Source organism: Klebsiella sp. RHBSTW-00484 (assembly GCF_013705725.1).
In the GTDB taxonomy this organism is placed as follows: domain Bacteria; phylum Pseudomonadota; class Gammaproteobacteria; order Enterobacterales; family Enterobacteriaceae; genus Klebsiella.
On sequence record NZ_CP055481.1, the window covers coordinates 2,463,137 to 2,520,632 of the forward strand.

Annotated in this window: 54 protein-coding genes and 1 pseudogene (1 of these 55 only partly in view); 30 read left to right on the forward strand and 25 right to left on the reverse strand. The window is 53.8% G+C overall.

What is annotated here, in order from left to right; all coding sequences use genetic code 11:
• Window positions 1-269: 269 nt before the first annotated feature.
• Both HV213_RS11730 and pabB read right to left on the reverse strand, forming a co-directional pair.
• Window positions 270-848: a CoA pyrophosphatase gene (locus HV213_RS11730; RefSeq protein WP_112213316.1), complete on the reverse strand. Its 579-nt coding sequence runs from the start codon at window positions 846-848 to the stop codon at window positions 270-272.
• Window positions 849-851: 3 nt separating this feature from the next.
• Window positions 852-2,207 carry an aminodeoxychorismate synthase component 1 gene (gene pabB / locus HV213_RS11735; protein WP_181485819.1) on the reverse strand — a complete coding sequence of 452 codons (1,356 nt, stop codon included), beginning with the start codon at window positions 2,205-2,207 and terminating at the stop codon, window positions 852-854.
• A 90-nt stretch (window positions 2,208-2,297) separates the two neighbouring features.
• Between pabB and HV213_RS11740 the strand changes: the two genes are divergently transcribed.
• On the forward strand, window positions 2,298-2,483 hold the full coding sequence (locus HV213_RS11740) for a YoaH family protein (protein ID WP_181485820.1): 186 nt from the start codon (window positions 2,298-2,300) through the stop codon (window positions 2,481-2,483).
• A 761-nt stretch (window positions 2,484-3,244) separates the two neighbouring features.
• Window positions 3,245-3,631 carry a hypothetical protein gene (locus tag HV213_RS11745; RefSeq protein WP_181485821.1) on the forward strand — a complete coding sequence of 129 codons (387 nt, stop codon included), beginning with the start codon at window positions 3,245-3,247 and terminating at the stop codon, window positions 3,629-3,631.
• Between the two features lie 43 nt (window positions 3,632-3,674).
• Here the strand turns inward: HV213_RS11745 and HV213_RS11750 are convergent, their stop codons facing one another.
• Entirely contained in the window at window positions 3,675-4,019 is a 345-nt protein-coding gene (locus tag HV213_RS11750; protein ID WP_004113724.1) for a RidA family protein, read from the reverse strand.
• A 132-nt stretch (window positions 4,020-4,151) separates the two neighbouring features.
• On the opposite strand from HV213_RS11750, the gene HV213_RS11755 reads away from it, so the two are divergent.
• From HV213_RS11755 to rnd, 6 genes are all read left to right on the forward strand, one after another.
• Complete coding sequence (locus tag HV213_RS11755; RefSeq protein ID WP_181485822.1) at window positions 4,152-6,062, forward strand: ATP-dependent DNA helicase; 1,911 nt, start codon at window positions 4,152-4,154, stop codon at window positions 6,060-6,062.
• 61 nt (window positions 6,063-6,123) lie between these two features.
• Window positions 6,124-6,819 carry a tRNA (adenosine(37)-N6)-threonylcarbamoyltransferase complex dimerization subunit type 1 TsaB gene (tsaB, locus tag HV213_RS11760; RefSeq protein ID WP_181485823.1) on the forward strand — a complete coding sequence of 232 codons (696 nt, stop codon included), beginning with the start codon at window positions 6,124-6,126 and terminating at the stop codon, window positions 6,817-6,819.
• Between the two features lie 44 nt (window positions 6,820-6,863).
• Window positions 6,864-7,445 carry a Slp family lipoprotein gene (locus HV213_RS11765; RefSeq protein WP_112213326.1) on the forward strand — a complete coding sequence of 194 codons (582 nt, stop codon included), beginning with the start codon at window positions 6,864-6,866 and terminating at the stop codon, window positions 7,443-7,445.
• 198 nt (window positions 7,446-7,643) lie between these two features.
• Window positions 7,644-8,102, forward strand: coding sequence for an IS200/IS605-like element IS1541B family transposase (gene tnpA / locus HV213_RS11770; RefSeq protein WP_141132629.1), 459 nt, complete (start codon window positions 7,644-7,646; stop codon window positions 8,100-8,102).
• 263 nt (window positions 8,103-8,365) lie between these two features.
• Window positions 8,366-10,051 carry a long-chain-fatty-acid--CoA ligase FadD gene (gene fadD / locus HV213_RS11775; RefSeq protein ID WP_110274249.1) on the forward strand — a complete coding sequence of 562 codons (1,686 nt, stop codon included), beginning with the start codon at window positions 8,366-8,368 and terminating at the stop codon, window positions 10,049-10,051.
• A gap of 82 nt (window positions 10,052-10,133) precedes the next feature.
• Entirely contained in the window at window positions 10,134-11,249 is a 1,116-nt protein-coding gene (gene rnd / locus HV213_RS11780) for a ribonuclease D (protein WP_181486393.1), read from the forward strand.
• Window positions 11,250-11,335: 86 nt separating this feature from the next.
• On the opposite strand, the gene minE is transcribed toward rnd, so the two are convergent.
• Genes minE through minC form a run of 3 tightly spaced genes read right to left on the reverse strand, consistent with a single transcriptional unit; the run spans window position 11,336 to window position 13,143 of the window.
• Window positions 11,336-11,605: a cell division topological specificity factor MinE gene (gene minE, locus HV213_RS11785; RefSeq protein ID WP_004103270.1), complete on the reverse strand. Its 270-nt coding sequence runs from the start codon at window positions 11,603-11,605 to the stop codon at window positions 11,336-11,338.
• Between the two features lie 3 nt (window positions 11,606-11,608).
• Window positions 11,609-12,421 (reverse strand): septum site-determining protein MinD, encoded by an 813-nt coding sequence (gene minD / locus HV213_RS11790; RefSeq protein ID WP_110274247.1) that lies wholly within the window; start codon window positions 12,419-12,421, stop codon window positions 11,609-11,611.
• A 23-nt stretch (window positions 12,422-12,444) separates the two neighbouring features.
• Entirely contained in the window at window positions 12,445-13,143 is a 699-nt protein-coding gene (gene minC, locus HV213_RS11795) for a septum site-determining protein MinC (RefSeq protein WP_181486394.1), read from the reverse strand.
• Window positions 13,144-13,269: 126 nt separating this feature from the next.
• Here minC and HV213_RS11800 point away from each other — a divergent pair, with 126 nt between their 5' ends.
• The 4 genes from HV213_RS11800 to HV213_RS11815 all read left to right on the forward strand — a co-directional run bounded on the left by HV213_RS11800 (window position 13,270) and on the right by HV213_RS11815 (window position 15,399).
• Window positions 13,270-13,551, forward strand: coding sequence for a YcgL domain-containing protein (locus HV213_RS11800; RefSeq protein WP_110274245.1), 282 nt, complete (start codon window positions 13,270-13,272; stop codon window positions 13,549-13,551).
• A 17-nt stretch (window positions 13,552-13,568) separates the two neighbouring features.
• Window positions 13,569-14,228: a fumarylacetoacetate hydrolase family protein gene (locus HV213_RS11805; RefSeq protein WP_181485824.1), complete on the forward strand. Its 660-nt coding sequence runs from the start codon at window positions 13,569-13,571 to the stop codon at window positions 14,226-14,228.
• Between the two features lie 94 nt (window positions 14,229-14,322).
• On the forward strand, window positions 14,323-14,769 hold the full coding sequence (locus tag HV213_RS11810) for a YcgN family cysteine cluster protein (RefSeq protein ID WP_142670527.1): 447 nt from the start codon (window positions 14,323-14,325) through the stop codon (window positions 14,767-14,769).
• A gap of 114 nt (window positions 14,770-14,883) precedes the next feature.
• Complete coding sequence (locus HV213_RS11815; RefSeq protein ID WP_181485825.1) at window positions 14,884-15,399, forward strand: DUF4823 domain-containing protein; 516 nt, start codon at window positions 14,884-14,886, stop codon at window positions 15,397-15,399.
• A gap of 82 nt (window positions 15,400-15,481) precedes the next feature.
• Here the strand turns inward: HV213_RS11815 and HV213_RS11820 are convergent, their stop codons facing one another.
• The 3 genes from HV213_RS11820 to nhaB all read right to left on the reverse strand — a co-directional run bounded on the left by HV213_RS11820 (window position 15,482) and on the right by nhaB (window position 18,157).
• Window positions 15,482-15,826, reverse strand: coding sequence for a TehB family protein (locus HV213_RS11820; protein ID WP_181486395.1), 345 nt, complete (start codon window positions 15,824-15,826; stop codon window positions 15,482-15,484).
• Window positions 15,827-15,942: 116 nt separating this feature from the next.
• Window positions 15,943-16,473 carry a disulfide bond formation protein DsbB gene (gene dsbB, locus HV213_RS11825; protein ID WP_110274241.1) on the reverse strand — a complete coding sequence of 177 codons (531 nt, stop codon included), beginning with the start codon at window positions 16,471-16,473 and terminating at the stop codon, window positions 15,943-15,945.
• A gap of 130 nt (window positions 16,474-16,603) precedes the next feature.
• Entirely contained in the window at window positions 16,604-18,157 is a 1,554-nt protein-coding gene (gene nhaB / locus HV213_RS11830) for a sodium/proton antiporter NhaB (protein ID WP_181486396.1), read from the reverse strand.
• Window positions 18,158-18,409: 252 nt separating this feature from the next.
• Between nhaB and fadR the strand changes: the two genes are divergently transcribed.
• Window positions 18,410-19,129, forward strand: coding sequence for a fatty acid metabolism transcriptional regulator FadR (gene fadR / locus HV213_RS11835; RefSeq protein WP_110274240.1), 720 nt, complete (start codon window positions 18,410-18,412; stop codon window positions 19,127-19,129).
• A 58-nt stretch (window positions 19,130-19,187) separates the two neighbouring features.
• On the opposite strand, the gene HV213_RS11840 is transcribed toward fadR, so the two are convergent.
• Entirely contained in the window at window positions 19,188-20,720 is a 1,533-nt protein-coding gene (locus tag HV213_RS11840; RefSeq protein ID WP_110274239.1) for a SpoVR family protein, read from the reverse strand.
• Window positions 20,721-21,041: 321 nt separating this feature from the next.
• Here HV213_RS11840 and HV213_RS11845 point away from each other — a divergent pair, with 321 nt between their 5' ends.
• Window positions 21,042-22,340, forward strand: coding sequence for a D-amino acid dehydrogenase (locus HV213_RS11845; protein ID WP_181485826.1), 1,299 nt, complete (start codon window positions 21,042-21,044; stop codon window positions 22,338-22,340).
• 12 nt (window positions 22,341-22,352) lie between these two features.
• Window positions 22,353-23,423: a catabolic alanine racemase DadX gene (gene dadX / locus HV213_RS11850; RefSeq protein ID WP_181485827.1), complete on the forward strand. Its 1,071-nt coding sequence runs from the start codon at window positions 22,353-22,355 to the stop codon at window positions 23,421-23,423.
• 82 nt (window positions 23,424-23,505) lie between these two features.
• Here the strand turns inward: dadX and HV213_RS11855 are convergent.
• Window positions 23,506-25,173 (reverse strand): annotated as a pseudogene (locus tag HV213_RS11855) (potassium/proton antiporter); the annotation flags it as partial.
• A gap of 92 nt (window positions 25,174-25,265) precedes the next feature.
• On the reverse strand, window positions 25,266-26,180 hold the full coding sequence (gene ldcA / locus HV213_RS11860; RefSeq protein ID WP_181485828.1) for a muramoyltetrapeptide carboxypeptidase: 915 nt from the start codon (window positions 26,178-26,180) through the stop codon (window positions 25,266-25,268).
• Window positions 26,181-26,275: 95 nt separating this feature from the next.
• Here ldcA and emtA point away from each other — a divergent pair, with 95 nt between their 5' ends.
• Window positions 26,276-26,887, forward strand: coding sequence for a membrane-bound lytic murein transglycosylase EmtA (gene emtA / locus HV213_RS11865; RefSeq protein ID WP_181485829.1), 612 nt, complete (start codon window positions 26,276-26,278; stop codon window positions 26,885-26,887).
• A 56-nt stretch (window positions 26,888-26,943) separates the two neighbouring features.
• On the opposite strand, the gene HV213_RS11870 is transcribed toward emtA, so the two are convergent.
• From HV213_RS11870 to HV213_RS11880, 3 genes are all read right to left on the reverse strand, one after another.
• Window positions 26,944-27,765, reverse strand: a complete 822-nt coding sequence (locus HV213_RS11870) for a DUF2207 domain-containing protein (RefSeq protein WP_181485830.1) — start codon at window positions 27,763-27,765, stop codon at window positions 26,944-26,946.
• 16 nt (window positions 27,766-27,781) lie between these two features.
• Complete coding sequence (locus HV213_RS11875) at window positions 27,782-28,633, reverse strand: hypothetical protein (protein WP_181485831.1); 852 nt, start codon at window positions 28,631-28,633, stop codon at window positions 27,782-27,784.
• A gap of 149 nt (window positions 28,634-28,782) precedes the next feature.
• A complete protein-coding gene (locus HV213_RS11880) occupies window positions 28,783-30,531 on the reverse strand; it encodes an alpha,alpha-trehalase (RefSeq protein WP_181485832.1) in 1,749 nt (582 codons plus the stop codon).
• Between the two features lie 466 nt (window positions 30,532-30,997).
• Here HV213_RS11880 and HV213_RS11885 point away from each other — a divergent pair, with 466 nt between their 5' ends.
• The 10 genes from HV213_RS11885 to HV213_RS11930 all read left to right on the forward strand — a co-directional run bounded on the left by HV213_RS11885 (window position 30,998) and on the right by HV213_RS11930 (window position 44,036).
• Window positions 30,998-32,356 (forward strand): glycoside-pentoside-hexuronide (GPH):cation symporter, encoded by a 1,359-nt coding sequence (locus HV213_RS11885; protein WP_181485833.1) that lies wholly within the window; start codon window positions 30,998-31,000, stop codon window positions 32,354-32,356.
• Window positions 32,357-32,585: 229 nt separating this feature from the next.
• A complete protein-coding gene (locus HV213_RS11890) occupies window positions 32,586-33,977 on the forward strand; it encodes a carbohydrate porin (RefSeq protein WP_181485834.1) in 1,392 nt (463 codons plus the stop codon).
• Between the two features lie 84 nt (window positions 33,978-34,061).
• Window positions 34,062-36,842, forward strand: a complete 2,781-nt coding sequence (locus HV213_RS11895) for a glycoside hydrolase family 3 protein (RefSeq protein ID WP_181485835.1) — start codon at window positions 34,062-34,064, stop codon at window positions 36,840-36,842.
• A 117-nt stretch (window positions 36,843-36,959) separates the two neighbouring features.
• Window positions 36,960-37,850, forward strand: a complete 891-nt coding sequence (locus HV213_RS11900) for an alpha/beta hydrolase (RefSeq protein ID WP_181485836.1) — start codon at window positions 36,960-36,962, stop codon at window positions 37,848-37,850.
• Between the two features lie 196 nt (window positions 37,851-38,046).
• A complete protein-coding gene (locus tag HV213_RS11905) occupies window positions 38,047-39,486 on the forward strand; it encodes a circularly permuted type 2 ATP-grasp protein (protein ID WP_181485837.1) in 1,440 nt (479 codons plus the stop codon).
• Window positions 39,480-40,409: an alpha-E domain-containing protein gene (locus tag HV213_RS11910; protein WP_181485838.1), complete on the forward strand. Its 930-nt coding sequence runs from the start codon at window positions 39,480-39,482 to the stop codon at window positions 40,407-40,409. Before HV213_RS11905 ends, HV213_RS11910 begins: the two co-directional genes overlap by 7 nt.
• On the forward strand, window positions 40,406-41,221 hold the full coding sequence (locus HV213_RS11915) for a transglutaminase family protein (RefSeq protein ID WP_181485839.1): 816 nt from the start codon (window positions 40,406-40,408) through the stop codon (window positions 41,219-41,221). The genes HV213_RS11910 and HV213_RS11915 overlap by 4 nt, the downstream gene beginning before the upstream one ends.
• Window positions 41,222-41,239: 18 nt before the next feature.
• Window positions 41,240-41,992 carry a proteasome-type protease gene (locus HV213_RS11920; RefSeq protein WP_181485840.1) on the forward strand — a complete coding sequence of 251 codons (753 nt, stop codon included), beginning with the start codon at window positions 41,240-41,242 and terminating at the stop codon, window positions 41,990-41,992.
• Window positions 41,993-42,259: 267 nt separating this feature from the next.
• On the forward strand, window positions 42,260-43,243 hold the full coding sequence (locus HV213_RS11925) for a fatty acid desaturase (protein ID WP_181485841.1): 984 nt from the start codon (window positions 42,260-42,262) through the stop codon (window positions 43,241-43,243).
• A complete protein-coding gene (locus HV213_RS11930) occupies window positions 43,236-44,036 on the forward strand; it encodes a phosphate/phosphite/phosphonate ABC transporter substrate-binding protein (RefSeq protein ID WP_181485842.1) in 801 nt (266 codons plus the stop codon). Before HV213_RS11925 ends, HV213_RS11930 begins: the two co-directional genes overlap by 8 nt.
• A gap of 233 nt (window positions 44,037-44,269) precedes the next feature.
• Here the strand turns inward: HV213_RS11930 and HV213_RS11935 are convergent, their stop codons facing one another.
• The 7 genes from HV213_RS11935 to HV213_RS11965 all read right to left on the reverse strand — a co-directional run bounded on the left by HV213_RS11935 (window position 44,270) and on the right by HV213_RS11965 (window position 50,205).
• Complete coding sequence (locus HV213_RS11935) at window positions 44,270-45,622, reverse strand: LLM class flavin-dependent oxidoreductase (RefSeq protein ID WP_181485843.1); 1,353 nt, start codon at window positions 45,620-45,622, stop codon at window positions 44,270-44,272.
• 46 nt (window positions 45,623-45,668) lie between these two features.
• The gene (locus HV213_RS11940) at window positions 45,669-46,565 is read right to left on the reverse strand and encodes an ABC transporter substrate-binding protein (protein ID WP_181485844.1); all 897 of its coding nucleotides are present in this window, start codon (window positions 46,563-46,565) and stop codon (window positions 45,669-45,671) included.
• A 45-nt stretch (window positions 46,566-46,610) separates the two neighbouring features.
• On the reverse strand, window positions 46,611-47,279 hold the full coding sequence (locus HV213_RS11945; protein ID WP_181485845.1) for an ABC transporter permease: 669 nt from the start codon (window positions 47,277-47,279) through the stop codon (window positions 46,611-46,613).
• The gene (locus tag HV213_RS11950) at window positions 47,279-47,908 is read right to left on the reverse strand and encodes an ABC transporter permease (RefSeq protein WP_181485846.1); all 630 of its coding nucleotides are present in this window, start codon (window positions 47,906-47,908) and stop codon (window positions 47,279-47,281) included. Before HV213_RS11950 ends, HV213_RS11945 begins: the two co-directional genes overlap by 1 nt.
• On the reverse strand, window positions 47,901-48,989 hold the full coding sequence (locus HV213_RS11955; protein ID WP_181485847.1) for an ABC transporter ATP-binding protein: 1,089 nt from the start codon (window positions 48,987-48,989) through the stop codon (window positions 47,901-47,903). Before HV213_RS11955 ends, HV213_RS11950 begins: the two co-directional genes overlap by 8 nt.
• A gap of 153 nt (window positions 48,990-49,142) precedes the next feature.
• Window positions 49,143-49,463, reverse strand: a complete 321-nt coding sequence (locus HV213_RS11960; RefSeq protein WP_181485848.1) for an AzlD domain-containing protein — start codon at window positions 49,461-49,463, stop codon at window positions 49,143-49,145.
• Between the two features lies 1 nt (window position 49,464).
• Complete coding sequence (locus HV213_RS11965; protein ID WP_181485849.1) at window positions 49,465-50,205, reverse strand: AzlC family ABC transporter permease; 741 nt, start codon at window positions 50,203-50,205, stop codon at window positions 49,465-49,467.
• A gap of 178 nt (window positions 50,206-50,383) precedes the next feature.
• Between HV213_RS11965 and HV213_RS11970 the strand changes: the two genes are divergently transcribed.
• Window positions 50,384-51,160, forward strand: coding sequence for an AraC family transcriptional regulator (locus HV213_RS11970; RefSeq protein WP_327021805.1), 777 nt, complete (start codon window positions 50,384-50,386; stop codon window positions 51,158-51,160).
• On the opposite strand, the gene HV213_RS11975 is transcribed toward HV213_RS11970, so the two are convergent.
• The gene (locus HV213_RS11975; RefSeq protein ID WP_181485851.1) at window positions 51,157-51,834 is read right to left on the reverse strand and encodes an RluA family pseudouridine synthase; all 678 of its coding nucleotides are present in this window, start codon (window positions 51,832-51,834) and stop codon (window positions 51,157-51,159) included. The genes HV213_RS11970 and HV213_RS11975 overlap by 4 nt on opposite strands.
• Before the next feature lie 59 nt (window positions 51,835-51,893).
• Window positions 51,894-52,787, reverse strand: coding sequence for a LysR substrate-binding domain-containing protein (locus HV213_RS11980; RefSeq protein WP_110274211.1), 894 nt, complete (start codon window positions 52,785-52,787; stop codon window positions 51,894-51,896).
• A gap of 310 nt (window positions 52,788-53,097) precedes the next feature.
• On the opposite strand from HV213_RS11980, the gene pckA reads away from it, so the two are divergent.
• Entirely contained in the window at window positions 53,098-54,738 is a 1,641-nt protein-coding gene (gene pckA / locus HV213_RS11985; RefSeq protein WP_181485852.1) for a phosphoenolpyruvate carboxykinase (ATP), read from the forward strand.
• A gap of 154 nt (window positions 54,739-54,892) precedes the next feature.
• On the opposite strand, the gene HV213_RS11990 is transcribed toward pckA, so the two are convergent.
• Window positions 54,893-55,792, reverse strand: coding sequence for a LysR family transcriptional regulator (locus HV213_RS11990; protein ID WP_181485853.1), 900 nt, complete (start codon window positions 55,790-55,792; stop codon window positions 54,893-54,895).
• 138 nt (window positions 55,793-55,930) lie between these two features.
• Between HV213_RS11990 and HV213_RS11995 the strand changes: the two genes are divergently transcribed.
• Window positions 55,931-56,485 carry an NAD(P)H-dependent oxidoreductase gene (locus HV213_RS11995; protein ID WP_181485854.1) on the forward strand — a complete coding sequence of 185 codons (555 nt, stop codon included), beginning with the start codon at window positions 55,931-55,933 and terminating at the stop codon, window positions 56,483-56,485.
• 23 nt (window positions 56,486-56,508) lie between these two features.
• A protein-coding gene (locus HV213_RS12000) for an aldo/keto reductase (protein ID WP_181485855.1) crosses the window boundary here: on the forward strand, window positions 56,509-57,496 show its 5' portion. Its footprint extends 35 nt past the window's final position; the window shows 988 of its 1,023 coding nt (coding positions 1-988); it begins with the start codon at window positions 56,509-56,511; the stop codon falls past the right edge of the window.

Sequence of the window (57,496 nt, forward strand, 5' to 3'; positions counted from 1 at the left end):
GGTTACCGCGGGTGCGGTAACGATGTAATAACTGCGCATAGTGTAAGAGGGAACCGTGCCATCAGCTTAAGTATTCACATGAATTAAACTAATGGATAACCGAGAATTTACTAATGCTGAGAACGAGTCCTTTATTAAGTATATACCCTAAATAATTCGAGTTGCAGGAAGGCAGCGACGCAGCAAATCCCCAGGAGCTTACTCTAGTAAGTGACTGGGGTGAGCGAGGAAAGCTAACGCGCCTGCAGCTTGAAGTATGACGGGTATAGTTAAGGACGGGAGCCTATCTGTAGCGCCAGTTCACGAATAATGCCCGCGGTCATGCCCCAGACAAAATAATGCTGATACCACGATAGCCAGACGCGATGTGAATTACCGCGCCGATGAATATCCAGCGGGTGATAGCGCCCGAGTCGCAGCGCCTCAGCCAGCGGCATTTCGAAGACTGCCGCGACCTCATCCTGACTGGCATGATAGTGCAGATTAGGCGGGATAATCCCGACCACCGGCGTCACCTGAAAACCGGTTACGCTATCAACTGGCGGAAGAACACCAATAATTTCAACGGACTCTGGTGGGATCGCCACTTCTTCTTGAGCTTCGCGCAGCGCGGCGGCAATAAGCGTGGCATCGCTGTTATCCACCGCGCCGCCTGGGAAAGCGACCTGTCCGGCATGTTTACGCATCAGCGGCGAGCGTTGGGTCAGCAACAGGCCCGGCTGCTGACGGCGAACAATTGGCACCAGAACCGCAGCCTGGCGCTGGTTGAGCGCATTGGCTGCGGGCTGTGGTCGCAGAAGCTGAAAACGAGAAAGAAAGTCGTCAAGGTCGAGGGCGCTGTCCGCCATGTTCTAGCTCTCCAGTTGATGCAGGATACGATTAACTTTATCAAAAGTTTCCTGATATTCCGCTGCTTCTTCGCTATCGGCCACAATACCGCCACCGGCGGAGCAGAAAAGCTGCCCCTGCCAGGCGGTGAGCGTGCGGATGGTGATGCTGGTATCCATATTGCCGCAGAAGCTGATATAGCCGACGCTCCCGCACCACGCGTTGCGCCTTTGCGGCTCCAGTTCATCGATAATTTCCATCGCTCTGACCTTCGGCGCGCCGGTAATTGAGCCGCCGGGAAACGCTGCGCGCAGCAGGTCGGTAGCGTGAAGATGAGCGGGCAATCTGGCGGTAATGGTGCTCACCAGATGATGTACGGCAGGAAACGGTTCAACGACGAACAGTTCGGGGACGCGAACGCTACCGGGCACGGCAACCCGGCCAATGTCGTTGCGCATTAAATCGACGATCATCAGGTTTTCTGCGCGGTCTTTCGGCGAGTTCGCCAGCGTTTTCGCCTGCAGCGCATCCAGCTCGGGGTCGGACAGTCTTGGCAAAGTGCCTTTAATCGGTCGGGTCTGGATTTCACTTTGATGTAGCTGAATAAAGCGCTCGGGCGACAGGCTCAATATTGCCCCTTCAGGCAGGCGGATAAAGGCGCTGAACGGTGCGCGATTGGCGTGGTTAAGCTGGCAGAACGCTTGCCATTCATCCCCGCGATAGCTGGCCCTGAAGCGCTGCGCCAGGTTGACCTGATAGCAGTCGCCGCTGTGCAGATAAGCCTGAATCTGGCTAAATTTTTTGCCGTACTCCTCGCGGCTCATATTTGAGCGCCACGGCGAAGTCAGTTCAAAAGGCTCAACGACCGGGGCTGATTGCGCCTCCAGCCATGCAAGGCAGCGCTGCGGATCGTCATAGCTGATTAACGACACTTCCTGGCGATGATTGTCGACAATCAATGCCCAGTCATAGATCCCCACCGCCATATCCGCCAGGGAGATATCCGCATCCGCCTGCGACGGTAGCGTTTCAAAACGCCGCCCAAGATCGTAGCCGAACAGCCCCAGCGCGCCGCCAAGAAACGGCAGGTGCGGGTGAGCTTGCGGTTGCAGATTATGCTTCTCCAGTTGTTGATGCACGAGCGTGAGCGGATCGGCGATTGATGTTGTGGTCGCTTCGCCCTCGCTTATGACGGTGGTTTGACCGTGAGTCACCAGCGTTGCGCATGGCCGAGCAACGATAACGTCAAACCGACTGTGTGGATGATTGGCAAAACCGGAGTGCAGCAGCATTGCCCAGGGTTGTGAACTTAATGGCTTAAAATAGTGTTCAGCGGCATCCGCACGCCAGGGCAGGGAAATAATCGCGGGGGACAACATCGTCTTCTTCAATCCTGATCGTTACCGCCTGCTGGTATACTAGAGGACGGCGTGAAATAATTACGCCCCACAATGTAGCAGGAGTGAGTGATGTTTGCAGGTTTACCTTCGCTGAGCCACGAGCAACAGCAAAAAGCAGTAGAACGAATTCAGGAACTGATGTCGCAGGGCATGAGCAGCGGCGAGGCTATCTCTTTAGTGGCTAACGAACTGCGCGCCTCGCATACCGGCGATCGGATTGTGGCGCGCTTTGAGGATGAAGACGAAGAAGAGTAAATCAGGGAAATGATCAGTATCGATTTGATAACTGATGAAGCGCTGCTTCTGGATACGGATAGCCATCGCGGGATGGAATTTTTGCGGACAAAATCTACATCGCGCCATTTTTGATGATCTTTGCCTCGAGAATGTCCAGTTTATCGACGCGCATCTGAGAAATACCAAGTTGTTCATCTGTTGCGTAAAACGCAGTCCCTTCCGCTGATTGAAGCGCTGGCATACCAGGATGCATGGAAATTGTTGCACAGAAGGGACTCGTACTGGCCTGCAAGGCCTGAAGGAGTAATTACAGGCCTGCGGCGCGACGACGGTATTTTTGCCGGATTGTGCCGTCGGAGGAATAAAGGATGGTTCATTCCGGGTTGATAGAAATTGATAATACGTTATCCCGGCCCTCGTTCTTTGCATTTTTGTCGGCTTTACCGCTTGATGAAATGCTGGATTTTCGAGATGCCTTTTTGTTTGATAGCCGTTGGGTAGCGGAGTTTAATAAGCTAATTCAGATTTCTATTAGTGACTAAAACTTAATATTTATCAATAAATTACGTTAAAAACCTTTTGAGTGTGCTTTTCGCTCTACCTCTAATAGTGAAATATCAGGGTTGATCTCTGATGATATCGAGCTTATCGGCAGGAATATTGTCGTAGGGAATCGAAGTGCCTGGCCGGAAACCTGTCTTTGGTTTACTTACCTGCGCGGTGAGTTTCCGTACCTGGTATAACTGGCTCGGCATATTTTGTTAATTACAGGATGGTTAATGCATCACGTTTCTTTTGATTTTGTTGCGACAATTGTCAACTGTTATACCGAAAATGATGTGCCGGTAATCGGTATTGGCGATGACCCTTTTGAGCCTGAACATTACATCGTAATTTCACAATTTATTGATGACGATGAGAATATTGATAAATCTATAGGGTTACAAACCCATCTGGCGGAACGGGAGCTTTCTGCTGCCATAGAAAAAATAATCTTGAATGTTAGCCAGATAACGATCGTTATTCAGAAAAGCAAAGTTGCTGATGTGGGGACCGAATGTATAAATATTGATTTAACAAATACCAGGGACCAGCGACCGCTATTGCAGGAGTATCTTCAGACGATCTTTGCCCGGAGCAGCGTGTTGATAGAGTACCCCCAATAAAATAGCTTCGCCGTAGTGTTTGCTTAGCTACGGCGAGCCGCTATCAGACTGCGGCGATAATCTTAATCTCAACTTTGTACTTTGGATTCATCAGTTTGGCCTGTACGGTGCACCGCACCGGCGCGTGGCCTGCGACAACCCAGGCATCCCATGCCTGGTTCATCGCCGCAAAATCAGCGCCGTCGGCGAGGAAAATAGTGGCATCAAGAATGCGTGACTTGCTGCTGCCCTGTTTTTCCAGCACGGCGTCAATCTGCGCCAGAGTGTCAGCGGTTTGCGCGCAGGCGTCGGCATCCAGATTTGATGGTACGCCGGTGTAGTACAGCGTCTGGTTGTGGATCACGACATCAGACCAGCGGGCTTCGGCATCGATACGCGTAATTGTCATTTTTATTTCCTCTTTATTCCGGTTCATCAAACTGCGGCAAGACTGCCACAATGTTTCACCTGCGTCACTACCCGTACTGGCGAAAACCAGCCCACCCTGACATAATCACTGTCCAAATAACCAGGGGGTAATGTGATCGACGATTTTGCAGCAGACGGCCAGTTGGCCAGCGCGATTGCGGGATTTAAACCACGCGAGCCGCAGCGCCAGATGGCTTTCGCCGTCGCCAGCGCGATTGAAGAAACCCGTCCGCTGGTGGTTGAAGCGGGAACAGGAACCGGGAAAACTTACGCGTACCTGGCGCCAGCGCTGCGTGCAAATAAAAAAGCCATCATCTCCACCGGCTCGAAAGCGTTGCAGGATCAGCTCTATAGCCGGGATTTGCCCACCGTGGCCAAAGCGCTGAAGTTCGCCGGGAAGCTGGCCTTGCTGAAAGGGCGCTCGAACTACCTCTGCCTTGAGCGTCTTGAACAACAGGCGCTTGCCGGGGGCGACCTGCCGGTGCAAACCCTCAGCGACGTCATTCTGCTGCGATCGTGGTCTAACCAAACTATTGATGGCGATATCAGCACCTGCGTGAGCGTGGCGGAAGACTCTCAGGCCTGGCCGCTGGTCACCAGTACCAACGACAACTGTCTGGGTAGCGACTGCCCCCTGTATAAAGATTGCTTTGTCGTTAAAGCGCGGAAAAAGGCAATGGATGCCGATGTGGTGGTCGTTAACCACCATCTGTTCCTCGCCGATATGGTGGTGAAAGAGAGCGGCTTCGGCGAACTGATTCCGGAAGCGGAAGTGATGATCTTCGATGAAGCGCATCAGTTGCCGGACATCGCCAGCCAATATTTTGGTCAATCGCTCTCCAGCCGCCAGCTGCTGGATCTGGCGAAAGACATCACGATTGCTTACCGTACCGAACTGAAAGACACCCAGCAGCTACAGAAATGTGCTGACCGCCTGGCCCAGAGCGCGCAGGATTTTCGCCTGCAATTAGGCGATCCGGGCTATCGCGGTAACCTGCGTGAGCTCCTGGCGGATAACAATATTCAGCGTGCGCTGCTGCTGCTCGATGATGCCCTTGAGCTGTGTTACGACGTGGCAAAATTATCTCTCGGACGTTCAGCGCTGCTTGATGCTGCCTTCGAGCGGGCGACGTTATATCGCGGGCGGCTTAAACGGCTGAAGGATACCAATCAGCCCGGTTACAGCTATTGGTACGAATGCAACTCCCGCCACTTTACGCTGGCGCTGACGCCTTTGACGGTGGCGGATAAATTTAAAGAAGTGATGGTGCAAAAACCGGGGAGTTGGATATTTACCTCGGCGACGCTGTCTGTTAACGATGATCTGCACCATTTCACCGATCGTCTGGGAATTGGCGAAGCGCAAACGCTGCTGCTGCCCAGCCCCTTTGATTATGCTCATCAGGCGCTGCTATGCGTGCCGCGAAATTTGCCATTGCCCAATCAACCCGGTGCAGCAAGGCATCTGGCGGCGATGCTCAAACCGCTGATTGAAGCCAACGATGGTCGCTGCTTTATGCTGTGCACCTCGCACGCCATGATGCGCGATCTCGCTGAACAATTCCGCGCCACTATGACGCTGCCGGTTCTTTTGCAAGGGGAAACCAGTAAAGGCCAACTTCTGCAGCAGTTTGTTAGCGCGGGTAACGCCCTGCTAGTGGCGACCAGCAGCTTCTGGGAAGGGGTGGACGTGCGCGGTGATGCGCTCTCGTTGGTGATTATCGATAAACTGCCTTTCACCTCACCGGACGATCCGCTACTCAAAGCGCGAATGGAAGACTGCCGTCTGCGCGGCGGCGACCCATTTGATGAGGTTCAACTGCCGGATGCGGTTATCACCTTAAAACAGGGCGTCGGGCGCTTGATTCGCGATATCGACGATCGCGGCGTGCTGGTTATCTGCGACAACCGCCTGGTGATGCGTCCGTATGGTGCAACGTTCCTCGCTAGCCTGCCGCCCGCGCCGCGAACTCGCGATATCCGTCGGGCGGTGCGTTTCCTGGCGGTGCCGCCAGCGAGGTAATGCGTGGCAAAATGTGGTAAGCTGCGCGCCATTTTGTCAATCTGCGAGAGCGCAACAACCCATGCGAATTTTGGCTATCGATACCGCCACAGAGGCCTGCTCTGCGGCGCTGTGGAATGATGGCACCCTCAGTGCTCATTTCGAAATCTGTCCCCGTGAACATACTCAACGGATCCTGCCGCTGGTGCAGGATGTCCTCAACGAAAGCGGCATCATGCTTACTGAACTCGACGCGCTGGCCTTTGGCCGCGGTCCAGGCAGCTTTACCGGCGTGCGTATCGGTATCGGTATTGCTCAGGGACTGGCGTTAGGCGCAGAGCTACCGATGATTGGTGTTTCCACGCTGGCAACCATGGCGCAGGGCGCGTGGCGTAAAACCGGCGCAACCCGCGTTTTGGCGGCGATTGATGCCAGAATGGGCGAAGTCTACTGGGCGGAATATCAGCGCGATGAGCAGGGCGACTGGCATGGCGAAGAGAGCGAAGCGGTGCTCAAGCCGGAAGGCGTCAGTGAACGCCTGCAACAGCTCGAAGGGCAGTGGGCGACCGTCGGTACCGGCTGGCAAGCCTGGCCGGAGATGGCTAACGCTAGTGCATTGACGTTAACCGATGGTGAAATCCAGCTGCCGGAAGCGCAGGATATGCTGCCGCTGGCTTGTCATCTGTTTATGGCGGGCAAAACGGTGGCCGTTGAGCTCGCAGAACCAGTTTATTTACGTAATGAAGTCGCCTGGAAGAAACTTCCTGGCCGCGAGTGAATCTCAGTAACTAATAAGTCTGAGAAGAAGGAAGGAGTCGCGTCATGGCGGGTCAAAAAACGGTAGTACGTTGGTTAGTCGCGACAGCGGTTGTCGCTACGCTAAGTGGGTGTGCTTCGGTACCGGATGCTATTAAGGGCACTACCCCGACGCCGCAGCAAGATTTAGTCCGGGTGATGAACGCGCCGCAGCTTTACGTTGGTCAGGAAGCGCGGTTTGGCGGTAAGGTCGTCAGCGTACAGAATCAGCAGGGTAAAACTCGCTTAGAGATTGCCACTGTCCAACTGGACGGCGCAGCGCGTCCGGAACTGGGTGAACCTTCGCGTGGGCGTATTTTTGCCGATGTGAATGGTTTTATCGATCCGGTTGATTTTCGCGGTCAACTGGTGACCGTGGTTGGCCCGATAGTCGGCGTCGTGGACGGTAAAGTTGGCAACACGCCGTACAAATTTATGCTAATGAATGCCAGTGGTTACAAGCGCTGGAACGTCGTGCAGCAGGTGGTGATGCCGCCGCAGCCCATTGATCCGTGGATGTTTGGCCCGCGCCCGTGGGGCTACGGATACGGCGGTTGGGGCTGGTATAACCCAGGCCCTGCAGAAGTCAGAAATGTCGTAACTGAATGATTTTGTAGTTTTTATAAACAAAAAGAAACAGCGGCTGGTCCGCTGTTTCTTTGTTGTGCACAGAAAACCTCCAGCTAGGCTGGAGGTTCTGTAAAGCTTTCAGCTTTGAGCCAGTTATAAAAACCCCTTTTGATTTGTTAAAACAGTTTGCGGTCTGGCAACTGCAAACGTTCAACAAGAAATCAAAAGGGGGTCCCAATGAGGGACGAAAAGAGCTTAGCGCACACGCGATGGAACTGTAAATATCACATAGTTTTTGCGCCGAAGTACCGAAGAAAGGTGTTCTACGGGGAAAAGCGCAAAGCGATAGGCAGTATCTTAAGAAAGCTGTGCGAATGGAAAAACGTGAATATTTTGGAAGCAGAATGCTGTGTGGATCACATCCATATGCTTTTGGAAATCCCGCCCAAAATGAGTGTGTCGGGCTTTATGGGATACCTGAAGGGAAAGAGCAGCCTGATGCTTTATGAGCAGTTTGGCGATTTGAAGTTCAAATACCGTAACAGGGAATTCTGGTGCCGAGGGTATTACGTTGATACGGTTGGGAAAAATACAGCCAGGATACAAGAATACATAAAGCACCAGTTGGAAGAGGATAAAATGGGTGAGCAACTCTCGATCCCCTATCCGGGCAGCCCGTTTACGGGCCGTAAGTAATCCATAAATGCAAATGTCAGATCGCGATGCGCCTGTTAGGGCGCGGCTGGCAACAGAGCCTTATAGGCGCATATGAAAAACCTCCGGCTATGCCGGAGGATATTTATTTTTTCATTCAAATAAGAAAAATAAATAGTGACGCGCTTCGCAACCTGTAAAACGCCTAATTAATAAACTGGTACGCTGAGTTAATATAATGTTAACAAAATGTTTGTTGATCAGGGGCTGTGATGACGACGAATAATTATTTCAGAGGTGATGCAGTGAAAAAGGTTTGGCTAAACCGTTATCCCGCGGATGTTCCTGCGGAGATAAACCCTGACCGCTATCAATCCCTGGTTGAACTGTTTGAACAATCCACCACGCGCTATGCCGACCAACCGGCATTTATCAACATGGGCGAGGTGATGACTTATCGTAAGCTGGAGGAGCGCAGTCGGGCGTTCGCCGCTTATCTGCAGGAGGGCCTGGGCCTGCAAAAAGGCGACCGCGTCGCCCTGATGATGCCCAACCTGCTGCAATACCCGGTGGCGCTCTTTGGCATCCTGCGCGCGGGCATGATCGTGGTGAACGTGAACCCGCTGTACACGCCGCGTGAACTGGAACATCAGCTCAATGACAGCGGCGCCGCCGCCATTGTGATTGTCTCCAACTTTGCGCATACCCTTGAAAAGGTGGTCGATAAAACCCAGGTTAAGCACGTGATTTTAACGCGCATGGGCGATCAGCTTTCAACGGCGAAAGGCACGCTGGTTAACTTTGTGGTGAAGTACATTAAGCGCCTGGTGCCAAAATACCACCTGCCGGATGCCATCTCATTTCGTAGCGCGCTGCAAAACGGTTACCGTATGCAGTATATCAAGCCGGAAATCGTCCCCCAGGATCTCGCTTTCCTCCAGTATACCGGTGGAACAACCGGCGTAGCGAAGGGCGCGATGCTGACCCACCGTAATATGCTGGCGAACCTTGAGCAGGTGAACGGTACCTACGGGCCACTACTGCATCGTGGAAAAGAGCTGGTGGTTACCGCGTTGCCGCTGTACCACATCTTTGCGCTGACCATGAACTGCCTGCTGTTTATTGAACTGGGCGGGCAGAACCTGCTGATCACCAACCCGCGCGATATTCCGGGTCTGGTCAAAGAGTTGGCGAAATATCCCTTCACCGCGATGACCGGGGTGAATACCCTGTTTAACGCATTGCTCAATAACAAAGAGTTCCAGCAGCTCGATTTTTCTTCTCTGCATCTTTCTGCGGGCGGCGGGATGCCGGTGCAGCAGGTGGTTGCGGAGCGATGGGTTAAGCTGACCGGGCAATATCTTCTGGAAGGCTATGGCCTGACGGAGTGTGCGCCGTTGGTGAGCGTGAATCCGCATGACATCGACTACCACAGTGGCAGTATTGGTTTGCCGGTACCCTCGACTGAAGCCAAGCTGGTCGATGACGACGATAATGAAGTCGCGCCGGGAGAACCGGGCGAGCTGTGCGTCAAAGGCCCGCAGGTGATGCTGGGATACTGGCAGCGCCCGGACGCCACGGCTGAAATCATTAAGAATGGCTGGCTGCATACCGGTGATATCGCAGTGATGGATGATGAAGGTTTTCTGCGTATTGTCGACCGTAAGAAAGATATGATCCTCGTGTCCGGTTTCAACGTCTATCCGAATGAAATTGAAGACGTGGTGATGCAGCATTCTGGCGTTCAGGAAGTTGCCGCCGTTGGCGTACCGTCAGGAAGCAGCGGTGAAGCGGTGAAAATCTTCGTGGTGAAAAAAGACGCCGCGCTGACGGAAGAGATGCTGATTACCTTTTGCCGCCGTCAACTGACCGGTTACAAAGTACCTAAGCTGGTCGAGTTTCGTGATGAACTGCCGAAATCCAACGTCGGCAAAATTTTACGTCGAGAACTACGTGACGAAGCTCGCGCTAAAGTAGACAATAAAGCCTGAAGCTATGAGTGAATCGCCAGACGCCGGCTAAGCCGGCGTTTTTTATGGGCGCAAGTTAAGAGAGTATGATGTGAACTATCAGATGATCACCACCGACGATGGCCTTCGTGCCATTTGTGAAGCGGCAAGCGCGGTCCCGGCGGTTGCGCTGGATACAGAGTTTGTACGTACCCGCACCTATTATCCGCAGCTCGGTCTGCTCCAGTTATTCGACGGTGAACAGGTTTCTCTGATTGACCCTTTGGTTATCACCGACTGGGCGCCAATGCGTGAACTGCTGTTGAATCAAAATGTGACTAAATTTCTGCATGCTGGCAGCGAAGATTTAGAAGTGTTTCTCAACGCCTTTCATCTGATGCCACAACCGCTGATCGATACGCAAATTCTGGCCGCTTTTTGCGGTCGCCCGATGTCATGGGGGTTTGCTGCGATGGTTGAAGAGTATACCGGCGTAGCGCTGGACAAGAGCGAATCCCGTACCGACTGGCTGGCACGCCCGCTGACCGAACGCCAGTGCATTTATGCTGCTGCAGACGTCTGGTATCTGCTACCGATTGCCAGCAAATTGATGGCCGAGACCGAAAGCGCAGGCTGGCTCTCTGCGGCGCTGGATGAATGTCAGCTGATGCAGCAGCGTCGTCAGGAAATCCAGGACCCGGCGCAGGCATGGCGAGACATCGGCAACGCCTGGCAACTGCGTACCCGCCAATTGGGCTGTTTGCAACTGCTGGCCGACTGGCGTTTACGTAAAGCCCGTGAGCGCGATCTGGCCGTCAACTTTGTGGTTCGTGAAGAGCATCTGTGGAACGTGGCGCGCTATATGCCAGGCAGCCTGGGTGAGCTGGATAGCCTGGGATTATCGGGTAGCGAAATTCGCTTCCATGGCAAAACGCTGATAAGTCTCGTCGAAAAAGCGCAGGCGCTGCCGGAAGAAGCGTTACCAGAGCCGCTACAGAACCTGATTGATATGCCGGGTTATCGCAAGGTGTTTAAGGACATTAAAGCGCTTGTACAGGCTGTCAGCGCCGAGAAAGGGGTCAGCGCAGAGCTGTTGGCGTCAAGAAGACAGATTAACCAGCTGTTGAACTGGCACTGGGGGCTGAAAAATGGCAACGGGCAGCCTGAACTGGTTTCCGGCTGGCGCGGTGAATTGATGGCCGATCGCCTGAATGCGTTATTAAGCGAGTATCCGCGCTAACCAGCACCAGGCTAATGTTTCAGACAAAAAAACCGGCTTCGCACAGCGTTGCCGGTTTTTTAATGACATTTTCGGGTGCTAAAGGGTCAGGGTTTCGACTCTTCGGTTTCCGGCAGAGTCACGTTCAACTCCAGAATCGAAATATCACCGTCTCTCTGCTCCAGCTGTACGCTGACCATTTCCGGGTCGATCTGCACGTATTTACAAATCACTTCCAGAATATCTTTGCGCAACTGCGGCAGGTAATGCGGTTCGGCATCGCCGCGACGACGCTCTGCAACGATGATTTGCAGGCGCTCTTTCGCAATATTGGCCGTGTTCTTTTTCCGCGAGAGAAAAAAGTCGAGTAATGCCATAATTTATCCTCCGAACAGGCGTTTGAGGAAACCTTTCTTCTCTTCTTCAATGAAGCGGAAAGGACGTTCTTCTCCGAGCAGACGTTCAACCGTATCGGCATAGGCTTTACCCGCATCCGAGGCATCATCCAGAATAACCGGTTCACCCTGGTTAGATGCGCGCAGTACGGACTGATCTTCTGGAATCACGCCCACCAGATTGATGCGCAGAATTTCCAGCACGTCTTCCATGCTCAGCATGTCGCCTTTGTTAACGCGGCCTGGGTTATAGCGCGTCAGCAGCAGATGCTCTTTAATCGGGTCTTCGCCTCTTTCCGCACGGCGGGATTTGGAGGCAAGAATGCCGAGGATACGGTCGGAGTCACGTACGGAGGAGACTTCCGGGTTGGTGGTGATGATGGCTTCATCAGCAAAGTACAGCGCCATCAGCGCACCGGTTTCGATGCCTGCAGGGGAATCGCAGACAACAAAATCGAATTCCATCTTTTTCAGTTCTTCGAGAACTTTATCCACGCCTTCGCGGGTCAGCGCGTCTTTATCACGCGTCTGGGAAGCCGGGAGGATAAAGAGATTCTCGGTGCGCTTATCTTTGATGAGCGCCTGGTTCAACGTGGCATCACCCTGGATGACGTTAACGAAGTCATAAACGACCCGGCGCTCGCAGCCCATAATCAGGTCAAGGTTACGCAGGCCAATATCGAAGTCGATAACGACCGTTTTCTTTCCCTTCTGCGCCAAACCAGTAGCGATGGCCGCGCTGGAGGTGGTCTTGCCAACGCCTCCTTTACCCGAAGTCACAACAATAATGCGTGCCATAGAAATTCCTTGTTAAAAAGGGATTAATTCAACGATTGAATTGTCAAAGCGCTGCCGCCCAAACGCAGGCGCGCCGCTTTGCCATAAAATTCGGCCGGAATGTTATCACTCAGCCAGTATTCCCCCGCGATGGACACCAGTTCCGCCGAGAGGTTAGTGCAAAATATTTGGGCATCTCTGTCGCCGCCAGCCCCGGCAAGCGCCCGTCCCCGCATCATGCCATAGACATGAATATTACCATCGGCGATAAGTTCCGCTCCGGCGCTCACATGGTTTGTAACAATTAGATCACAGTGTGGCGCATAAATGCGCTGACCGGAACGTACCGGCTGATCAATCAAACGCGTTTTTGTGATCTGATTAACAACCGGCGGCGGGGCGACAGGTTCTGGCGCAGCCTGACGGGTTATTTTTTCTTTCCCTTCGGTTAGTAAAGGGATCCCGGCGCGGTCAATTTCCGTTTTCAGGCGAGGAAGTTTACACCCGCTCACACCCATAATACGCAAACCGGTGACCGCAATCGCTTCATGAAGAGCGCGCCAGTCGACGGCATCTTCAATGCTGCTAATATTCACAACCACCGGAGCATGACGTAAAAAGGCGGGGGCCTGGGCGATTTTGTCTTCTAACGCCTGACGAATAACCTCGGGATTTGCATCGTGCAAATGAACGACAGATAAGGTGAAGCTACTGCCCTTAAGTTCGATTGGCGTATTTGACATCCTGGCCTTACTCAATTTGCTGTTTATCACCCGCCGAAGTGCGGTGATATTCCGAAGACTAAAAGGCATGTTATAGTCACTCATATATTGAGGCAAGTGACCACAGGTCTAATTCCGAGTAAAACTATGTTTTGTGTGATCTATCGAAGTACTAAACGTGAGCAAACCTATTTATATGTCGAAAAAAGGGACGATTTCTCCCGCGTTCCCGACGAATTAATGCAAGGCTTCGGTACACCAAAATTGGCAATGATTCTGCCGCTTGATGGGCGGAAAAAAACCATTCACGCCGACCTGGATAAGGTGAAACAGGCCCTGACCGAACAAGGCTATTACCTGCAACTTCCCCCTCCGACTGAAAATTTACTCAAGAAACACCTGGCGGAACAGGGGAATAAATCTGATTAACCCATAGAGGGATAAAAATGTACCAACATCATAACTGGCAGGGTGCGTTACTGGATTATCCGGTGAGCAAAGTGGTTTGCGTGGGCAGCAACTATGCCAACCACATTAAGGAGATGGGCAGTGCAACGCCGGACGAGCCGGTGCTGTTTATTAAACCTGAAACGGCGCTATGCGATATCCGTCAGCCGTTGGTGCTTCCTGAAGGATTGGGTTCGGTACATCATGAAATCGAACTGGCGGTGCTGATTGGCGGCACGCTGCGTCAGGCAACCGAAGATCATGTGCTAAAAGCGATTGCAGGTTATGGCGTGGCGCTGGATCTGACTCTGCGTGACCTGCAGGGTAAATTGAAAAAAGCCGGTCAGCCGTGGGAAAAGGCGAAGGGTTTTGATAACTCCTGTCCAATCTCCGGATTTGTTCCTGCGTCAGAATTTCACGGAGACGCGCAAAACACGCCGTTGAGCCTGAAGATTAATGGTGATGTGCGCCAGCAGGGCACTACCGCTGACATGATCCATAAAATTGTGCCGCTGATTGCCTACATGTCGCGCTTCTTCACTCTGAAGGCGGGTGATGTGGTGCTGACCGGCACGCCGGAAGGCGTAGGTCCCCTAAGCAGCGGCGACGAACTGGAAGTGGGTTTCAACGGATTATCGTTGACCACCCGCGTGCTGTAACGTCCGCTTGCCGCCTTCTCCGGGCGGCAAAACTTGCATCGGCGTGCCAGACTGGTTATAAGGTGCACCCTGAATTGCAATGACGGACATCCCAATGAGCGAACAACCTTTCTGGCAACAAAAAACACTGGATGAAATGACCGACGCGGAGTGGGAATCACTGTGTGACGGCTGCGGACAGTGCTGCCTGCATAAGCTGATGGATGAGGATACCGACGAAATCTACTTCACTAACGTCGCCTGCCGTCAGCTTAATATCAAAACCTGTCAGTGTCGCAACTACGAGCGCCGCTTCGAATATGAACCAGACTGTATCAAGTTAACCCGCGATAATTTACCAACGTTTGAATGGCTGCCGCCGAGCTGCGCTTATCGCTTACTGGCTGAAGGTAAACCGCTGCCGCACTGGCACCCGTTGTTGACCGGCTCGAAGGCCGCGATGCATGGCGAACGTATCTCCGTTCGCCATATCGCCGTTAAAGAGTCCAACGTAGTGGACTGGCAAGATCACATCCTGAATAAACCAGATTGGGCGCAGTAACTGTTTAAATTTACTGATAGTTACCTCCGAAACCATTCTATCGGCGGGTTTTGTATTTAACCCTATATTCCCTGGTGATAAAGTGTTTCCAATTGAAATCAACGGAAACAAAAAATGAAAAAAATAATTATGCTTGCCTTGGGCGGGGTGCTCCTCGCAGGATGTTCGGCAAAGTACAACACGGCCAGCGTCACTAAAAGCACTGAGCTTTTGGTAAAAAACAAAACGGTAGTTGTCGCATTGCCTGAAAATGGCGTCTACGAAACGAGAGTGTATAGCGGTTCTGGTGCAGCGACGGCGCAGGTCATCCAATCTGCGTTTTCACGATACACGGATAGCGTTTTCACCATTCCGGGCTGCGCTGAGCTGGAATGTCTCAAGAAAAAACGCAGCCTTAGCGAAGGCTATTATGTTGTTCCTCAAATTCTTCATTGGGAAGATAGAGCGACAGAATGGTCAGGGATTCCAGACAGAATTGAAGTGAAAATCACAATCTATAATTCGGCAACGGACAGCGTCATTGCCTCGTCTATTCTGAGTGGAAAAAGTAAGTGGGCAACATTTGGTGGAGACCACCCCCAAGATTTGTTGCCAGAGCCAATCAATAACTACGTAGCTGGCCTGTACTGAAAGAGCTTAAATCCTCAGGAAGTCAGGTAATGAAATAGCTCGCCGTCCTGGTGAGCTATGTCTAGTGAGTGGTAGCGGATTATCAGGATTTTTTGCTGTGAAACAGCCCGCTTTCGCCGTCAGCGTCATCTTCAACCCAGAAATTGATATTGAACTGCGCATCGTCGCTTAACTCGATACGATGCCAGTACTGCGGCGGGCTGGTGGCGAACTGACCGGCATTGATGATCACTTTCGCCTCTGGCTCCGTCGCCTGCTCATCAGCAAAACCATAGTAAGTTACCGTTCCTTCCATCACGCAAAGCTGGCCGAAAACACCGGCGGCGGTATTGTGGTGCGTCAGCAGAGCGGCAGGAACGTTCTGTTTGGTGAAGAACGGGGTGGAGCGTTTTACTTTCCAGTTAGCGGGAATACGCAGATGAGACATCATGAGCTCCTTAGTGAATACGAATAAGATGCATTTAATATGCAACTTTAAGGGGCTGACGTCAACTCGCAGGTAAAAAAAACGCTCCCGAAGGAGCGCCTTAGTTGTAGCTGGTTTTAGCGGCCGAAGAGATCGCGCTTTTTCGGCTTGAACGGCTGAGCGATAAGTACCAGTACGCCGATAACCAGATAGGCGGCAAAGATCCCAACCAGCCACTGCGGCATTTCCAGCGTCAGGAACTCCCACTGGCGCACGGAACAGTCGCCGGTAGCGACGAATACCTGAGGCAGCCATTTATCCAGCGGCAGCCAGGTTGGGAAGCGCGCGGCAAAATCACAGGTCTGGAAGGGGGAAGGGTGAAGCTGAATCATGGTGTGCTCCCACGCCAGCTGTAGCCCGCGTAAGGCGCTGTAGAGCCAGATAACTATCGCTACATAGCGCAGCGGTGATTTCGGGGCAATGGCGCCGACAATACCAGCACCCATCACGCCGAACAACGCGCTGCGTTCGTAAATACACAGTACGCACGGTTGTAGCAACATCACGTGCTGGAACCACAATGCAACCAATTCAAGAATAAACGCGGTTAGCGCCATCAGGAGCCAGGCACCGCGTCCCCTTGAGCACTGGTTTAAAAATCGCAACATAATCATTTCCCTGGAACATGCTAAATCATGGCAGTGTAAACGAAAACTGAAGCGACACCAGCAGCTAGTCTGAAAATATTACGTAAACGAATATGGAGTACCCAAACTTGCCGCTTGGGTACTCTCGTTTTTATTTAAGCAACTGTGGCGTAACCAGCCAGCCTTGATCGAGCATCCACTGAGTAGCTGGCATCAAGTTAAACTCAACGCATGCCAGACCCACCAGGGTCAGGACGATGGTATAAGGCAGCGCCATCCACACCATCCGACCATAGGAGAGACGGATCAGCGGCGCCAGAGCAGACGTCAGCAGGAACAGAAATGCCGCCTGACCGTTCGGCGTCGCGACAGATGGCAGGTTGGTACCGGTATTAATCGCCACCGCCAGCAGCTCAAACTGCTGCATGCTGATCGTACCTTGCTCCAGAGCCGCCTTCACTTCATTGATATAGACGGTGCCAACGAAGACGTTATCGGAAATCGACGACAGCAGACCGTTAAACAGATAAAACAGCGACAGCTGAGCGTGCGGCGAGGCCTGCAGGACAAAGTCAATCACCGGGGCAAACAGGTGCTGATCGATAATCACTGCCACTATGGCGAAAAAGACCGTCAGCAGTGCTGTAAATGGCAGGGCCTCGGTAAACGCTTTGCCGATAGCGTGTTCATCGGTTATCCCGGAGAAAGTGGTAGCCAGAATGATCACCGACAGGCCAATCAGACCGACTTCTGCCAGGTGAAGTGCCAGCGCCGCGATAAGCCAGACGCCGATAATGCCCTGTGCGATAAGACGCAGGCGATCCTGGCGGCTACGAGTCTGACGGCTGCGATCGTCGAAATCTTGCAGCACCTTACGCACGGTGGGCGGCAGCGCTTCGCCATAGCCAAAGATACGGAATTTCTCCAGCAGCAGGCAGGTGACCATGCCGCACGCGAATACTGGCAGCGTGACCGGAATCATGCGCAAGAAGAACTCACCAAACTGCCAGCCTGCGGCTTTGGCGATAATCAGGTTCTGCGGCTCGCCAACCATGGTCATCACGCCGCCAAGTGCAGTACCAACGCCAGCATGCATCATCAGGCTGCGTAGGAAACCGCGAAATTGTTCCAGCACATCGCGATAGTGCTGATCGATATGGCTATCATCGAGCAGGTCGTCATCGTCCGGGCGTGCAGACGCTGCTTTGTGATAAATCCCATAGAATCCGACGGCAACGCTAATCACCACCGCCACGACGGTCAAGGCATCAAGGAAGGCCGAAAGAAAGGCTGATGCAACGCAGAATGCTAGTGATAACAGCATCTTGCTGCGAATACCTAATAACAGTCGGGTGAAAATGAATAGCAGCAGCTGTTTCATGAAGTAGATACCTGCCACCATGAACATCAGCAGCAGCAGGACTTCAAGATTACTGGCAACCTCGTCCCGGATATGCCCCGGACTCGTCATACCAATAAAAACAGCTTCAATGGCCAACAGGCCGCCTGGCAGCAGCGGATAACATTTGAGAGCCATGGCCAGGGTGAAGATAAATTCGATAACCAGCAACCATCCGGCAACAAACGGATGAAGAAAAAATACTATCGGGTTAATAATCAAGAAAATGATGAGAGTGAGCTTATACCAGTCCGGGGACTGGCCAAGAAAATTGCGCCATAGGGCGCGACCATAAGAGATTTCCACAACAGGCATCCTTTCTCCGTTCTCCGTTAAAATTGAAACATGATTTTATACGTTACTATATGCAAGATTACCAGTTGCGCAAAAAGGGGCGCAACTTTCTTCGCATCGCGTTCATATGGAAGTGAAAGTGTGAAATGAAAAGTTGAAAATGAAACGGCGATCCCTTTTTAATTACTTTCAGGCGCTATCTGCTCTATAGCGGCTCTGGTATGATGAGTAGAATTTGCAACGCTGTGTAATGGAAATCTTATTATGGTCATTAAGGCGCAAAGCCCAGCGGGTTTCGCTGAAGAGTACATCATTGAAAGTATCTGGAATAACCGTTTTCCTCCCGGCACGATCCTTCCCGCCGAACGTGAACTTTCTGAACTGATTGGTGTGACCCGTACAACCCTACGTGAAGTGTTGCAGCGCCTGGCCCGCGATGGCTGGTTGACCATTCAGCATGGCAAACCTACGAAGGTGAATAATTTCTGGGAAACCTCAGGGCTTAATATTCTTGAAACCCTGGCGCGCCTTGATCACGATAGCGTGCCACAGCTGATTGATAATCTGCTGTCGGTTCGCACCAATATTTCAACTATCTTCATTCGCACCGCTTTCCGTCAACATCCGGACAAAGCGCTGGAAGTGCTGGCTCGGGCGCGCGAAATCGAAGATCATGCCGATGCCTTTGCTGAGCTGGATTACAACGTTTTCCGCGGTTTGGCTTTTGCTTCAGGCAACCCGATTTATGGTCTGATCATCAATGGGATGAAGGGGCTGTATACCCGAATTGGCCGCCACTACTTTGCTAATCCGGAAGCGCGTAGCCTGGCGCTTGGCTTCTATCACCAGTTGGCGAAAGTGTGTGAAGAGGGCCTACATGAACAGGTTTATGAAATCGTGCGTCGCTACGGGCATGACAGCGGTGAGATTTGGCACCGTATGCAGAAAAACCTGCCGGGCGACTTAGCCATGAATATGCGTTAAGCAAGACCATATGATAAAAAAACGCCCGGCGAGAAACCGGGCGTTTTGCTTTTCAGGGTTATAGTGGGTTTTGCCGCGGCGGGGTGCGTTCGAGCAATTCAACGCTACCATCGGCATTTTGTTGTTCCAGCAGAACGTCAAATCCCCACAGCCGGTGCACATGCTTGAGAACTTCACGGCGTCCCTTATCCAGCGGCACGCGGTTATGCGGCACGTAGCGCAGGGTTAAAGAGCGATCGCCGCGCAGATCGACGTTCCATACCTGGATATTCGGCTCAAGGTTGCTCAGGTTGTACTGCGCTGAAAGCTTCGCGCGAATCTCACGATAACCCTCTTCATTATGAATAGCTGAAATTTCCAGGTAGTTATTGTGATCATCATCCAGCACGGTAAAGAAGCGGAAATCACGCATGATTTTCGGCGACAAGAACTGACTGATAAAACTCTCATCCTTGAAATCGCGCATCGCAAAGTGCAGGGTTTCTAGCCAGTCTGAACCGGCAATATCCGGGAACCAATATTTGTCCTCTTCCGTCGGCGACTGACAAATACGTTTAATATCCTGGAACATCGCAAAGCCCAGAGCATACGGGTTAATCCCGCTGTACCACTGGCTATTGTAGGGCGGCTGGAACACGACATTGGTGTGGCTGTGCAGAAACTCCAGCATAAAGCGCTCCGTCACTTTTCCTTCATCATAAAGATGATTAAGGATGGTGTAGTGCCAGAACGTTGCCCAGCCTTCGTTCATGACTTGCGTCTGCTTCTGCGGATAAAAGTACTGGCTGACTTTGCGCACGATGCGCAGAATTTCACGTTGCCACGGTTCCAGCAGCGGCGCGTTTTTCTCCATGAAATAGAGCAGGTTTTCCTGTGGCTCGGAAGGATAGCGGCGCGCCGCTTCAATGGTTTTTTCCTCTTCGCGCTTCGGCAAGGTACGCCACAGCATATTCACCTGGCTTTGCAGGTACTCCTCACGGCTTTTCTGCCGTGCCTTCTCCTCCTGGAGGGAGATTTTCTGCGGGCGTTTGTAGCGGTCAACGCCATAGTTCATTAGCGCATGACAGGAGTCGAGCAGCTTTTCGACTTCATCAACGCCGTAGCGCTCTTCACATTCGGTGATGTATTTACGCGCAAAGATCAGATAGTCAATGATCGAGCTGGCATCGGTCCAACTGCGGAACAGGTAGTTGTTTTTGAAGAACGAGTTATGTCCGTAACAGGCGTGCGCCATCACCAGTGCCTGCATGGTAATGGTGTTCTCTTCCATCAAATAGGCGATGCAGGGGTTGGAGTTAATGACGATTTCATAGGCCAGACCTTGCTGACCATGTTTGTAGGCTTGCTCGGTCTCGATGAATTTTTTACCGAACGACCAGTGCGGGTAGTTAATCGGCATGCCGACGCTGGAGTAAGCATCCATCATCTGCTCGGAAGTAATGACTTCGATTTGGTGCGGATAGGTGTCAAGACGATACAACTTCGCTACCCGATCGACTTCTGCCAGATAGGTCTCCAGCAGCTCAAAAGTCCAGTCGGGTCCATCGCTTAAACGGGTTGTGTCCTTGTTCATGGAATCAATCGTAGCCATTAGCGCGCCCTCGTTGTTGATGGTTCTCTCTGTACGGAAAACCTCATAACAAGCATAGAACACGGTGCTACAAACTGCGTCCGCCAGCAATTTCTTTTCTTCGCGATTTCACAATCTTAAAGGCGTTATTCATCAATTTAATCGGAATTTTATTCTGCGGAAAAAAGAAGCGTAGCAGGAGATAGTAAAACATTGGTGTCAGGTATCACGCGGCGTCATGTGAGATAAGTCACCATAAATAAAGCGTATGTTGAATAATATTTTCATCTGAGTTATCAATTTGTAATCAGATGATTGTTCTTTAACTATTACGGAGTCGCTATGCGAATCGTCATACTGGGAAGTGGGGTGGTTGGGGTCGCGAGTGCATGGTATTTAAGCCAGGCAGGACATCAGGTGACGGTTATCGACCGCCAACCGGGTCCCGCTGAAGAGACCAGTGCTGCTAACGCCGGACAGATCTCTCCGGGCTATGCCGCACCGTGGGCGGCACCAGGCGTGCCGCTGAAGGCGATTAAATGGATGTTCCAGAAACACGCTCCTCTGGCCATCGGTCTGGATGGCACCCAGTTCCAGTTGAAATGGATGTGGCAGATGCTGCGCAACTGCGACACTCGCCACTACATGGAAAATAAAGGGCGCATGGTACGGCTGGCGGAATATAGTCGCGACTGCCTGAAAGCGCTGCGCGAAAGTACCGGAATCCAGTATGAAGGCCGTCAGGGCGGCACCCTCCAGCTTTTTCGTACCGACAAACAGTTCGAAAATGCCACCCGTGATATCGCGGTACTGCAGGATGCGGGGGTGCCTTATCAACTGCTGGAAGCGAATCGACTGCTGGAAGTTGAACCGGCACTGGCTGAAGTGAGCCACAAGCTGACCGGCGGTTTGCGCTTACCGAATGATGAAACGGGTGACTGCCAGCTCTTTACCACTCGTCTGGCGTTGATGGCTGAGCAGGCGGGCGTGACCTTCCGGTTTAATACTCCAGTTGATGCGCTGTTATATGAAGGAGAGCAAATCTCCGGTGTGAAGTGCGGAGCTGAAATCATCAAAGCCGACGCTTACGTCATGGCTATGGGTTCATATTCAACGGCGATGCTAAAAGGGCTGGTGGACATTCCGGTTTATCCGCTGAAAGGCTATTCGTTAACGATTCCAATTGCCCAGGAAGACGGCGCGCCGGTATCGACTATCCTTGATGAAACTTACAAAATCGCCATCACCCGCTTCGATAATCGTATTCGCGTCGGCGGGATGGCGGAGATTGTCGGTTTTAATAAAGAGCTGTTGCAGCCCAGGCGTGAAACGCTGGAGATGGTGGTACGCGATCTGTTCCCGCGCGGTGGACACGTTGAACAAGCGACATTCTGGACCGGGCTGCGCCCAATGACCCCAGATGGTACGCCAGTGGTCGGTCGCACAGCGTATAAAAATCTGTGGTTGAACACCGGGCACGGTACTCTGGGCTGGACGATGGCTTGCGGTTCCGGACAGTTGATTAGCGATCTGATTTCCGGGCGCACTCCGGCGATCCCGTATGATGATCTTGCCGTTGCCCGCTACGGCCGTGGTTTTATCCCGACCCGCGCTCAACATCTGCACGGTGTTCACAATTAACAAGGAGCTTTCATGTCCCGTCCAGTCAAGGCCAGCATTGATATGTCAGCCTTACGACAAAATCAGCAAATTGTTCGCCGCGCGGCGCCCGGCTCGCGCCTGTGGGCGGTTGTTAAAGCTAATGCATATGGCCACGGTCTGGCGAGGGTCTGGAATGCGCTAAGCGCGGCAGACGGTTTCGCCATGTTAAATCTGGAAGAGGCGATCCTGCTGCGTGAACTGGGCTGGAAAGGGCCGATACTGATGCTGGAGGGTTTCTTCCATGCTGATGAACTGGCGCTGTTTGATAAATACCGCCTGACTACCAGCGTGCACAGTAACTGGCAAATAAAAGCGCTACAGCAAGCAAAACTCCACGCGCCGCTTGATATTTACATCAAGGTTAATAGCGGGATGAATCGGCTGGGCTTTATGCCGGACCGTCTGCAAATCGTCTGGCAGCAGCTACGGGGGCTCAAAAACGTCAGTGAAATGACGCTAATGTCGCACTTTGCCGAAGCGGAAAATCCGCACGGAATTGTGGAGCCGATGCGGCGCATTGAGCAGGCTGCCGAAGGGCTGGATTGCCCGCGATCGCTGGCTAACTCAGCGGCAACCCTGTGGCATCCGGAGTCGCATTTTAACTGGGTCAGACCGGGGATTGTACTCTATGGCGCTTCGCCTTCCGGTCTGTGGCAGGATGTGGCTAATACCGGGCTGAAGCCAGTGATGACGTTAAGCAGCGAGATTATCGGCGTGCAGAATCTGAAACCCGGTGAAGCGGTGGGATATGGCGGCATTTACAGGACCACGCAGGAGCAGCGAATTGGCATCGTGGCCTGCGGATATGCCGATGGTTATCCCCGCTTAGCGCCGAGCGGTACGCCAGTGCTGGTTGACGGCATACGCACGACAACGGTAGGGCGAATATCGATGGATATGCTGGCGGTGGATTTAACCCCTTGCCCGCAGGCGGGGATTGGCACACCGGTCGAACTGTGGGGTAAAGAGATTAAAATTGACGATGTCGCTGCGACCAGCGGCACCGTCGGTTATGAACTCATGTGCGCTCTTGCGCCGCGAGTGCCAGTTGTGACGCTGTAACTTAATGTGAGGCGGATCACTCCGCCTCATCTTCCGCCATCCGAACGCCGACTCTCAGGACGTGATCTTCCTCTTTTTCCGCCACCGTCCACACCATCCCGGCAAACTCCACCTGATCGCCGACAACCGGTGCTGCGCCTAATAGATGCTGGACAACGTCGCCTAGCGACTGCTGCTGGTCGCGGAACTCTTCGCCGCCGTCAATGCCGTAAATCTGCGCCACATCGGCGAACTTCGCGTTGGCATCAAGAATGAAATCACCGAAGAAACGCTGATCGAGCGCCACCGGCGGCGACTGGCTAAACATTTTACCCAGTGCGGGCAGATCGCGCTCGCGACCGATTACGCAGAGAATGTCGCCTTCCAGCAGGCGCGTGCTGCCGGTGGGGTGCAGCAGAACGTTGTCGCGAAACAATGCCGCAATGCGCGTTTCTGGTGGCATATGCAGATCGCGCAAGGCCGCACCAATGCACCACTTCTCCGCGCTGAGCTGATAGACGAACTGTTCCCACGGATTCTCCGGGTGAATATCCAGCCCGACGCGGGAGATAGGCGAACCAATCGGCGGCACCACCACTTTGGCCTTTTTCGCCGCCCACGATAGCGATGTTCCCTGCAGCAGCAGCGATACCAACACCACGAAGAAGGCCACGTTGAAGAACAAGCGCGCGTTCTCCAGTCCTGCCATCATCGGGAAGACGGCGAGAATAATTGGCACCGCGCCGCGCAGGCCGACCCAGCTGATGAAAATGCGCTCGCGCAGATTAAAACCGCGAAATGGCAGCAGACCGGCAAACACCGACAGCGGTCGGGCGATAAAAATCATCCACATCGACAGGATCAGAGCCGGGATGGCAATGGGCCAGAGGTCGGACGGCGTCACCAACAGACCGAGCACCAGGAACATGGCGATTTGCGCCAGCCACGCCAGGCCATCAAAGTTTTGCAGAATGCCGTGGCGGTTACGAATCGGTCGGTTGCCCAGCAGGAAGCCGCACAGATACACTGCGAGGATGCCGCTGCCGTCCAGCGAGGTGGTCGCGGCAAAAATCATGATCCCGCCGCTCAGCGCCAGCAGAGGGTAAAGACCGGTAGGCAGCACAATGCGGTTGATCATCTGTAGCAGCAGATAGCCGCCGCCGAGACCAATGGCAATGCCCAGTCCGAACTGCTGCACGATATGCACCACGAATATCCAGCTCAGGCCGGTTTCGTGCTGCTGAATCATTTCGATAAGAGTAATGGTCAGGAACACCGCCATCGGATCGTTGCTGCCGGACTCTATCTCCAGCGTGGAGCCGACGCGTTCGTTCAGGCCTTTGCCACCAAGCAGCGAGAATACCGCCGCCGCATCGGTCGAGCCGACGATTGCGCCGATCAGCATTCCCTCAATCAGATTGAGGTTGAATAGCCAGGCTGCCATCAGACCGGTCAGGGCGGAGGTTATCAATACCCCAACCGTGGCGAGCGAAAGCGCGGGCCACAGCGCGACGCGAAAGGAGCTGGCCTGGGTGCGCATCCCGCCATCCAGCAGAATCACCGCTAGCGCCAGGTTGCTCACCATATAGGCGAAAGGGTAGTTGTCAAACGGAATGCCGCCGATACCGTCAACGCCTGCCAGCATCCCAATAGCTAAGAAGATAACCAGAATGGGGATGCCGAGGCGTGAGGAAAACGAACTTAATAAGATGCTACAGGTTACTAAAACAGAACCCAGAATAAACAGACTAATGACCGCAGCGGCGTCCAATGTTGACGTACTCCTTACTGGCGTGAAGATTAATTAAAAACTACACCATTTTAACAATCTGACGCTTATCAGGATATGCGTTAGAGGAATTTTTATTCTGCCAGCACCGGATGCCCGCTAATGGTCAACGTGGTGATGGACGCGTTGTTCACCAGCAGCGCCCGCGTACCGAGCGGTAGGGTGACGGTACGCTGCTCATGGCCGAAATCCAGGCCGCTGATGACAGGGATGTTAAGCTGCGCGCGAAGGTAGTCGTATACCATCGGCAGGTCATATCCGGCGTCGTAGTCATTGATATTGGCTCCGGTAAAGCTGCCGAGAATAATCGCCCGCTGACGTGCCAGAATACCGCTGTTGAGTAACTGCAACAGCATTCTTTCGACGCGGAACGGATGCTCATTAATATCCTCCAGGACCAGAATGCCGTCGCTAATTTGCGGTAGCCACGGCGTACCGATAAGCGAAGTCAGCATCGCCAGATTACCGCCCCACAGAGTGCCGTCGGCGCGACAGCTCGGCCCGTCTCCGTGCCATTCGAGAGTAAACGCCGGATTACGCAACGCCTGCCAGAAATGATGATCGGTAAATTCATTAAGCGTTTCAGCGCCAAAGTTTCCGGCCAGCATCGGGCCGCTAAAAGTGATTATGCTACCCTTTGCCAGCAGGCCCATTTGAATGGCGGTGAAATCGCTATGGCCGCAAATAAGTAGAGGATCCTGCTGCTGGCGGGCGACCAGCGCCGACCAGTCAATGTGTGGCAGCAGGCGAGTCGCACCGTAGCCGCCGCGTACCGCCAGTACAATGCGGTTTTTGCCGTCGAGAGAGGCGAGCTGGTTGATATCGGCAAGGCGTTCACTCTCAGTTCCGGCGAAACGCAGCGCCCGGCGAGGGATAACCTCTTCGTGCGTGACCTGATGTCCGGCCTCCTGCAGACGTTGAACGCCGCGGTTCGCCGCCTCCTGGTTGATGCAATAACCTGAGGGGGCGATGAGATAAAACTGAGACATGACAATTCCTTGCTAAGAATGAAAGGGTTATCATGCCGCCTGGAGCGTTTATTGTCATCTTCAGGCGGCAAACTTCAGCCAATAAGGATAGATGTGTGAAATTGAGATGGTGTGTTTTTTTAGTGGTCTTGTTGGCCGGTTGTAGCTCGAAACATGATTATCGTAATCCGCCGTGGAACGCGGAAGTCCCGGTTAAGCGGGCGATGCAGTGGATGCCAATCAGTGAAAAAGCCGGTGCGGCGTGGGGCGTTGACCCGCAGCTGATTACCGCAATCATCGCCATTGAGTCCGGTGGCAACCCGACGGTGGTCAGCAAATCGGGCGCGGTTGGCCTGATGCAACTTAAACCTTCGACATCCGGTCGCGACGTCTACCGGCGCATGGGCTGGAGCGGCGATCCTTCGGTGAGCGAGCTGAAAAATCCTGAACGCAATATTTCCATGGGCGCCGCCTATCTGAGCATCCTTGAAAACGGTCCGCTGGCGGGGATTAAAGACCCGCAGGTGATGCGCTATGCGGTGGTGGTCTCTTATGCCAACGGCGCGGGCGCACTGCTGCGCACGTTCTCGTCTAATCGCCAGGATGCGATTGATGACATTAACGATATGGATGCCGATGATTTTTTTGAGCACGTAGCGAAGAAACATCCGGCCCCGCAGGCCCCGCGCTATATCTGGAAGCTACAGAAAGCGCTGGACGCGATGTAAGATATCCTTTCACCCCGCAGGCATCGCGTCCTGTGGGGTAAACGCTTCAGGCAACCCTAATCCTCTGTGCGAAGCGAAGTGATATCGCTTATCGGCCCAATCAACTCTTTATATTCCCGGTAGTGCTCAGGAAGGGAGTCCACGCCGTTTACCGCAACATAGAGCATAGCCGTGGCGTCATCCATTTCATCCCCATTGCCCGCGAGTTTTGCTCGTAAAGCATCAATGCAGGCATGGGCGGCATTATGAGAGATACCGTTGAAATCCAGACGGTTTTGCTCCCATATGGTGCTTATCCATAATGGCAACCACAGCGAACATCCTATAATCATCAACAGCCAACAGAACAGATTGTCAGCGATATTGTGATAGATAAGTATCTTACAGGCTAATATTGCTCCCAGAGCAATCGAAGGAATGCCGATCATCAGCACATTACACCAGCGGCGTGGCGAGCTTAAGGCCAAACCCGCGCTGTCTATTTGTTTTTGCCAGAGGTTAATTCTGGCAATATAGAGGTTGGTGGGCAGATCTTCGTGACACGGTTTTCGTACCTCAAAATGGTCAAATAGTATTCTTTCAATGGCGTTCATTTCGCAGGAGGCATAGCGGCCATTGGCTAAAACCAGCGCGGCCTCCGGGCTCCACAGATATTTTTTATTTAATAAGCTAAACATTGCCAGCTGAATCACCCTTGTCCCTTCACCATCAATCCAGGCCAATAACCACGGGTCGATATCTTCAACGCTTTTATGACCTTTAGCCGCAGGCCGCGTCAGGACGATAATTATCCCTATAAGAAAATAAATGACCGGAATGATGACGGCGAAACAGCCGAGAAACGCCAGAGGGTGCATATGCATAATAAAATTCCACACGATGCTTTCCTCTGACTTAGTCAAGTCGTTGAATCGAAAATGGATAATTTACCGGCCTGATGATTTCCTGGTATTCGCGATATCTCTCGGGGAGCAGGTTGGTTTTGCCGATGGCGACGCAATAGTCGGCTGTTTCATCCGTTATCTGTTCCTTATCGGCGATAAGGGTATCCTTTAACTTATCTACATAACTACGAAGAATATTAATTGAGATACCCTCCCGGTCCATACGGGTTGCATTTATGGTGATGAATAACAGCAACAACCACCACAGGCCGGAAACCACAAACATAACAAGCCAGCTGAATACGCTGGAATTAAGCAGAGCGTCATTATCGAACAACGTTTTCCAGCCTAATATGGCGATTAAAAAAATCGAAGGGACGGCAACCAATATCATGTTCCACGTTTGTTGCGTGGTGCCTAGCATCAGACCTGCGCAACGGGTATCTGCAGACCAGTGATTTTTCTCGGCGACGTAGAGGGTTATGGGTAAATCCTTGTCGCTGGGTTTTGGCGTAGAAAAATGATCAAAGAGTATTTTTTCTACGCAGGTCATTTTGCACTCAGCGAACTGCTGGTTTGCACATAGCTCGATACCCTGGGCGGAGTGAATGATAGTGACGTAGTTTTTTCTTAATAGTCGAAACATAGCCAACTGAATAATACTGGTGGCTTTATTATGCAGCCAGGCTAAAAAAGAAGGGGGTATGGAATAGGGGGGCGGTACCGGAGTGCCTTTCTCAGAAGGGCGAGTCAGCGAGATAATAATAATGACCAGAATATATATCACCGTGGTGGATAAAACATGATAGCCCATAAAGGATAATGGGTGTAAATCGGAGATAAAGCTGACGACTTCTTTCACTGTTTATTCCTTGTGCCAGTCATGACATGATTTTTTCGGGAGATCCTTCCCGGTATCCAGAATGGTATGGTGCTCAAGATACCCGTAAAAATATAACAGCGAAAATACTCTGAAGAAAGATGCGCGACGGGAGCCCGCCGCGCGAAGGTTTATTGTGCGGCTTTTTTATCCTCTGGCGTAGCCGGTTCATTCGCTGTGGACTGAGTCGTACTGTTTGCCGCCTGACCGACGTCGTCATTTGCCGCTGGGCGCGTAGTGGGAACGGAGTCACACGGCTTCTCTTTCGGGCACAGCAGATCCAGCATTTTCAGGGTTACGCCGTTGGTCCAGCCAAAGCCGTCCTGTAACGGATATTCGCCACCGCCGCCGCCGGTTCCCGTCGAGCTGACATCATACTTTTCAACCAGCTTCTGCTTGCTGTCGTAGGTGTGCTGAACATTGCTCAGGAAACGCCAGCTCACCTCCATCGCTATTTTCTCCTGACCATATTTTTGCAGGCCCTCGGCGGCGACCCACTGAAGCGGTGCCCAGCCGTTCGGCGCATCCCACTGCTGGCCGCTGTTCACCGTGGTGGTCGTTATGCCGCCAGGTTTGAGCAAACGGGCCTCGGTAGCAGCGGCGACTTTCGCCGCGCGTTCGCTGGAGGCGGCGTTGACGTACAGCGGGAACAGCGCCGCTGCGGTCAGCTGATTGCGTACCTTATGGCTTTTCAGATCGTAATCAGCGTACCAGCCCTCTTTATCATTCCACAGGTATTGTTCCAGCGCTTTCTGCCGGGCGTTGGCTAAGGCGTCAAACTGCGCGGCTTTTGCGTTGTCTCCCGCCGCTTTACTGGCACGGGCGATGGTTTTTTCCATATGGAACATCAATGAGTTCAAATCGACCGGAACGATGCTCGTGGTGCGGATGGTGCCAAGCTGCTGAGGATTATCCATCCAGCGGGAGCTGAAATCCCAGCCGGAAGCTGCGGCAGAACGCAGATCGCGATAGATCTCAGTCGCCGGACGGTTAGGGTTATTTTTGGCGGTAGTGACATCATCCAGCCAGGATTCCGGGCGCGGGGTGTCGTTATCATCCCAGTAGCGGTTTAGCAGCGCGCCATCAGCCATGCGCACCACGCGCTTGTGCGCGCCGCCTGGCTCAAGCGCCTGCGCGCCATCCATCCAGTACTGGTACTCTTTCTCTATTTGGGGCAGCCATTTTTTGAGCGCCTCATCACCATCATGAGTCGCCAGCAGTTCAACCATAAACGAGAAGAACGGCGGCTGCGAGCGGCTCAGATAGTAGGTTCGGTTGCCGTTGGGGATATGGCCCCAGGCGTCGATTTCAGCGGCGAAGTTGGTGACCATATCTTCGATTTTATCCCAGTGCCCGCTCTCCGCCAGGCCAAGCATGGTGAAATAGCTGTCCCAGTAGTAGACCTCGCGAAAGCGTCCGCCGGGAACGACATAAGGTTTTGGCAGCGGCAGCAGCGAATCCCATTTTTCCACTTCCACGGTACTGCGGGTGAGCACCGGCCACAGCCCGTCAATATGCTGGCGTAACGTCTGCCCCTTTGGCGGCACGTACTGGTCGCTCTCTCCTGGCAGGGTAAAGTTGAGCTCGACGAAGTGGCGCAAATCGAAGCTGGTCTGATTCTTCTGCATGCGGTAATCCGCAAGGATCATCAACGGGTCGCTGTTAGGGACGGCATCGGCGAAGGTTTTCTGGTCGGAGAAGAGTTTAGCGCTTTGCACATCGTTAAACAGCGGGCCAAGCAGAATGTCCGGTGATTGCGGGGTTGGGCGAGGCTCTTCAGCCTGTACCGTCAACGTCGCCAGGGCGAAGAGCGCGCCGCCGAGTGCCAGACGTAGAACATAAGGCAGGGTTGCGGGGCGATGGGAAACAGAACACTTCATTGATGGTTCTCCTTATCATGTAGACTTTGCGCCACTGCATTCGGTTATCAGAAAACCTTAGACGAATATCCGCCGCTGTGCGTGTCGGAGGTAACATTTTGCGCCAAAACAGACTATTTACCGCAGACCTGCCATCAATGATGGAAACATTATTTTGGTGAATATGGAAAATTGATAAAAAACGTAATTCACTAGTAAGAAAAATAAATAGACAAGCACTATGGCATTCTTATATGGGATTTTTATACCCTCAGCCCTTTTACTCAAAAATAAGCTGCCACGGAGTAAAACATGTGATCTGACAAACAAAAATCCGCGCATTAATACCGTTGACACCTGACAGGATCACATAAATAAAAAAACATAAATAATTTATAAAAAAACATAATGGCATCAGTACTCCGGATAAGTGAAAAATGCAGACATTACAGAAACCGGTTTCATCTTTTGCATAAAGGAGTGGTGTATGTCTGCTGGCGACAAAATTTCAGTCAGAGAAAAAGTAGGTTATAGCCTGGGGGATGCGGCAAGTCATATCGTGTTTGACTCATCCGTGGCCATCCTGGCCTACTTTTATACCGATATTTATGGTCTACCGCCCGCCGTGATGGGGACGATGTTTTTGCTGGTCCGTCTGCTGGATGCGATTACCGATCCGATTATGGGGGCCATTGCGGATGCCACCTCAACCCGCTGGGGGCGTTTCCGTCCGTGGCTGCTGGCTATTTGTGTCCCATTTGCGGTGAGCTGCGTACTGGTTTACTCCATTCCATCTTTCTCCGATTCAGGCAAAGTGGTTTATGCGGTAGCGGCATATATATTTATGACGTTGATGTATACGGCCATTAATATTCCTTACTGCTCGCTGGGCGCTGCGTTGACTTCCGATCCGCGTGAAAGCCTCTCCCTGCAATCCTGGCGTTTTGCCATCACCCCGATTGGTGGTGCGCTGGGTACAGCATTCATCCTGCCGCTGGCTGACTTTCTTTATCCGGGCGACCGTGCTACCGGGATTCAGGTCTCCATGGCGTTATTCGGCGTTATCGGTTGTCTGATGTTTATTGTCTGTTTCGCAACCACCAAAGAACGCGTTCAGCCGATTAAAGAAGAGAATCTGAATATTGCTCGTGATGTCAAAATTCTCTTCCGTAACGATCAGTGGCGTATTCTTTCGGTCTACAACTTTATGATGCTGGTTGCCGTGGTGATTCGCGGTGGTGCGGTAGTGTATTACGTCAATAGCGTGCTGAATAAAGGCGCTGATGTGATAACGATATTTATGCTCGGCGGGATGTTTGCCTCAATGCTGGGTTCGGTGCTGGCAAAACCATTCGGTACACGTTATTGCAAAATTAAATTCTCCTTCTGGATTAATCTGGTTACTGCGGCGCTGGGCGTAGTGTGCTTTATGGTGCCGGTACAATATTGGATTCTGGTGCTTGGTGTACATATTCTGATTTCCATTATTCAGGGCGGTAACGGTGCGTTGCAGTGGTCCATGATCACCGATGTCAATAACTATGGCGAATGGAAAACCCAGCGCCGTATTACCGGGATGAACGTCGCGGCCAATATTTTTGTTATCAAACTGGGCGTGGCCGTAGGTGGTGCAATCCTCGGCTGGGTGCTGGCTTACTACCATTATGCCGCTAATACCGCAGTGCAGTCGGCTTCAGCCGTGCAGGGCGTGATGCTGTTGTTTACCCTTGTTCCCTCCGTGTTTTATGTTCTTACCGCAGTATCCATTCGGTTCTATGGCTTAACCGAAAATAAAATGAATGGCATTGTTGATGATTTGAAAAACGGAACTTTCGCAGAATCTTGATAATACAAAAGCAGGTTTAGGGGTTATATAGATTATTTTCTACATAGCCCCAGCTATGCCCAGGATGAAAGAAATATACCCTGAATAATTCAAGTTGCTTAAAGGCGGCAAGGGAGCGAGTCCCCGGGAGCATAGATAACGATGTGACCGGGGTGAGCGAGCGCAGCCAACACATAAGCAGCTTGGAGTATGACGGATATAAACAATAACGAAATTAGGGATGGTAATAATGAAAGTGAAATATCTAGCTCTGGTTATTAGTGCCGTATTTTCCACTGGTGTGATGGCAGCAAAAACGAATAACTCTACGGATATTGAAAAACGGTTTGCGCAACTGGAACAGCGCTTAATTAACGCTGAACAACGCGCCGCCGATGCAGAAGCCCAGATCCAGACGCTAACGCAGCAGCAGGCCGTCGCGGCGAAAAATACGCCGACCGTGAAAGTAGAATCAGCGGAGCCTGTCGCGCCGGGTGCTGAGCCGACCAAACTGACGCTATCCGGCTATGGCGACATTAAGTTTTATGGCGATGTGGAATTCAACATGGACGGCGCCAGCAGCAGCGGTAGCCTGACCTCGGTAAGAACCTCCGCCAATAAAGACTGGGCTCCGGGGAATAACGAACGCTGGGATATTAACGGTCGCCTGTTGTTGGGTTTTGACGGAATGCGCAAAATGGATAATGGCAATTTTGCCGGTTTTTCCGTCCAGCCGCTGGCCGATCTGACCGGCAAAATGAATCTTGATGATGCGGTCTTCTTCTTTGGTCAGGAGAATGACTGGAAGGTGAAAGTCGGGCGCTTTGAAGCTTACGACATGTTCCCGCTGAATCAGGATACCTTTGTTGAATACTCTGGCAACACCGCCAACGATCTCTACAGCGACGGTTACGGCTATATCTACATGATGAAAGAAGGGCGCGGCCGTAGCAGCAGCGGCGGCAACTTCCTGATGAGCAAAACCGTCGATAACTGGTATTTCGAGCTCAATACCCTGTTGGAAAATGGCAGCACGCTGTTCCAGGATGAGCAGTATCACGGTACCGATCTGGAAAATGAGAAAAACGTTGCCTATCTGCGCCCGGTGATTGCGTGGAATAGCGGGCGCTTCTCCACGGCCATCGCAATGGAAAGCAACGTGGTTAACAATGCCTACGGGTATCACAATGCTAAAGGCCAATGGGTCGACCAGTCCAGCCGTACCGGTTATGGCTACACGATGACATGGAACGGACAAAAAACCGATCCGGAAGATGGCGTAGTGACTAACCTCAACGTGGCTTATATGGACGCTGAGGATGAAACTGACTTCACCGCTGGCGTGAACTCACTGTGGCATGGTTTTGAGCTTGGTTATATTTACGCGCACAACAAAATTGAAAACTTTAACACCGCCAATTTTGCCGCTAACTGCGATGATAACTGCTGGATCTCCGATCCGGGCGACTATGACATCCACACCATTCATGCTTCGTACCTGTTCCCGAACGTCATGGATATGAAGAACTTCAACGTTTATCTGGGTGCCTACGCGTCATGGATTGAGTCCAATCCGACCCACGGTAACGGTAATGAAGACTCCCGTTACGGCGGCCGTCTCCGCTTCAAATATTTCTTCTGATTAAAGCAGAGCCCGCATTTTTGCGGGCTCTGCTCATCATGCCATTTAGCCTCCCACGGAGGCGCGAGTTAACAGGACGACACCATGTTTGACAGTAAAGCGGGAACCCCGCTGGAAGGGTTTGCTGAATTTGCTACCGCCGCCGCCGCCGAAGGCGCGGTGTTGCTGAGAAACGATCGCGGCATGTTGCCGCTTAGCGTTCAGCAGCCCGTGTCAGTGTTTGGCCGCACGCAGATTAACTACTATCGCAGCGGCACCGGTTCGGGCGGGGCGGTCAACGTGGTGAGTCATACCACCTTATTACAGGCTTTACGGGCGCGAAGCAGTGGAACGCTCAATGAGTCACTGGCTGCGCTTTATGAGCAGTGGGTCAATGATCACCCGTTTGATAACGGTGGCGGTGCATGGGCGGCTGAGCCCTGGTTTCAGCAGGAAATGCCGCTGAGCGATGAGCAGATTCGCCAGGCGCGAGCCGTTTCAGCGCAGGCGGTGATTGTGCTGGGACGTACCGCAGGTGAAGATCAGGACAATGCTGATGTCGAAGGGGGCTATCGGCTAACCGCTGATGAGATGCACTTGCTGCACCAGGTGTGCCGTGAGTTTGATGAAGTCGTCGTGGTGCTGAATACCGCCGGACTGATTGATTTGTCGTGGGCTGACGATCCCCTGTTGCGTAAGCGCATACGCGCGTTACTGTACGTCTGGCACGGCGGCTCCGATGGCGCGCAGGCGGCAGCCTCGCTACTGTATGGCGATGTGACGCCTTCCGGCAAGCTGGTCGGCAGCATCGTTATGTCGCTGGATGACCATCCGGCATCACCCTGCTGGGGAGCACAAGCGCAAAATCTCTATCAGGAAGATATTTACGTCGGCTATCGTTATTTCGAAACTTTTTGCCCGCAACGCCTGCAGTTTCCTTTTGGTTTCGGCCTCTCTTATACCCGTTTTACCCTGCAATCAGCGCGGGCAGAAGCTTTCGGCGACCATATTCAGGCGTCGGTGACGGTCACCAATAGCGGCGATGCTTTCTCGGGGAAAGAGGTGGTACAGATTTATCTTCAGGCACCGCAGGGCGCACTGGGGAAACCTGCGCGCGTGCTGGTGGCCTTCGCCAAAACGCGTCTGTTACAGCCGGGAGAAAGCGAAACCTTAACCCTGCGTATCCCACTGGAGCGCTTTGCCTCGTTGGACGACAGCGGAGCCACCGGACATCCCCATAGTTATGTGATGGAGCCGGGGCTTTACCGCCTGCTGATGGGCAATAGCGTTCGCGATTTGCAATTGCTGACGGTTGATGGAGAAGCCGGGTACACGCAGAAGACGCTGCGGGTCCTCTCTCGCCATCAGCAGGTACTGGCGCCGACGGTGCCGTTTGTACGCATTAAGCCGGTTGCCGATGGCGATGATGGCAGCTATCAGATTGATTGGGAGGATGTTCCGCGTCGGGAGATTAATCTGCGTGCGCGCATCGAAGAGCGTCTTCCACAGACCATCACGCTCACCGGTAATCAGGGACTGACTCTTAGCGACGTCGCCGAAGGACGCGCCACGATGAACGCGTTTATTGCCCAGCTGTCGGTTGAAGAGCTGGCCTGCCTGGTGCGTGGGGAAGGGATGTGCAGCCATAAAGTGACTCCCGGCGTCGCATCGGCCTTTGGCGGGGTAGCCGACAGCCTGTTGGAAAAAGGCATCCCGCTGGCATCGACCGCCGACGGCCCTTCAGGTATTCGCATGGATAACGGTGCGAAGGCGACCCTGCTCCCCAGCGGCACGCTGCTGGCTTCCAGTTGGGACCCGATTCTCGTCGAGCGGCTTTACGTCATGGAGGGCAAAGAGCTGTTGCGCAACGGCATCGACCTGCTGCTGGGGCCGGGGATGAATATCCAGCGCCACCCGCTTAATGGCCGCAACTTTGAATATTTCTCCGAAGATCCCTTGCTGACCGGGATGATGGCGGCGGCGGTGGTTCGCGGCATTCGCAGCGGCGGCGGAATTGCGACGCTTAAGCACTTTGCCTGCAATAACCAGGAGTTTGCCAGGGCCAAAGCGGACTCGGTGGTGTCGGAGCGCGCGCTGCGTGAAATCTACCTCAAAGGGTTTGAATACGCGGTGAAATTCGGCGGCGCCAGCGCAGTGATGACCGCCTATAACCCGGTCAATGGCTATCACGCTGCCTCTAATTACGATCTGACCACCACCGTGTTGCGCGAGGAGTGGGGCTTTCGCGGGATCGTGATGACCGACTGGTGGGCAACGATGAACGACCCGGTCAGCGGCGGCGCGGCGAGCACCCATAACACTGCGGCGATGATCCGCGCACAGAACGATCTTTATATGGTGGTGAATAATAACGGCGCGGAGGTTAATGCGGGCGGGGATAATACTCTGGCGGCGCTGGCAAAAGGCCAATTAACCCTGGGCGAGCTTCAGCGCTGTGCGATCAATATTCTCGACTTTATAATGCAGACCCAGGTCTTCAAACGCGGGGATAAACCGCGGGCGGAACTTATTCGCCTGGCGGCTGAGCCTGAACGTGCAGGAACCTGTCAGGGAGCGATTAAAATCGCTGAGCAGTCGCGGCTGCGCTATGACGAAGATCTGGTGTTGAGCGTTGAACAGACGGCGATTTATGACGTACTGGTGAGCGTGTACGCTAACGGCGCGGCGCTGGCGCAAACCGCCTGCAATCTGCTGCTTAATGACCAGTTTGTGGCGACGATCCAGACCAACGGCACCCTCGGGCGAGAAATCGTGCAGAAGCTGTGTCGGATTGAGTTGCAGCCAGGGAAATATCGCGTCGGCTTTGATTTTATCAAACCGGGTCTGGTGGTGGACTGGCTGGAGCTGAGACACGTAAATGATTAACCATGATTGATGATTCTGCCGGGCGGCGGCTGGCACCTTGCCCGGCCTACATTATTATGTGATATCGGTAAAACGTTTATGGTGTAATTGCCGTACTACCCGTATCAGGAGCCGCCAGTGAACCGACGTCATTTTTTATTCTTTAGCGCCGCCGCGCTGCTTGCGGCGAGCCGCGCGCGGGCTATGGAAGCGCAGACAACGCTGCGCCTGTGGCCGGGCGAACCTCCCGGCGGTGGCGGTCCTGACGGACCCAGCCGCTTATCCGAACGTGGCGCGCTAAGCCATATCGCTCAGCCTGAATTGACGGTATGGCGTCCTGCCGTGCCGCTCGGTCACGGCGTGTTAATTGCCGCAGGCGGTGGATATCGGCGCATTGAAATGGCGAAAGAGGCCTGGCCCGCTGCGCGCTGGCTAACCGCGCGCGGCTATACGGCCTATGTGCTGACCTACCGCCTTCCCGGTGAAGGATGGAAAGCGGGCGGCCTCGCACCATTGCAGGATGCCCAGCGAGCGCTGCGCCTGATTCGCCAGCGCGAGGGAAAAGTCAGTTTGTTGGGCTTTTCCGCTGGCGGGCATCTGCTGGGCATGGCGGCCTGTCGGCCCGATTTTGCCGCTTACTCGCCAGTCGACGCCGTGGATGACATATCACCCTGGGTCGACGGCGCGGCGCTGATTTACCCGATTATTTCCCTCGAACCGCCGTATACCCATACCGCTACGCATCGAATTCTCGCCGGACCTCATGCCAGCGAAGAGGTCGATCGCGCATGGTCGGTACAAACTTACGTTAACGCGCAGACGCCGCCCTGTTTTCTCGCTCAGGCGGAGGACGATAAGGTCTCTGACCCACATAATACGCTGATCATGGCCGCCGCCTGTCGTGAACATCAGGTTGCCGTCAGCATGTACCGCTACGCCCGCGGTGGTCACGGTTTTGCCATGGGGCGCCCCGGCACGCCTACCGTCGAGTGGCCCGCACATTACGCGCAGTGGTTAGCAAAGCGGTAGCATCGCGCGAATCAACTTGCGCCATATTGGTGCGTTTTTGGCGATAAATAAGCAAAGTGTCTGGTTGTTTTTTATGCAATGAAACGGTGCAGCTTGACGGCGCATGGTGAAGCCATCGCGCTGTGTGACCTGGCATAATTAATGCTTATCTCTTCCCGGGAATACCCCAAAGTGAGTACAACCGGAGGAGACGGCCATGATAAAAATAACGCTTCCTGACGGGCATTATTATGATGAGATGCTTACCGCGCAGGGAGAGCAGCGTCAGCACTATAACGCCTGGTGGCAATGGTTTCGCAGCACCGATCAATTCTCTATCCGGCAGAAAAAAGAGCAGGCGGAACTGCTCTTTCACCGTATCGGCATCACTTTTAATGTCTACGGCGAAGATGAAGGGACCGAGCGCCTGATCCCCTTTGATAGCGTGCCGCGCATCATTCCTGCTGGAGAGTGGCAGCGACTTGATCGTGGCATTCGCCAGCGGGTAAAAGCGCTCAACGCTTTCCTTTACGATATCTACCACGAGCAAAATATCCTCCGCGCGGGGCTGATTCCGGCACAGCAGGTGCTGGCGAACGAACAGTATCAGCCCTGCATGCAGGGGATCAATTTACCCAACAATACCTACGCCCATATCACCGGGGTGGATATGGTGCGTAATAACGACGGCCAGTATTACGTGCTGGAGGACAATCTGCGCACGCCTTCCGGCGTCTCGTATATGCTCGAAAACCGCAAAATGATGATGCGATTGTATCCCGAAATGTTCGAACAGCACCATATTGCGCCGGTCGAACGCTATCCCAGCTACCTGCTGCAAACGCTGCGCGAAAGCTCGCCGGTGGACGACCCGTGCGTGGTGGTGATGACGCCGGGGCGGTTTAATAGCGCCTATTTTGAGCACAGCTTTCTGGCCCAGCAGATGGGGGTTGAGCTGGTAGAGAGCGCCGATCTGTTTATTAAAACCGGGGCGGTGTATATGCGCACCACCGAAGGGCCGCGACGCGTCGATGTGATTTACCGCCGTATTGATGATGACTATCTTGACCCGCTGGCCTTCCGCGCCGACTCCATGCTAGGCGTGCCTGGGCTTCTGTCGGTGTATCGCGCCGGAGGCGTGGTGCTGGCGAATGCTATCGGTACCGGCGTCGCCGACGATAAATCGATCTATCCCTACGTGCCGGAGATGATTCGCTTCTATCTGGGCGAGCAACCGATCCTGAGCAACATTCCTACCTGGCAATGCCGTAAAGCAGAAGACCTCAGCTACGTGCTGAGCAACCTTGAGCTGATGGTGGTTAAAGAGGTTCACGGCGCAGGCGGCTACGGCATGCTGGTTGGCCCGCGCTCAACCAAAGAGGAGCGTGAAGCGTTTCGCCAGCGTCTGCTGGCGAACCCGGCGAATTATATCGCTCAGGACACCCTGGCGCTGTCGACTTGCCCGACCTTTATCGACGAGGGGCTGGCACCGCGCCATATCGATTTGCGGCCCTATGTGCTTTCGGGGCAAGAGATCCGCCTGGTGCCCGGCGGGCTCACGCGGGTGGCGCTAACCGAAGGCTCGTTGGTGGTGAACTCGTCCCAGGGCGGTGGCACCAAGGATACCTGGGTGATGGAGGATGATGAATCATGTTAAGCCGCACAGCGAGTGAACTCTTCTGGATGGCGCGCTACCTCGAGCGCGCAGAAAGCTATGCCCGGGTGCTGGATGTCACCTGGAAGCTGTCGATGATCCCGCGCCACAGCCAGCAGTCGCGGGATTTAGCCTTACCGCTAAATTTGTCACTGACCCATGAGCTGTTTCAGGCGCGCCACGCGCGTTTCACCATGAGCAACCTGCTCAATTTTTTCGCTCTCGATGGCAACAACCCGTACAGCATTTTTAGCTGTGTCGAGATGGCGTGGAACAACGCCCACGCGGTGCGCGGTAGCCTGTCGGCGGAAGTGTGGGAGAGCATCAACGCCACGCGAATCGAGCTGCGCAAACTGCGCCAGCGGGGAATCAGCGAGCTGGGCAACGACGCTTTTTTCGAATGGGTGAAAGAGCGGGTGCATCTGTTTCGCGGCGCGATACTTGGCACGCTGCTGCGCAACGATGCGCTCAGCTTCATCGGTATCGGTACGCTGATCGAGCGGGCGTCCTCCACCGCGCAACTGTTGTTGATTAAGGATCAGCAGTTAACCAACGATCCGGACCCGGTCCGCGAGTATTACCGCCTGGATACGCTGCTCAACGCGGTCAGCGCTCGCGAGGCGTATAACAGCATTTATCGCCAGCCGGTGAGTCGCGAAACGGTGATGGAGCTGCTGATCCTGCGCAACGATGTACCCCGTTCGCTGCGCGCCAGTATTTCCGATCTGGTCGGGCAACTGGAACAGATCGCCAACGATCGGTCACACCTACCGCTGCGCCTGGCGCATCAGCTCAACGTCGATTTACGCTTTAGTACTCGCGACGATCTGATTCAGGCGGATTTACAGGTCACTCTTAATGAACTGCTGGCGCGAATTAACGCGCTTTCAGACAGCATCAGACAAACTTATCTGGAGGCGTTATGAAACTGGTTATCGATCACCTGACCCGCTACGGCTACGATGAAGAAGTGAAGTTTTCTACCCAGTACTTACGCCTGACCCCGCGCAGCACCGGGCGGCAGAAAATTGCTTCCTGGACGCTGACTCTGCCGGAGGGGGCGGCGGTCACCACCACCGATGCGTGGGGCAACGTCCTGCACGTCTTGACGCTGGATAATCCGCATAGCGAGATGACTATCCGCGCCAGCGGGGTCGTTGACATCGCTGAAGACGGTGAGGATATCGGCGTCGATGAACAAGAGTTGCTGTCACCGCTGGTCTTTTTACGCAGTACGCCGCTGACCCGCGCCGATGGTCCGATTCGCGAATTTGCTCAGCGCTGGTATCAGGCTGGCGCCCAGGAAGAGAGCCTGAACCGGTTAATGGCGGAACTGCTGATTAGAATGCCATACTCGCCGGGAGCGACGCAGGTGCAGGATTCCGCCGCCGATGCGTTTGCGCGGGCGAAAGGCGTTTGCCAGGATCATACTCACGTGTTCCTCGCCTGCTGCCGGGCGCTGGAGATCCCGGCGCGCTACGTCAGTGGCTATGTTTACAGCGATAACGCCCAGCATGTCGCCATGCACGCGTGGGCTGAAGTATGGCTAAACGGGCGCTGGCTGTCGTTTGATATCACCAATAATACCCGCAGGCTGAACCAGCATCTGCGGCTGGCGACCGGGCTGGACTACCTTGATGCCTGCCCGGTACGCGGCACCCGCCTCGGCGGCGGTGGCGAAATTATGTTAACCAACGCTGAAGTGCGCGAACATTCGCAACAGGCGCAGCAGCAATAACGGCAGGAACGAAAAACGATGACCTACTGTGTGGCCATGTGCTTGTCGGATGGACTGGTATTTGCCTCAGACTCCCGCACCAATGCGGGAGTAGACCATATTGCAACCTTTAAAAAACTGCACGTTTTCCATCAGGACGGCGAACGGGTCATGGTGCTGCAATCCGCAGGTAACCTGGCCACAACCCAGAGCGTGATCAGCCTGCTCAGCGGGCGCATTCGCACCCAGCAGGAGCCGAACCTGATGCAGGTGACTTCGCTTTACGATGCAGCGATGTTGATCGGCAAAACCTTGCAGGAGGTGATTCAGCGCGACAGCAGCAATCAACAAAACTGTGGTAACACCAACTTCAACTGCAATCTACTGCTTGGCGGGCAGATTGCCGGGGAAACGCACCGCCTGTTTCACATCTATCCGGAAGGTAACTTTATCGAAGCCACCCGCGATACGCCTTATTTCCAGATTGGCGAGAGTAAATACGGCAAGCCGATTATTGACCGTGTGCTGACGGTGGAGACGCCGCTGGAGCAGGCGATGTGTTGTGCGCTGATTTCCATTGATTCAACGCTGCGCAGCAATCTGTCGGTGGGCCTGCCGCTGGATACGCTGCTTTATCGCAGCGATAGCCTGAGCAGCGCCGGGCAACATCGCATTACCGAAAGCGATCCTTACTTCAACAGCATTCGTAAAGCGTGGTCCGAAGGGTTGCAAAGCACTTTTTTGACGCTGCCGCCGTTCACGCCAGGCGGCCAAGGTCAGGTGGGAAAGTAGCGTCCCGGCGTCATGCCGGTCATGGTGCGAAAAATATGGTTTGTATTGCCAATGCTGCTGGTTGTCGGGTGAGGGCAATCGTTGGGGGCAACGCTGATGGTTTGTGACGGGCTGAGTATCGTTGCGGGATGGCGTTATAAGGCGTTTTTCATGTCAACCCTAAGACCGTTTTTTGGCAAAGCTAAGTGATTTAAATTCTTTGTTATTTAACGTGTTATCTCACATCTTCGGGAGACAAACGATAACGCGGAAAAGGTTGTGGCAGGAATGGCGAAGAAAAGTTCGGTCTATTTGAATGTGCAGCAGCGCGAGCTGATTCAGCAGTTCTCCCGAAGCTGGCTGTGGCGAAGCGAACTGCCGACCTGGTTACTGATTTTTGCAGTCTACGGCGGTTGGTTTGCCTCTTTGGCTTACTGGCAGACGCTGGGCCTTTTCCCCGCCTCGTTGCTGCTTATCTGGTTTACCGCCTGGTACATGTCCTTGCAACATGAGCTTATCCACGGTCATCCTACCTCGCACCCGTGGTTTAATCAGCTACTGGGGACGCTGCCGCTGGCGGTCTGGTATCCCTATGGCCTGTATCGTGACTCGCATCTGGCGCATCATCGTAACCATCTGCTGACTCAGCCCGTTGATGACCCGGAATCCTACTATTTTACCCCGCAGAGCTGGCAACGTTTTGCCCCCTGGCAGCGCAAGCTTATTCATCTGCGTAATACGTTTATTGGTAGGTTGCTGGTGGCGCCGCTGCTGGATATTGCCCAAACCCTCGCGAGCGCGCTGGCGGCGTTTCGTCGCCGACAGCTTAAAACAATGGCGATGTGGCTGGTTCACGGCCTGCTGCTGGTGGCACTATTTTCGTGGATGGCGCAGCAGGGTTTTTCGCCGCTCTATTTTGTGCTGGCTGTCAGCTATCCGGCGCTGGCGTTGACCAAAGTTCGCTCCTTCCTTGAACATCGTGCAGCGGACGAGCCGTTGGCCCGTTCGGTGATTAATGAAGCCGGGCTGGTCTGGAGAGTGCTGTTTTTGAATCTCAATTACCATTCAGTGCATCACGATTTACCGGGCGTGCCGTGGTACGGGCTGCGAAAAATCTATCTGCATTATCAGGTGGATTACCAGCAGCGTAACGGTGGGTTTGTGGTACGTGGATACGGTGAATGGCTGCGGCATTTTTTGGCGAAATCGGTGGAGGTGAATGCCCATCCCGGTTTTAACCAGCAGGGTAAGGTGGATGAACATCATGAGTGAACGGCTGGCGTTTCCGATGTATGCGGTAAATGAGCTGGATACTCTGGCGCTATGGTGGGCGGTCCGGGAACTGCTGACGGCGCGCGGCGTGGCGGCTGAAGATATACTGTCATATTCGGTTCCCGAAGATCTGCTGGAACATTGGCGAAACCCAGAGCTGTTGCTGAGCCAGACCTGCGGCTATCCGTTGGTGACGCGGCTAGCGGATGTGCAAACGGTGGGCTGTTTTCACTATTCGGCGCCGGGCTGTGAAGGGCGAAACTACCGCAGTCTGCTGGTGGTACGTGAAGCGCAGAGCCGGCAGACGCTGGCTGATTTTCGCGGGCGTCGGGTGGCGTGTAATTCGCCGGATTCGCAGTCCGGTTATAACGTGCTGTTAAAAATGGTCGCGCCGCTATCGCGCGATGGGCGTTTCTTTTCAACGGTGGTGTTCAGCGGCAGCCACCGGCAATCGCTGCGCGAGCTTCAACAGAGAACGGCGGATATCGCCGCCATTGATTGCGTGACCTGGGCGCTGTTACAGCGTCATCATCCCGATGCGCTGGCGGGGCTGACGGTTATTGCGAATAGCCCGCTGGCGCCGGGATTGCCGCTGATTACTTCGGCAAAGACCCCTGCGGCGATGTTGGGTGTGCTAAGAGAGGCGCTGCAGCAGTTGGTTAGCGATGAACACTATAGGCCCCTCTGCGAAGCACTGTTTATCAGCGGCTATAGCGATATACGGCGTGAGAGCTACCTGCCGCTGCTGGCGTGGCGCGAAGACGCTGCGGCAAGGGGCGTCGCACGGTTGTAAGCGCTTTCCCGGAGGCGGCGCTTGACGCGCCTGTCCGGGCTACCAGCCCGAAGACGGCGGGGAACCTGTAGCCCGATCAGCGCAGCGCCACCGGGAAGAAACCGCACCGAGGTTTCAGACACAGTACTTTCCCGGGAGGCGATGCTTGCGCATCTGTCCGGGCTACTGGCCCTCAGACGGCGGGGAACCTGTAGCCCCGGTAAGGCGCCAGCCGCCACCGGGGAATAGCTGCGCTATGACGCCTGCGGTTTGCCATCCCGGCGGGCGAAACTGTTTTCGACGACCGGCAGACCAAGCTTTTCGCGCAGGGTTCCGGACGGGTAGCGTTCCCGCATCGCGCCGCTGCGTTGCAGAACAGGCACTACCTGCTCAATAAAGCGGTCAAAATCTCCCGGCAGCAGCGGGAACATCAGGTTGAAACCGTCTGCCGCGCCAGCGCGCCAGGTTTCCGTCAATGCGCTGGCGACTTCCTCGGCGCTGCCGATCAGCAGCCAGCTATCGGAACTTTGCAACAGCTGCTTGCCTAACTCCAGGACTGTCAACTGCGGATCGTAATCGCGAATAAGCTTGAGCGCGGTGCGGATCCCATCAAACGACGCCTCATCTGGCAGCGGCGGCAGCGGTTGGTCAACGGGATAAGCGGATAAATCCATGCGCAGATAGGAAGAGAGCAGGTCGATGGCCATCTGGTCGCTCATCAACTGCTCGTTAAGCCGCTGGCGCTCCTCTTTTTCAGCATTTGAATTGACCACCACCGGTAAAACCCCGGCGATGATTTTAAAATGCGCTGGATCGCGCCCGTGACTGCGCAACCGCTGGTTCATCTCTTCGCGGTAGGCCAACCCCTCTTCGATAGATTTGATAAACACAAAATGCATATCGGACCAGGCGGCAGCGAGGTTTTTACCTGCCTCTGATGACCCGGCCTGCACCAGCACCGGATGCCCCTGCGGCGGACGCGGCACGTTTAGCGGCCCGCGAACGCGGAAGAACTCGCCCTTAAAGTCGAGATGATGCACCTTGCGCGAATCGGCAAACAGTCCACTGGCTTTGTCGTAGAGCACCGCGCCGTCCTCCCACGAATCCCATAATCGCGTGACAACATCGATAAATTCACCCGCGCGCTGGTAGCGATTGCCGTGTTGCGGGAGCTGGTCAAGACCGAAATTGGCCGCTTCCTCCTCCAACCACGAGGTGACAATATTCCAGCTGGCCCGTCCGTTGCTGAGAAAGTCGAGAGAGGCAAAATAGCGAGCGAGATTATAGGGCTCGTTATAAGAGGTGGAGGCCGTTGCCATCAAACCAATATGTTCCGTCACCGCCGCGAGGGCGGAAAGCAGAGTAAGAGGTTCGAGCCGGACGTTGGCGTAGTGGGTTAAGCCGCTGGGCACGGTATCCCAGATGGAGATATGGTCGGCGACAAAAATAGCGTCGAGGGTGGCGGCCTCGGCTTTGCGGGCCAGACCGGCATAGTACTTGAGGCTGAAGATTTCTTTCTCCGGCGCCTGCGGGTGACGCCAGGAAAAGCGGTAGTCACCCTGCGGATTGAAGAAGAAAAGGTTCAGGATCATATGATTATTTGGCATTTTCTCGGCTCAGTTGGAGGTAATGCCTTCCCTGGCTCGGCGGCAATCAGTAGCCATTGAGGTTCGTTTTGACCCACTGTTCGGCTACCGCCGCCGGGTCTTTATGCTGTAAATCGACCTGCTGGTTAAGCTCGATCAGCGCGGCGTTGTTGAGCTTGCCGGAGACCTTGTTAAGCACTTCGCTGATTTTGGGCGTCAGGCTGGTTTTGCGTACCAGCGGCACCACGTTCTGGCTCGGCTGTTCATGTTTATCATCCTCCAGCACCACCCAATCTTCTTTGGCGAGGTTACCCTGGGTTGAAACTACTGTGGCGACATCGATTTTGCCGGAGTTCAGCGCCAGACGGGTCAGCGGACCGCCCATATCCAGAGATTTCACCGCTTTAAACTCAAGCCCATAGACGCGCTTCAGGCCCGGCAGGCCAAGGGCGCGCACCGGGAATTCCGGTGGTCCGCCGATGACCAGTTGCGGCGCGATAGGCTGAAGGTCGGAAAGCTTGCTGAGATGATATTTTTTCGCCGTTTCTGCCCGCACGGCCCAGGCGGTAATGGACGACGCCGGAGAGGGATCCAGTAGCGTAAAATCAGCAGGCAGCGCTTTGGCTAACTCCGCGCTAACGTCGCTCTGGCTGGTGGCCAGCGTTTTGCCGTCGTAATAGTTCAGCAGGGCGCCGAGATATTCCGGAACGATATCAATTTCGCCGCTCTGCAAAGCCGGAATAATAATCTCGCGATTGCCAAGGTTAAGACGGGTTTTTACTTCAATATCATTTTTCTTTAGGGCGCTGGCGTAAATATTGGCGAGAATGGAACTTTCGGTAAAATTCGCGCCGCCAATTGTGATGCTCTGAGCCAGAGAGCTAAAACTTAAACTTAATAATCCTGCGGCGAAAACCGAAAGACGGAAGTGACGACGTGCGGGAATGCCAAATAGCTGCTTCATAATGCCTCTTTACCTGCAGGTGGTTTATTGTTGTTGGGAAAAGAATTAATTTATTTGCGCGATTGGGGCGCGGGTGACGCGCCGGGTAATTAATGAAAAAAGCAGTTCGCAACCGATAGCCAGCAGCGATACCACCAGAGATCCGGCAATGACCTGGGGAATGTCGCGCTGTCCGAGTCCGTCAATCAGAAAGCGTCCGAGGCCGCCAAGTCCTGCGTAGGCGGCGACGACGGCGGTGGCGATCAGTTGCACCAGCGCGGTCCGCACTCCGGCGAGTATCAGCGGCGCGGCGAGCGGTATTCGCAGCTGCCACAGGCTTTGAAACGGCGTCATGCCCAGCGCTTTTGCCGCGTCGCACAGCTGGCGGTCGGCATGATAAATTCCCACCCAGGCGTTAGTCAGGATCGGCGGAATCGACATCGCCACCAGAGCGGTAAAGACCGGAATATCATTAAAGCCAAAGATAATAATGCATAAGAGAATTAAGCCTAAAGATGGAATGGCGCGGCCAATGTTAAACAGATTAATAATTAAAAATGCGCCTTTGCGCCAGTATCCAAGAATAATGCCTAACGGTAACGCAATGGCAGAAGCAATAATCATGCTGATCAGCACATAATAAAGATGCTCGCGCAGGCGGAGCAATATTCCTGCATCGCCGGTCCAGTGCTGCGGTTGTAAAAACCAGTGAAAGGTTGCCAGTATAATATCCATTAACGAGTCCAGGGCGTAAGCCAATAGCCGACGTGGGCAATAAGCGAATCAAACAGCAGGGACAGCATAAGGCTGAGTGCCAGGCTGACCACAATCGGAGTCACAAAATCCTGGTTAAACCCGGCGAGCAGGAGCTGCCCGAGGCCGCCCTGACCAATTAAAGCGGTAACCGTCACCAGCCCGACCAGCGTCACCGATGCGATGCGTAACCCGGCGAATAGCGATGGCACCAGCAGATGCAACTCAACATCCACAAACCGAAACCAGCGGGTATAACCCAGCGCGCGCGCCGACTCCAGCACGGCTGCGGGGAGTTTCTCAATTCCGGCGATGACGTTACGCAGCAGGATGAGCAGCGAGTAGAGCGTCAGCCCGATGATAGACGTCGTCAGCGACAGCCCGGTAAACGGCAGCAATAAAATAAACAACGCCAGCGATGGGATGGTAAACAGTATTCCGCAAAGGTAGATCAGCGGTTGGGCGACTAAGGGCCAGCGCAGCGTCAGGCTAATCAATACGCCAGTTAATACGGTACCGAAAAACAGCGAAATAGCGACCAGTTGCACGTGCTGCCACAGCAGCTCGGCAATCATGTTTTTATTGTCGAAGACCCACGACCAATCAATCATAGCGGTGAAGATCCACGTGGCCTTCCAGCACATTCTGCAACAGGGCGTGGGAGATACTGCCCTGATACGCCCCGTCGGCATCAACATGAACCACGACGCCGCCGGGCGCATCCAGCAGCGCGCTGTAGGCAAAGCGTAGCGTGTTGATTGCCGCCAGCGGCGCATCGAGCGGTAGCGTGCGGTGTTTAATGGGATCGAACCAGTTCAGCGGCCGCCGTTTTCTATCCAGCATCAGGCGCAGCGGGCTGGCGACCGGCGGATGCTGACTGGCGATGGGGGAAAGATTTTCATCAATGAGCGGTACGTCATGGCGCGGGAGCTGTCTGACCTGAATCCTCCCCAGCCGTTGCAGATTAGGCTCTGGGCCGATAAAACGGCGCACAAAGTCGCTGGCAGGATGCGACAAAATATGGTCCGGCGTATCGAACTGCGCCAGCACGCCGCCCTCCTGGAAGATAGCGATTCTATCGCCGAGGCGGATGGCCTCATTAATGTCGTGGGTCACCAGGACAATGGTTTTATGCAAGCGCTGTTGCAGCAGCAGTAGCTCATCCTGAAGACGCTCGCGCACTACCGGGTCGATGGCGGCAAAAGGTTCGTCCATCAGCAAAATTGGCGGATCAGCGGCCAGCGCTCTGGCGATCGCCACACGACCCTGCTGACCGCCGGAGAGCTGATGCGGGTAGCGGGACAGCACGTTGCGGTCGAGTGACATTAAATCGACTAATTCGTCGATTCGCGCCTGAACGTGCTCTTTGCTCCAGCCGAGAAGGCGCGGAACCGTGGCGATATTTTGCGCCACCGTACGATGCGGGAATAGCGCGGCGCTTTGCATCACAAAGCCAATTTTGCGCCGTACCTGAATAATATCGGCGGCGGCAATTTTAACTCCCTGAACATAGACATCGCCAGAGTCCGGAATATCCAACTGATTAATCATCCGCAGGAGAGTTGTTTTTCCGCAGCCGCTGGGGCCAACGAAAGTGCACAGTTCGCCATTATTAATCACCAGATTAAGGCCGCGAATGGCCGCATGCGCGCTTCCGGGGTAGGTCTTGTGAATATTGTCGAGTTTAATCATATCGCCGTCGCGCCCTGAATGTTCTTTTCATGGAAAACATGAATAGAGCACAAGCTACAGAGGCAGCGATTAACGAGCAAATATGATATTTGCATTTGCAATGCCGTGATTTGAATTAAAGGCCGCAGCCGTGCGCGGCCTTTATTGCGAGAGTTATATCAGGAAATAGTTAAGGGCTGAAAATGCGATCATGCCGACAATCACCGTGGCGAACAGACTGCGCGTCACAACGCCGGCAATGGTGGCGGCAAGAGCGGCCAGTAGAGAAATACTGATACCTGAGCTGGTCAATGCCGGTTTACCCAGCAGCTCCGCGGCAATAATGGCCGCCATAATGGCGGAAGGAATAAAGCTGAGCCATTGCTGCAGGGCCGGAGCCAGGCGAAATCGTGAAAGCAGTAAAATCGGTACCGTACGCATCAGTGCAGTGACCAGCGCTGAGGCAAGAATGGCCAGAATGATATTGCGTTCCATCTTATTTAGCCTCCTTGCAGAACAGACGTAATCCTGTTGTTGCCAGCGTCGCCGCAACTGAGGCCGCGACGATGACCACGAGGCTCATATCAGTGTGCCCGGCGGTGAACAGCGTAATCAGCACCGCCACGGCAATGCTGAAGGTTTCCAGCATCTTACGCTGGCTGGCAAACCACAGCGCCAGAACCAACCCGATAAACATCGATACCAGGCTAAAACTTAACCCCTCCATCAGCGATGGCGGAAGCGCGGAGGCCAGCCCTGCGCCCACGATACAGGCGAGGATCCAGTTCAGCCAGGCGGCAAGGTTTAGCCCGAGCATCCACGAGTAAGGAACACCGTTGTGCACGCTGCCGCGCTGTACCGCCACGCCAAAGGTTTCGTCCGTCAGCAGCAGCCCGCTAACAATCTTTTGCAATGGGCTATATTGGCGAAAGAACATGCTCATGGCCGAACTCATCAACAGATAGCGCAGGTTAACCAGCAGCACGCTGAGCACCACCGAGGCCATTTCCGCGCCGGTTGCCCACAGAGAATAAAACAAAAACTGCGCCGAGCCTGCGTACAGGGCGCTGGCCAGTAGCGCCGTTTGCAGCGTGGTAAACCCGGATAAGGTTCCGATAGCACCGGCGGCGAAGCCGATACTCCAGTAGCCGGGAATAGTGGGCAAACAGGCGATGACCCCGGCGCGAAATTCCGCCATAGCCTCATCTCTTGATGAGGTCTTGTTATTTATCAACATCAAATAGTCCCATAGAGTGCGTTGCTGAATGGTAATCTTAAAAAATTGCTGGAAACGTTATAGTAAAATCCTGCGCATTTACGCAAACATCCCGCTTCGGGGATTAAAGGGCATCAAAGTGGGAAAAGAGGTTCGCGACGACATCAAGCTCTGGCGGGATAGTGAATTGCACGGTGGAATGGAGATCCTGCGTGCATCCTGCTATGAGCATAGCTATCCGCCGCATTTTCATGACGAATATGTGATAGCCGCTTTTGCCCGTGGTGCCCAGCGCACGCGTATTTGCCGCGAGCGGGGCGTGGCAGCGGCAGGCACGGTAATGGTGATCATGCCCGGTGAGGTGCATACCGGCGAAGCGGTGCAGCGTGATGAAGGCTGGGATTACTGTGCTTTTTATCCTTCTGCGGGCCTGATTAACGAAGTGGCGGAAACGCTGCTCGGCGGCAAAGGTGAGGTGAATTTCGGCGGTGAAGGGATGCGGCACGACCCGATGATGGCGCGAAGCATGCTCCAGGCTTCCGCCGTGCTGGGCGGCAGTCACGATCCGCTGGAAAAAGAGTGCTTAATGTATCAGGTACTGAACCTGCTGGTGGGGCGCTATGCGCAGCGCAGCGTCCGTGGCGGGCGTCGAGCGGTGGTGCGGGCCGACATCCGTCGGGCGATCGAGTTCATGCACTGCGCCTATCAGCAGCCGCTGTCGGTTAAGGATATTGCGGCGGTCGCCGGGCTGAGCGAGTTCTATTTTATGCGTACTTTTCAGGCGCAGACCGGTTTATCTGTTCACCAATATCTCACCCAGCTAAGGCTTGTCAGGGCAAAAGGACTACTGGCTAAAGGCGCTGAGGCGGCGCGGGTGGCGACAGACGTCGGGTTCTACGATCAAAGCCATCTGATTAAATCTTTCCGCATGCACTTTGGCACTACGCCGGGTCTCTTCGCGGCGGCCTCACTTTAAAAAGGGCTGGGATTACGCGCGTCGATCCTCTCACCGCTGATGGGATGCACAAAATGCAGTTCGCTGGCGTGCAGCATCAGGCGCGTTGCTCCTTCGCTGCCCAGACCGCCGTAGAGATCGCAGCCTAAAATGGGGTGACCCAACTGCTGGCAGTGGATGCGCAGTTGATGGGTGCGCCCGGTTTCCGGAGTCAGCTGTACCCGGGTCAGCGGTAATTCACTTTCAGAGTAGAAGCGCTCAATAACCCGATAGCGTGAGCGGGCAGGTTTACCGCTGAGCGCGCAAATCGTCATCAGGGGAAACAGCGCCGGGTCTTTGGCTATGGGCGCGTCAATTATCCCATCGTCATCGGCCAGATGACCGCACAGCAGCGCGCTGTACACCTTGGTTACCGCGCGCTGGCTAAACTGCTGGCAAAGGGCTGCATTGATAGCCTTATTGCGGGCAATCACCATCAGACCCGATGTACCGAAATCAAGGCGATGGACCAGCGTGCAGCCGGGAAATTGTTGCACCAGGCGATGATGTACCGAGTCGAGATTAAGCGGGTTTTTCCCGGACAGGCTGAGCAGTCCCGAGGGTTTATCGATCAGCAGCAGATGTTCATCCTGATAGAGGATGTCGATTTCGGCGTGGCACGGCGGAGCGACAAAAGTATCGATAATCGTAGACATCAGGCTGCACGGGTAGAGGGTGGATGCGGATAATAGCGAATTTTCTGCCGCCAGGCGAATTACGCGCTAACGGTGTTGCTGGCCTTAATGTGCTGCCAGAAACGCTCGGCGGATTGATTGAGCCGCGCACCGGAGCGGTAGATATAAGCGCCGATCGGCAACGACAGGCTCTCATCCATTATCGCCAGCCGGCCCTCCTCAAGCTCGCGCTTGATAGAGTACTGCGGCAGCCAGCCCACGCCGTCGCCGTTGAGGATCATGCGTTTGAGCAGTTCGCTCATCGATGAAACAAAGGTCAGCGAAAAGGTAATCTCCGGTTTGCGGTCGATAACCTGATTCACCTGGCGACCCATATAGCTATCGTTGGCGTATTTCATCAGCGGCAGCACGCCGCGATGTAAATTAAAAAGCGGTCTACCGTGTTTATCGCAAGGTGAGACGAGATGCAGCGCCGAGTCGAAAATTTTGTGGTTGATAAACGGATAGTTCATCAGCTCTTCATTATAAAACGACAGAATAAAATCGCTTTTTCCCTCTTTAAGATTGAATACCGCGTCGTTGACGTTAATCGATTCAACATGGAAAGTCTTATTCTTGCGGTCGGTATAACCGGCGATAATTTCGGGGAGTAATAAAACGGAAAGCGAAGGCGCGGCGTCAATTCTTATTTTCTGGGTGGTGTTATTCAGCCCTTTTATTCGACTGATTTGAAAATCCATATCGTCGAGCATATTTCGCGCGTAGCCGATAAAAATTTTACCGCGGTTGGTCAACTGTAGCGGGTTTGCCGCGCGGTCAAAGATGCTGAAACCCAGCGAGGCCTCAAGTGCCTGGATGCGGCGGCTAAAGGAAGACTGTGAAATATTTCTACTTTTGGCAGCGAGCGTGAAGCTTCTGGACTCTTCCAGAGCAATCACATCGTAAAGCCATTTTACTTCAAGATTCGCCAGCACAGACCCGATCCTCAACACTGCATTAATAGCTATGCAATTTTAGCATAACGCATAGAAACTATGCAATTAACACAATCAACTACAGGTGTTAACATTTTCTGGAGTTCAGCTTATTACTTAGCGGTAAAAGCAGCATTTTCAAAAGTACAGGCGACACCCTACACGAGCACGATTTTAAATCGCAGCTCCGGTCTGCTCATCCTGTTTATTTATTTTCTGCCAGGATTTATCTGCTAAAAATAATCCGCCAGATTAAACAGGCTGAAATAACCAATGCATCTTATCCAGCCAATAGTTTGTCAGGAGTTCCATGTCACGTATTGAATCAGTAAAAGACGCTCTTCTTGAGCTTGGTATTCAGGAAAGCAGCGAGCTGTTTTACAACCCCGATTACGATCTGCTGATTGCGCATGAAACCAGCGCGGAATTAACCGGCGCGGCGCGTGGCGTCATGACCGAGTCCGGCGCGGTTGCCGTGGATACCGGCATTTTTACCGGACGCTCCCCGCGCGACAAATATATTGTCAGAGATTCCCTAACGCGCGATACCGTCTGGTGGGCCGACTCCGGTCTCGGTCGTAACGATAATAAACCCTTAACAACGGAAGTCTGGGCTGACCTGAAGGCGCTGGTCGCCGGACAGCTTAGCGGCAAAAAACTGTATGTCGTTGATGCCTGGTGCGGTGCCAGTCCGGCGACACGCCTGGGTGTACGCTTTGTCACCGAGGTGGCGTGGCAGGCGCATTTCGTCAAAAACATGTTTATTGCTCCCAGCGCCGAAGAGCTGGCTGAATTTACGCCGGACTTCGTGGTGCTCAACGGTGCGGGATGCACCAACGAAAAATGGCAGGAACAAGGACTTAACTCTGAGAACTTTGTCGCCTTTAATCTCAGCGAGAACATCCAGCTGATCGGCGGTACCTGGTACGGCGGTGAGATGAAGAAAGGACTCTTCTCGGTAATGAACTATCTGCTGCCTCAGCAGGGGATTGCCTCAATGCACTGCTCGGCCAACCGCGGGGAAGCGGGCGACGTCGCGCTGTTCTTCGGCCTTTCTGGTACCGGTAAAACGACGCTTTCCACCGACCCGTTGCGCCAGCTCATCGGCGATGATGAGCACGGCTGGGATGACGACGGCGTGTTCAACTTTGAAGGCGGTTGTTACGCCAAGACTATCAATCTTGATCCGCAGGCTGAACCGGAAATTTATCGTGCGATTCGCCGCAATGCGTTACTGGAGAACGTGGTGGTCAGAGCTGACGGCAGCGTCGATTATGCCGATGGCAGTAAGACTGAAAACACCCGGGTCTCGTATCCTTTAGCGCATATCGAAAATATCGTTAAGCCGGTATCCCGTGCGGGCCATCCGTCGAAGGTGATTTTCCTTGCCGCCGATGCTTTTGGCGTGCTGCCGCCGGTTTCTCGTTTAACGACCGAACAGATGCAATATCACTTCCTGTCTGGCTTTACCTCGAAGCTGGCCGGTACCGAGCGCGGCATTACTCAGCCCACGCCAACCTTCTCAGCCTGCTACGGCGCGGCGTTCCTGCTGCTGCACCCGACGCAGTACGCCAGCGTTCTGGCGGCAAAAATGGCGGAATCGGGGGCCGAAGCCTGGCTGGTGAATACTGGCTGGAACGGGGAGGGCAAACGCCTGTCGCTGCGCGATACGCGTAATATCATCAACGCCATATTAAACGGCACCATCGGCGAGCTGCGTGAAGAGTCGGTTCCGATCTTTGGTCTGTCGATCCCTGAAAGCGTTCCTGGCGTAGAGAGCGCGCTGCTCGATCCGCGCAGCGGCTGGTCATCTGCCGATAAGTGGCAGGAGAAAGCGGAAAGCCTGGCGCAGTTGTTTATGGATAATTTTAAGCAATATAGCGACACTGAAGCCGGAGCACGGCTGGCGTTAGCCGGTCCGACCTTGGATAAATCAGCGGTTACGGCTTAATCCTGATAGCTAAAAGCTGATTAGACATTGTGCTCGTATTTCTGCCGGGTGGCGGCTAGCGCCTTACCGGCCTACGAAAACCAAATCCGTCACCTGGCAATTCCCTGAGTGGCTTTTTGACAGCAATGTGAACCCGGGCACCCGCTCGGGTTTTTTATTGTGCCGTTTTAGTCAGCAAAAAATCGATCAAGGCTTTCACCCGCTTCGTTTTTCCCGCGCTTTTCGGATAGTAGAGATAAACCGGCGGATAGGTTTTCCAGTAAGGCTCCATGACCGGAATAAACGTTTCCCGATCCGGCTGTAGTCGGTAAATAGGTTCAAACAGTCGGCCAATGCCCAATCCGCTGCGGATCCCGTCGGCCATAACGTCAATGTCGTTGCTGATGAACTGTCCCGGCATTTCTACGGTGAGCTGTTCTCCTTTATCTTCCAGCATCAGGGGCAGGATACGGTTGTTGGTGATAAACCGGTAGCCGATCAGCCTGTGCTGATGGAGGTCAGTTGGCAAGACGGGCGTACCAAATTCTTCAAGATAGGCCGCCGAAGCGTACAGTCCTTCGCGAAAAGGCTTCAGGAGCTGACGGGCGACAACGCCACCCTCAAGAATATCACCAAAGCGGATCCCTAAATCGAATCTCTCCTCAATGATATTGATGGTTCCATCATAAACCGAAATCTCCAACTGCACGCCAGGGTAACGCTGGCAGAACTCGGACATAAAAGGTTTAAGTATCAGCAGGTAAGCAAAGCGGGAGAGGGTAATTCGAATCAGGCCGGAAGGCTGCTGGCTACTCTCCTTAATACTGTCGAGGGCTTTTTCCAGCGAATCGACCGCCGCAGAGGTTTGCTGCAAAAGCTGTTGCCCGGCATCGGTCAGTTCAATACGCCGGGTGGTGCGGATAAACAGCGGATGACCAAGGTGCTGCTCAAGGAGTTTTAGCGCTTTACTGACCGAAGGCGGGGTGATTTCCAGTTTACGTGCCGCCGCCGAGATGCTTCCCTCACGGGCAATGCTTTGAAAGATTCGGATTTGATTGTAAATCACGTTATTCATCACTTCATCCTGATGCATCCTGGGTGTCTATTATTAGCCATTATCTAAAAGTCTTTGAGCTATTAATACTCTAAAAAAAAGAATAGCGGCTGTTTATACTGTTTGCATGTTAAACAATACCTTGTAATAGAAAGAAAAATGCAAAATATACTGATCGTTTCTGGGCATCCCAATCTGAGTGAGTCCGTCGGCAATGCGGCTATTCTTAACGAGGTGGCGCGAGCGCTGCCTGATGTTGAAATCCGTCGTCTGGATAGGCTCTATCCTGATTTCAATATTGATGTCTTAGCCGAGCAGGAAGCGCTGCTGAAAGCTGATGTTATCGTATGGCAATTTCCGTTCTCCTGGTATTCGCTGCCGGGGTTGATGAAATTATGGCTCGACCAGGTCTTTGTTCATGGCTTTGCCCACGGCTCAAAGGCTAAGCTCGGCGGTAAAAAACTTCTCCTCTCGTTTACCACCGGTGCTCCTTCAGCACTTTATGCCGCTGATGGTTTTTTCGGTCATGCCGTTGAGGATTACCTGGCTCAGTTTGCGACTACCGCCGCGCTGTGCAATCTGGAGTGGCAAGCGCCGATTTATACCTGCGGGATCAGCTATGCCGAGCGTGATGAGGCCAAAATAGCGCAGCAGAAAGCGATGGCTCAGGATCATGCTGGTCGCCTGATTGCCGCTTTAACCGCGTTATCTTGAGCAGATAAACCGGGAGTGACCAAATGCAATACAGACTGTTGGGCAACAGTAAGTTAACGGTATCGCGTATTTGCATGGGATGCATGGGATTTGGCGACGCCACCGCAGGCCAGCACAGCTGGACGCTTGATGAATCATCCAGCCGCGAAATTATCCGCCATGGGCTGGAGCAGGGGATTAATTTTTATGACACCGCGATTGCCTACCAAAATGGTTCCAGCGAACGCTACGTCGGACGGGCGCTACGCGACATGGCAAAGCGCGATGACGTAGTGGTCGCGACGAAATTTCTGCCGCGAACGGCGCAGCAGATCGCAAATGGCGTAAGCGGCCAGCAGGCTATCGCACAATCTCTCGACCAGAGTCTGCGCAATCTGGGAATGGATTACGTCGATCTCTACATCTACCATATCTGGGACTACAACACGCCGATTCTTGACGTTCTTGAGGCGCTGCATCACGCGGTTAAAGTGGGGAAAGTTCGCGCCATAGGTATTTCAAATTGCTATGCGTGGCAACTGGCCAAAGCCAATGCGCTGGCCGAACGTGAAGGCCTGACGCCCTTTGTATGCGTGCAAAGCCACTACAATCTGATTATGCGCGAGGACGAACGCGAGTTGGCCGGGCTGTGCGCCGAGGATAATATTGCGATGACCCCTTATAGTGCGCTGGCCAGCGGTCGGCTTGCTCGTCTGGGTGATAATCAAACCCGGCGCGCCAGCGAAGATACTTATGCCAAAGGGAAGTACGATAAAACGGCGCAGCAGGACCGGGTCATCATTGAACGGGTGGCTGAACTTGCCTCCCGCCGTCAGGTTTCCATGACGGAGATTTCGCTTGCCTGGCTATTAACGAAAGTGACTGCGCCGGTGGTGGGGGCAACAAAAAAACACCATATTGACGGTGCGGTAAATGCGGTCAATTTACAGCTTAATGACGATGAGATTCGTTATCTGGAAGCGTGTTATCAACCGCATGCTCTTTCGGGGGTTATGGCGCAAAATACGGCGC

Coding starts and splice junctions, on each gene's coding strand:
- pabB (WP_181485819.1), bottom strand. CDS start 2,207: ATGTTGTCCCCCGCGATTATTTCCCTGCCCTGGCGTGCGGATGCCGCT.
- HV213_RS11940 (WP_181485844.1), bottom strand. CDS start 46,565: ATGAAGCAGCTATTTGGCATTCCCGCACGTCGTCACTTCCGTCTTTCG.
- HV213_RS11975 (WP_181485851.1), bottom strand. CDS start 51,834: ATGTCTACGATTATCGATACTTTTGTCGCTCCGCCGTGCCACGCCGAA.
- HV213_RS11740 (WP_181485820.1), top strand. CDS start 2,298: ATGTTTGCAGGTTTACCTTCGCTGAGCCACGAGCAACAGCAAAAAGCA.
- HV213_RS11905 (WP_181485837.1), top strand. CDS start 38,047: ATGATAAAAATAACGCTTCCTGACGGGCATTATTATGATGAGATGCTT.
- HV213_RS11885 (WP_181485833.1), top strand. CDS start 30,998: ATGTCTGCTGGCGACAAAATTTCAGTCAGAGAAAAAGTAGGTTATAGC.
- minC (WP_181486394.1), bottom strand. CDS start 13,143: ATGTCAAATACGCCAATCGAACTTAAGGGCAGTAGCTTCACCTTATCT.
- HV213_RS11845 (WP_181485826.1), top strand. CDS start 21,042: ATGCGAATCGTCATACTGGGAAGTGGGGTGGTTGGGGTCGCGAGTGCA.
- HV213_RS11810 (WP_142670527.1), top strand. CDS start 14,323: ATGAGCGAACAACCTTTCTGGCAACAAAAAACACTGGATGAAATGACC.
- fadR (WP_110274240.1), top strand. CDS start 18,410: ATGGTCATTAAGGCGCAAAGCCCAGCGGGTTTCGCTGAAGAGTACATC.
- HV213_RS11945 (WP_181485845.1), bottom strand. CDS start 47,279: ATGGATATTATACTGGCAACCTTTCACTGGTTTTTACAACCGCAGCAC.
- HV213_RS11890 (WP_181485834.1), top strand. CDS start 32,586: ATGAAAGTGAAATATCTAGCTCTGGTTATTAGTGCCGTATTTTCCACT.
- HV213_RS11805 (WP_181485824.1), top strand. CDS start 13,569: ATGTACCAACATCATAACTGGCAGGGTGCGTTACTGGATTATCCGGTG.
- tnpA (WP_141132629.1), top strand. CDS start 7,644: ATGAGGGACGAAAAGAGCTTAGCGCACACGCGATGGAACTGTAAATAT.
- HV213_RS11950 (WP_181485846.1), bottom strand. CDS start 47,908: ATGATTGATTGGTCGTGGGTCTTCGACAATAAAAACATGATTGCCGAG.
- minE (WP_004103270.1), bottom strand. CDS start 11,605: ATGGCATTACTCGACTTTTTTCTCTCGCGGAAAAAGAACACGGCCAAT.
- HV213_RS11800 (WP_110274245.1), top strand. CDS start 13,270: ATGTTTTGTGTGATCTATCGAAGTACTAAACGTGAGCAAACCTATTTA.
- HV213_RS11915 (WP_181485839.1), top strand. CDS start 40,406: ATGAAACTGGTTATCGATCACCTGACCCGCTACGGCTACGATGAAGAA.
- HV213_RS11995 (WP_181485854.1), top strand. CDS start 55,931: ATGCAAAATATACTGATCGTTTCTGGGCATCCCAATCTGAGTGAGTCC.
- ldcA (WP_181485828.1), bottom strand. CDS start 26,180: ATGTCTCAGTTTTATCTCATCGCCCCCTCAGGTTATTGCATCAACCAG.
- HV213_RS11730 (WP_112213316.1), bottom strand. CDS start 848: ATGGCGGACAGCGCCCTCGACCTTGACGACTTTCTTTCTCGTTTTCAG.
- HV213_RS11960 (WP_181485848.1), bottom strand. CDS start 49,463: ATGGAACGCAATATCATTCTGGCCATTCTTGCCTCAGCGCTGGTCACT.
- pckA (WP_181485852.1), top strand. CDS start 53,098: ATGTCACGTATTGAATCAGTAAAAGACGCTCTTCTTGAGCTTGGTATT.
- HV213_RS11990 (WP_181485853.1), bottom strand. CDS start 55,792: ATGAATAACGTGATTTACAATCAAATCCGAATCTTTCAAAGCATTGCC.
- minD (WP_110274247.1), bottom strand. CDS start 12,421: ATGGCACGCATTATTGTTGTGACTTCGGGTAAAGGAGGCGTTGGCAAG.
- tsaB (WP_181485823.1), top strand. CDS start 6,124: ATGCGAATTTTGGCTATCGATACCGCCACAGAGGCCTGCTCTGCGGCG.
- HV213_RS11820 (WP_181486395.1), bottom strand. CDS start 15,826: ATGTCTCATCTGCGTATTCCCGCTAACTGGAAAGTAAAACGCTCCACC.
- HV213_RS11955 (WP_181485847.1), bottom strand. CDS start 48,989: ATGATTAAACTCGACAATATTCACAAGACCTACCCCGGAAGCGCGCAT.
- dadX (WP_181485827.1), top strand. CDS start 22,353: ATGTCCCGTCCAGTCAAGGCCAGCATTGATATGTCAGCCTTACGACAA.
- HV213_RS11920 (WP_181485840.1), top strand. CDS start 41,240: ATGACCTACTGTGTGGCCATGTGCTTGTCGGATGGACTGGTATTTGCC.
- HV213_RS11910 (WP_181485838.1), top strand. CDS start 39,480: ATGTTAAGCCGCACAGCGAGTGAACTCTTCTGGATGGCGCGCTACCTC.
- HV213_RS11965 (WP_181485849.1), bottom strand. CDS start 50,205: ATGTTGATAAATAACAAGACCTCATCAAGAGATGAGGCTATGGCGGAA.
- HV213_RS11840 (WP_110274239.1), bottom strand. CDS start 20,720: ATGGCTACGATTGATTCCATGAACAAGGACACAACCCGTTTAAGCGAT.
- HV213_RS11815 (WP_181485825.1), top strand. CDS start 14,884: ATGAAAAAAATAATTATGCTTGCCTTGGGCGGGGTGCTCCTCGCAGGA.
- HV213_RS11930 (WP_181485842.1), top strand. CDS start 43,236: ATGAGTGAACGGCTGGCGTTTCCGATGTATGCGGTAAATGAGCTGGAT.
- HV213_RS11750 (WP_004113724.1), bottom strand. CDS start 4,019: ATGACAATTACGCGTATCGATGCCGAAGCCCGCTGGTCTGATGTCGTG.
- HV213_RS11935 (WP_181485843.1), bottom strand. CDS start 45,622: ATGCCAAATAATCATATGATCCTGAACCTTTTCTTCTTCAATCCGCAG.
- HV213_RS11880 (WP_181485832.1), bottom strand. CDS start 30,531: ATGAAGTGTTCTGTTTCCCATCGCCCCGCAACCCTGCCTTATGTTCTA.
- HV213_RS11895 (WP_181485835.1), top strand. CDS start 34,062: ATGTTTGACAGTAAAGCGGGAACCCCGCTGGAAGGGTTTGCTGAATTT.
- HV213_RS11970 (WP_327021805.1), top strand. CDS start 50,384: ATGGAGATCCTGCGTGCATCCTGCTATGAGCATAGCTATCCGCCGCAT.
- HV213_RS11745 (WP_181485821.1), top strand. CDS start 3,245: ATGCATCACGTTTCTTTTGATTTTGTTGCGACAATTGTCAACTGTTAT.
- HV213_RS11925 (WP_181485841.1), top strand. CDS start 42,260: ATGGCGAAGAAAAGTTCGGTCTATTTGAATGTGCAGCAGCGCGAGCTG.
- HV213_RS11765 (WP_112213326.1), top strand. CDS start 6,864: ATGGCGGGTCAAAAAACGGTAGTACGTTGGTTAGTCGCGACAGCGGTT.
- rnd (WP_181486393.1), top strand. CDS start 10,134: ATGATCACCACCGACGATGGCCTTCGTGCCATTTGTGAAGCGGCAAGC.
- dsbB (WP_110274241.1), bottom strand. CDS start 16,473: ATGTTGCGATTTTTAAACCAGTGCTCAAGGGGACGCGGTGCCTGGCTC.